The following is a 56057-nucleotide window of genomic DNA, read 5'->3' on the forward strand; positions in this document are numbered from 1 at the left end:
TTCCCTTTCCGGCGGTTCCGACTCTATCAGATCCTTTCGGGCCCTGATTCCCCGTCAGAGGGGGTTGTCTTCCCGGCTGTTGGGCCGTTCCGACGAGTGAGACTCTAGCGGATTCCCGACTCCCGAGCTAATCGGGGGCCGCGTCCTTTCGAACGTGGATTCCTCTATTCCGCGAATACGCGCGCCAATGCCATGACGACGTCGACAACGCGACTGTTCGTCGAGGAGTGGTTGGTGCTCGCGGAATCGCTGCCCGGGGACCGACCGGAGTCGGCTCTCACGTCGGACAACTCGGAGAACAGTACGGACGGGGACATGCCGTGTCAACTCCGTGGCGAGACGTCCGCCCGGGGCGTAGCTTGGGGGGCGTGATGACGCGTACGTGCACCCAGTTCTGGTGGGCCGCCTGACGGCGGCCGCACTCACGTATGCACTCGACGGCCGCCGCTTCGGCGGCCGTTCTCGTATCTCCCTCCAGGAGGGGCGGCCGACGGTGGCGGCGGTCCTGACCAGGAGGTGGAGAAATGACGCGGGTCTTCAGTGGGGTCAAGCCGACCGGGCATCTGACGCTGGGGAACTACCTGGGAGCCATGCGGCAGTGGGCCGCGGTGGATCAGCACCGGTCCGACGCGCTGTTCTGCGTCGTCGATCTGCACGCGCTGACCGTGGACCACGATCCGGCGCGGGTGCGCCGGCTGAGCAGGCAGGCGGCCTCGCTGCTGCTGGCGGCGGGGCTGGATCCGGAGGTGTGCACCGTGTTCGTCCAGAGTCATGTGGACGAACACGCGCGGCTGTCGTACGTACTGGAGTGCGTGGCCACGGACGGTGAGATGCGCCGGATGATCCAGTACAAGGAGAAGGCCGCGCGGGAGCGTGAGCGGGGCGGGAGCGTGCGGCTGTCGCTGCTGACGTATCCCGTGCTGATGGCGGCCGACATCCTGGCGTACGGGACGGACGAGGTGCCGGTCGGGGAGGACCAGACGCAGCACGTGGAGCTGGCCCGGGACCTCGCGGTGCGGTTCAACCAGCGCTACGGGCACACGTTCGTGGTGCCCAGGGCCACGAATCCGGCGGTGGCGGCGCGCGTGATGAACCTGCAGGAGCCGGCGTCGAAGATGGGGAAGAGCGACGACGTCGGGCCGGGGATCGTCTACGTGCTGGACGAGCCGGACGTGGTGCGGAAGAAGGTCATGCGGGCCGTGACCGACAGCGGGCGCGAGGTCGTGTACGACCGGGAGGCGCGGCCGGGGCTCGCGAACCTGCTGGAGATCCTCGCCGCGTGCACGGGTGGGGAGCCGGCCGGGCTGGCCAGGGCGTACGACTCCTACGGCGCGCTGAAGAAGGACGTCGCGGAGGCCGTGGTGGAGGCGTTGCGGCCCTTGCGGAAGCGGCACCGGGAGCTGTGTGCGGATCCCGGTTACGTGGAGGGCGTGCTGCGGGTCGGTGCGGAGAAGGCGCGGGCGATGGCCCGGCCGACCGTGGATGCCGCTTATCGCGCGATCGGGCTGCTGCCGCCGGTGCCGGACACGGTGGTGAACGCGGCCCGGTAGGCGCGGGGGCTGGTGGCGAGGCGCGATGCGAAGTGCTGGCGCATCGTGACCTCGCTGCCGAAGCCCGACCGGCGAGCGACCTCGGGCATGGGGAGGTCGGTGCGCTCCAGGAGTTTCTGAGCGGCGGCGATGCGCTGGTCGAGGAGCCAGCGCAGCGGGGTGGTGCTGGTGGCCGCCGTGAAGTGACGGGCGAAGGAGCGGGGTGACATGCCGGCGCGGGCGGCCAGGGCGGCGACGGTCAGGGGCTCGTGAAGGTGGCGCAGGGCGTGCTCGCGGACGGCGGCGAGGGTGTCGGCGTCGCGGTCGGTGCGCGGGGTGGGGTGCTCGATGAACTGGGCCTGGGTGCCGGTGCGGAAGGGGGCGGTGACCATCGAGCGGGCGATGGTGGCGGCGGCCTCCGCGCCGTGGGCCAGGCGGACCAGGTGGAGGCAGAGGTCGATGCCGGCCGCGGTGCCGGCCGCGGTCCAGAGGTTGTCGTCCTCGATGAAGAGGGCGTCGGGGACGACGGTGACGCGGGGGTGGTGGGTGCGCAGGAGGTCGATCAGGCGCCAGTGCGTGATGGCGCGGCGGCCGTCGAGCAGGCCCGCCTGGGCGAGGGTGAACGCGCCGCCGCACAGGGCGGCGACGGTGGTGCCGCGGGCGTGGGCGCGGCGGAGGGCGCCGAGGACCGGGGCCGGGGCCAGGGTGAGGTGGTCGTCGAGGCCGGGGACCACGACGAGGTCGGCGTGGTCCAGCCAGTCGAGGGAGCGGTCGGGGTGGAGGGCGAGGCCGCCGCGCATCGGGACGGCGGTGGTGCCGTCGGCGGCGACGCGGCGCAGGTCGAAGGCGGGGGCGCCGCGGTCGGTGCGGTCGGTGCCCCAGACCTCGGTGATGACGGAGACGTCGAAGGCCCGGATGCCGGGGAAGGCGACGAGGGCGACGCGGTAGGAGGCCCCGGTGGCGTGCTCTGCCATGCGTGGCAGTAAACCATCGATCGCTGACTTCCGTACCTCTGGGGAGGGGGGCCGTCCGGCGGCACGATCGTGGGCATGGACATCGCAGAGAACGCAGCGCTGGTGGTCGTGGACGTGCAGAAGGGCTTCGAGGAGCTCGGCTTCTGGGGGACGCGCAACAACCCGGCGGCGGACGACAACATCGCCGCCCTCATCGACGTGTGGCAGTCGACCGGCCGGCCGGTGGTCTTCGTGCGGCACGACTCGGCCAAGCCGGGGTCGCCGTTGCGGACGGGGTACGGCGGCAACGACTTCAAGGAGTACGTGGAGCAGCGGCGCGGGAAGGGGGGCGGGGCCGAGCTGCTGATCACGAAGAGCGTGAACTCGGCGTTCCTCGGGACGCCGGACCTGGGGGCGTGGCTCCGGGAGCAGGGGATCGCGCAGGTGGTGCTGGCCGGGATCCAGACGAACATGTGCGTCGAGACGACGGCGCGGATGGGCGGGAACCTCGGGTACGACGTGCTGGTCGCGTTCGACGCGACGTACACCTTCGACCTGGAGGGGCCCTTCGGCTGGCGGCAGGGCGCGGACGAGCTGGCGCGTGCGTCGGCGGTGTCGCTGCACGGGGGCGGGTTCGCCCGGGTGGTGACGACGGGGGACGTGGTGGCCGCGGCGGAGTGAGCCCCCGTGCGGGGGCTCGCCGGGCCGGCGGAAGGTCAGTCCTTGGTGCCGGAGGCCAGTTCGCGGCTGCGGTCGCGGGCGGCTTCCAGGGCGGCGATGAGGGCGGCGCGGACGCCGTGGTTCTCGAGTTCGCGGATGGCGTTGATGGTGGTGCCGGCGGGGGACGTGACGTTCTCGCGGAGCTTGACCGGGTGTTCGCCGCTGTCGCGGAGCATCTTCGCCGCGCCGATCGCGGACTGGACGATCAGGTCGTGGGCCTTGTCGCGGGGCAGGCCCAGGAGGATGCCGGCGTCGGTCATGGCTTCGACCAGGTAGAAGAAGTAGGCCGGGCCCGAGCCGGAGAGGGCGGTGCAGGCGTCCTGCTGGTTCTCCGGGACGCGGAGGGTCTTGCCGACGGCGCCGAAGATCTCCTCGGCGTGGGCGAGGTGGGCGGCGGTGGCGTGGGTGCCGGCCGAGATGACGGACATGGCCTCGTCGACGAGGGCCGGGGTGTTCGTCATGACGCGGACGACCGGGGTTTCGGGGGCGAGGCGTTCCTCGAAGAAGGAGGTCGGGATGCCCGCGGCGCCGCTGATGACCAGGCGGTCGGCGGGGATGTGCGGGGCGAGTTCGTCGAGGAGCGTGCCCATGTCCTGCGGCTTGACCGTGAGGATCAGGGTGTCGGCGGCCTTGGCGGCCTCGGCGTTGGTGACCGGGGTGACTCCGTGGCGGGTGCGGAGCTCGTCGGCCCGTTCCGGGCGGCGGGCGGTGACCAGGAGGTCGGCGGGCGCCCAGCCGGCTCCGATCATTCCGCTGAGCAGGGCTTCGCCGATCTTGCCGGTGCCGAGGACTGCGACTTTCTGGGTCATGGGTTTCGGTGCCCTCCGGTGCCCTGTCTGGGGTGTGTCGTCCGTCGCCGTCATCCTCGCACCCGGGAGGGCGGGCCGGGCGTCGCGTCCAGGTGGCGGGACGCCCGGGGAGCCGTCGACGGTTCCTCGCCCCTCCCTGCCCTTCCCCGGGGGCTGCCGCTTCCGGCCCCCCGCTCCCGGCCTGGACAGCCCCGTCCTCGAGCTCCCCGGAGGGGGCGTCCCCGGGGCGGGCCGTCATGCCGTGCGGCGTTTGAGGGTCGCCGCGCCCAGGGCCAGGACCAGGAGGGCGCAGCCGGCCACGATCAGGGCGTCCCGCACGAAGGCGGCCGTCATGTCGGTGTGGCGCAGGACCTCGTTCATGCCGTCGACCGCGTAGGACATCGGCAGGGCGTCGGAGACGGCCTCCAGGGCCGGGTGCATGCGGTCGCGCGGGGTGAACAGGCCGCAGAGGAGGAGCTGGGGGAAGATCACCGCCGGCATGAACTGGACCGCCTGGAACTCCGAGGCCGCGAAGGCCGAGACGAAGAGGCCGAGCGCGGTGCCCAGGAGGGCGTCGAGCAGGGCGACGAGGAGGAGGAGCCAGGGGCTGCCGGTCACGTCGAGGCCGAGGAACCAGACCGCCAGACCCGTCGCCAGGGCCGACTGGACGATCGCGAGGGCGCCGAAGGCGAGGGCGTAGCCGGCGATGAGGTCGCCCTTGCCCAGGGGCATGGCGAGGAGGCGTTCGAGGGTGCCGGAGGTGCGCTCGCGCAGGGTCGCGATGGACGTGACCAGGAACATCGTGATCAGCGGGAAGATCCCGAGCAGGGAGGCGCCGATGTCGTCGAAGGTGCGCGGGCTGCCGTCGAAGACGTAGCGCAGCAGGAACAGCATCAGGCAGGGGATCAGGAGCAGCAGCGCGATCGTGCGGGGGTCGTGGGCGAGTTGGCGCAGGACGCGGGCGGCGGTGGCGGTGGTGCGGGAGAGGTTCAGGGGGTGCGTGGGGGCCGGGCGCAGTGCGGTCGCGGTGGTGGGGGTCGTGGTGGTCATCGCGTGGTCTCCTTCGTGCGGGCCGCCGCCGTCGCCTCGTCCACCAGGCGCAGGAAGGCCTCCTCGACCGTCCCGGTGTCGGTGCGGGTGCGCAGGGCGTCGGGGGTGTCGTCGGCGAGGAGCGTGCCCTCGCGCACCAGGAGGAGACGGTGGCAGCGCTCGGCCTCGTCCATGACGTGGGAGGAGACGAGGAGGGTGGTGCCGCGGTCGGCGGCGAGGGAGTGGAAGAGGGCCCACAGGTCGCGGCGGAGTACGGGGTCGAGGCCGACCGTCGGTTCGTCGAGGACGAGGAGTTCGGGGGCGCCGAGGAGGGCGACGGCGAGGGAGACGCGGCTGCGCTGGCCGCCGGAGAGGTTGCCGGCCAGGGCGCCGGCGTGGCCGGTGAGGTCGACGTCGGCGATGGCCCGGGTGACGTTCTCGCGGCGGCGGGCGGAGGATGCGCGGCCGGGGTCGAGTATCGCGGCGAAGTAGTCGAGGTTCTGGCGGACGGTGAGGTCGTCGAAGACGGACGGGGCCTGGGTGACGTAGCCGATGCGGGTGCGCAGGGCGGGGTGGCCGGCGGGGCGGCCGAGGACGTCCAGGGTGCCGGTGACCTTGGCCTGGGTGCCGGCGATCGCGCGCATGAGGGTGGTCTTGCCGCAGCCGGAGGGGCCGAGGAGGCCGGTGATCCGGCCGCGGGGGACGGTGAAGCCGAGGCCGCGCAGGACGGTGCGGGTGCCGCGGACGACGGTGAGGTTCTCGGCGTGGACTGCGGGGGTGGCCGCCCGGTCGGGGGCGGCGTCGGGTGGGGGTGTCCGGTCGTCGGGAGGGCGGGGCGAGTAATTCATCATGTGATGAATAATGCTCCCGCCCTCCCGGCGCGTCAAGCAGTCGCCGGGGTCCTGGCGAGCAGCAGGACGACGTCGTACGTCTCCTCGGCGAGCCCGTCCGGGAAGGCGGCCAGGAGGTGCTCCCGCTCCTCGGCCAGGAAGACCGCGCCGTGTTCCTCGCCGTGGGTCAGGAAGACCGAGTGGCCGGCGATGTCGGCCAGGTGCGCGTCCAGCGGGACGCGGCGGCTCCAGCGGAGCTCGCGACGGGTGAAGGCCATGCGGCCGGAGGGGTCGGCGACGCGGGCGCCGGTGTTCCGCTTCTCGGCGGAGACGTCCAGGCCGAAATGCCGCGCCGTGCGTTCGGCCGCCTCGGCGACCCACGGCACGTCGGGGGGCGCCGGTGTTCCACCACAGCGCGAGCGCTCCGCCCGGGCGCAGCACGCGCAGCGCCTCCGGCACCGCTCGGGCGGGGTCGGTCCAGTGCCGGGCCCGGGCGTAGGTGAGGAGGTCGACGTGGTGGCCGGCGAGGGGGAGGGCGTTGCCGTCGCCGCGGACCACCGGCACGTCGGGGAGGCCGCGACGGAACTCGGCCGCCATGCCCCCGCCGGGTTCGACGGCGATCACGTCGGCGCCGTGCTCGCGCAGGCGGGCGGTGGCGATGCCCGTGCCGGCGCCGACGTCCGCGACGCGGGAGCCGGCCAGGGGCCGGCCGGACAGTTCCTCGATCGCCTCGAAGAGGGCGGACGGGTGGGAGGGGCGGTGGGCGGCGTGGCTGGTCAGCGAGTCGCCCCCCGGTGTCGTCCTACGGCCAGGGTGGCCGGGTGACCGCGGGGCGCGGAGGCCTTTCCCCAGGGGCCTTTTCCGCAGGGGACCTTTCCGCAGGGGCCTTTTCCGCAGGGGACCCTTTCGCGCGGGGCGCTCCGCCGGGCCGTGCCCGGGACCGGCGCGGACGAGCCGGGTGGGCGGGACGGGAGCCGGCCCGTTCGCGCGGCTCACCGGGAGGGCCGGGGGGTGCCGTCAGGACCGGGCCGGCTCCGGGCGGCGGTGCCCTGCGGCCGACGACGACGCCGCGGACGCGCGCCGGCCCCCGCGCCCCCGGCACGATCCGGACGACCGACCCTAGGAGCGGCGGCGCTTCTTCGACGGGTTGCGCGAGCGGCGGGTGGTGCGCTTCTCGTACTCCTCGCGGGCCCTGTCGTACTCGGCGCGGTGGAGCGTCTCGCCCGGGGCCTCGGTGAAGGTGCGGAGGAAGTAGGCGAGGAGCGTGCCGACGAAGCCGATGGTGAGCAGGCCCCGCAGGGAGGACTGGCGGTCGGGGTCGGGGCGGCTGGTGAAGCCGGACCAGGTGTGCCGGAAGGCCAGGGCGCTGCAGACCGCGAACATCACGACCATCAGCAGCGAGACGAAACCGCCGGTGTCGGCGATCTGGAGGCCCTCGTAGGCGATGCGGAGGACGAAGCAGGCGGCGGCCGCCGCGGCGAGGGAGCCGACGGCCAGGCCGGCCCGGCGGACGGCGTAGCCGTTGTCGTGGTCCACCCAGGTGGTGCCGAAGAACCGGAGGGGTTCGGGGCGGGGACCGGCAGGGGGCGTGGAGCCCGCGGGGGTGTCCGGGTTGCCGTTCGTGCCGTTCTCTGCGCTCACGGAACGATTATGGCGCCGGGCGTGCCGCGGGCCCCGGGCGGGCTCAGGAGCAGCGGGACGCGACGTAGCCGTCGCTGCCGGTGCGCACGTACGTGTCGGAGACGTATCCGCCGCCGACGTTGTCCCAGATGGCGCTCGTGCCGTACGGGCCCGTCACCGTCGTCCCCGCCGTCTGGCAGTAGACCGGGACGCGGGCCCCCTCCGCGAGGACCCGCACGATGCCGTAGCCGGTGCCGGGTCCGCTGCGGACGTTGAGGCGCACGCCCGGGGCGACCGGGTAGTACGTGACGGCCGCCGCGGTCGCCGTCACCGTTCCCGTGTCGCCGTCGGTCGCTTCCGGACGGCCGGCACGGCCGGCATGGCCGATGGTCATGATGTCCTCCCCCGTCGCACCCCACGCGTGCGGCGGGGTGCCGTCGATCGCCTTGGAACGTTCCGTCAGGAACAAGCCGTCGCACACACGTTCGCGACGCGCACGCGGAGGTTAGCAAGCCGCCGCGGCCCCGCACGTCTCATCGACTAGGCTCCGAGACGTCGCGCGCGCAGCGGAACAGCACGGGGGTGGTCCCATGGCGCCACGGGAGAACGACGGAGCGGGCGCGGAAGCGGAACTTCCGGAATATGCCGGTCACTACCGGCTGGAGTCCTGCCTCGGCTCGGGCGGTATGGGCATCGTGCACGTGGCCCGCAGCACCTCCGGGATGAAGCTGGCGGTGAAGGTCGTCCACGCCCGCTACGCCGAGGACCCGGAGTTCCGGGGGAGGTTCCGGCAGGAGGTGGCCGCGGCGCGACGGGTGAGCGGTGCCTTCACCGCGCCGGTCGTCGACGCCGACCCGGAGGCCGTGCGGCCCTGGATGGCCACCCTGTTCATCCCCGGGCCGACCCTCTCGGAGCAGGTGAAACGGAACGGGCCCATGGACCCGGCCCAGTTGCGCCGGCTGATGGCCGGGCTCGCGGAGGCGCTGCGGGACATCCACCGGGTCGGGGTGGTGCACCGGGACCTGAAACCGAGCAACGTGCTGCTCGCCGAGGACGGTCCGAAGGTCATCGACTTCGGGATCTCCCGGCCGAAGGACAGCGAACTGCGGACCGAGACCGGGAAGCTGATCGGGACGCCGCCGTTCATGGCGCCCGAGCAGTTCCGGCGGCCCCGGGAGGTCGGCCCGGCGGCCGACGTCTTCGCCCTCGGGTCGCTGATGGTGCACGCGGCGACCGGCCGCGGGCCCTTCGACTCGGACAGCCCGTACGTCGTCGCCTACCAGGTCGTGCACGACGAGCCCGACCTGACGGGCGTGCCGGAGACGCTCGCGCCGCTGGTGCTGCGGTGCCTGGCCAAGGAGCCGGACGACCGGCCCACGCCGGACGAGCTGATGCGGGAGCTGCGGTCCGTGGCGGCGCTGTACGACACGCAGTCGTTCATGCCGGCGGCGCGGGCCGCGGCGGACGAACCGCCGCGGCCCCCGGCGGAGCAGACCCCGGCGGAGCAGGCCCGGGCCGAGGGGGCTCGCGCTGAGGAGCCTCCGTCGGACGGGGCCGCCGCGCGCCCCGTGCGCCGGCTCGGGCGGCGCACGGTGCTGGTCGCGGGGGTGCTGTGCCTCGCCGTGCTCGGCGGGCTCGCCTCGCTCCAGTGGTCCGGCGGGTCCGAGCCGCCGCGGCAGACCGCCGTCGCGCGGGACGCGTCGGGCTTCGGCGCGTGGGAGACGGAGCCGGCCCCGCACAGTGGTGTGCCGCAGTGCTCGTACGGCGCGGGCAGGCTGGTGTGCGGGCGGCCCGGGGAGGTCTTCGCCCTCGATCCGGCCGACGGCCGCACCCTGTGGCGCCACGACGTCACGGAGGCGACGCGGAGCGAACCACCGGTCGTGGCGGGCGGCCTCGTGCAGCCCTCCATCGGCCTGATCGGCGACCTGGAGGCACTCGATCCCGCCACCGGCGAGGTGAGGTGGCACGAGGGGATGCCCGACCACGACGGCCAGCGGTGCGCGGGCGGCATGCTCCTGCTCACCGCCTCCGACGGACGGGTCACCGGCGTGGACGGCGCCTCGGGCGAGATCGCGTGGTCCCGCCGCGTCCCCGGGCAGGCCGTGCCGTACTTCACCTCGTTCGCCGGGGATCCGACGGCGTACGCGGCGAGCGTGTCGGACGACGGGTCCCGCACCCGCGTGACCGCGGTGGACCCGGGGACGGGCGACGTGCGGTGGGACGCCGACCTGGAGGGGGCGCTGACACCGGCGGGCATGGCGGACGGCTCCGTGTACTTCCTGGCCGACGGCGCGGTCCACGGCGACGCGACCGCCGTCCTGCGCTACACGCCGAGGACCCGGTCGGTCCGCCGGGTGGAGCTGGACATCCCGGTCGCCGAGGCGCAGGCCGGGGTGCGCGGGGACACCGTGTACCTCATGGGCGCGGGCGGCTCGCTGGTGGCCGTCGACATGGCGTCCGGCAGGCAGCGGTGGCGGCTGGAGACGGGGGTGAGCCGGGGCTCGGCGCCCTCCTCCGACGGACGGCACGTGTACGTCACCGTCCCCGACGGGCGCCTCCTCGGTGTCGACGCCCGCACGGGGAGGCTCCTCGGGCAGACGCCGCCGCGGTTCGGCGCCGACTCCGACCGGGTGCCCGCCACGCTGCACGTGCCGGTGCTCGCGGACGGGCACGTCTACGCCGGTGCGCCGGACGGGACCGTGTTCGGCGTCGACGGGCGGGACCCGGCCGCCTGGTAGCCGGGTCCCCGGGGGCCGGTCAGCCCAGCTTGCTCACGTCACGCACGGCGCCCTTGTCGGCGCTCGTCGCCATCGCGGCGTACGCCTTCAGCGCCGCGGAGACCTTGCGCTCGCGGTTCTTCGGGGCGTACACGCCGTTCAGGGCCTGCTCGCGGCGGGCCAGCTCGGCGTCGTCGACCAGCAGCTCGATGGAGCGGTTCGGGATGTCGATGCGGATGCGGTCGCCGTCCTCGACCAGGGCGATGGTGCCGCCGGAGGCCGCCTCGGGCGAGGCGTGGCCGATGGACAGGCCCGACGTGCCGCCGGAGAACCGGCCGTCGGTGACCAGCGCGCACACCTTGCCCAGGCCCCGGCCCTTCAGGTACGAGGTCGGGTAGAGCATCTCCTGCATGCCGGGGCCGCCCTTGGGGCCCTCGTAGCGGATGACGACGACGTCGCCCTCCTCGACCTGCTGGGTGAGGATCTTCTGGACGGCCTCCTCCTGCGACTCGCAGACCACCGCGGGGCCCTCGAAGGTCCAGATCGACTCGTCGACGCCGGCGGTCTTCACGACGCAGCCGTCGACGGCGAGGTTGCCCTTGAGGACCGCGAGGCCGCCGTCCTCGGAGTAGGCGTGCTCGGCGGAGCGGATGCAGCCGCCCTCGGCGTCGGTGTCCAGCGCCTCCCAGCGCTCGGACTGGGAGAAGGCCTCGGCGGAGCGCACGCAGCCGGGCGCGGCGTGCCACAGCTCGACGGCCTCGGGGGACGGGGAGCCGCCGCGCACGTCCCACGTCTTGAGCCAGTCGGCCAGGGACGGGCTGTGCACCGAGTGCACGTCCTCGTTGAGCAGGCCGGCGCGGTGCAGCTCGCCGAGGAGGGCGGGGATGCCGCCGGCGCGGTGCACGTCCTCCATGTAGTACGTGCGGTCCTTGGCGACGTTCGGCGCGACCTTCGCCAGGCACGGCACCCGGCGGGAGACGGCGTCGATCTGCTCCAGGCCGAAGGGCACGCCGGCCTCCTGGGCGGCGGCCAGCAGGTGCAGGATCGTGTTGGTGGAGCCGCCCATCGCGATGTCGAGGGCCATGGCGTTCTCGAACGCCTGGAAGGTCGCGATGCCGCGCGGCAGGACCGAGTCGTCGTCCTGCTCGTAGTAGCGGTGGACCAGGTCCATCACGGTGCGCGCGGCGTCGACGTACAGCTGCCTGCGCGCGGTGTGGGTGGCGAGCACCGAGCCGTTGCCGGGCAGGGACAGGCCGATGGCCTCGGTCAGGCAGTTCATCGAGTTGGCGGTGAACATGCCGGAACAGGAGCCGCAGGTCGGGCAGGCGCTCTCCTCGATGCGGAGCATGTCCTCGTCGGAGATCTTGTCGTTCACCGCGTCGGACATCGCGTCGACCAGGTCGAGCGTGCGGACCGTGCCGTCGACCAGGGTGGCGCGGCCGGACTCCATCGGGCCGCCGGAGACGAAGACCGTCGGGATGTTCAGCCGCAGGGCGGCGTTGAGCATGCCCGGGGTGATCTTGTCGCAGTTGGAGATGCAGATCAGGGCGTCGGCGCAGTGGGCCTCGACCATGTACTCCACGCTGTCCGCGATCAGGTCGCGGGAGGGCAGGGAGTAGAGCATGCCGCCGTGCCCCATGGCGATGCCGTCGTCGACGGCGATCGTGTTGAACTCGCGCGGGATGCCGCCGGCCGCGACGACCGCCTCGCTGACGATCCGGCCGACCGGGGCGAGGTGCGTGTGGCCCGGCACGAACTCCGTGAAGCTGTTGGCGACCGCGATGATCGGCTTCCGCCCGATGTCCGCGCCGGGTACACCGGAGGCACGCATAAGGGCGCGGGCGCCCGCCATGTTGCGGCCGTGGGTGACTGTGCGGGACCTCAGCTCGGGCATCGTCGCTCGCTCCTTCGGAGAGTTCTGCCAGGAAGCGCCGGCAGTTTTCTGACTGCCGACGAGCGTACGCCCGTCATCCAGGGATCGGGACAAGGTGTCCGGAATACGGGATGTCGGTCTCGCCGCCGGGGAGCCTCAGGGGCCGGTGAGATGACCCTGCACGACCGGTGCCAGCCGCGCGATGATCCGCTCGGGGTCCGCCGACGCCAGCGGCTCCACCTTGATCACGTACCGGAGCATCGCGCACCCCACCAGCTGCGCCGCCGCCAGCTCGGCGCGCAGCTCGGCGTCCGGCAGGTCGAACTGGGCGGCGATGCGGCGCAGCAGCTGGGCGGCGAGCAGGCGGCGGAAGACGGCGGCGGCGGTGTCGTTGTCGACGGCCGAGCGGACGATGGCCAGCAGCGGCGCACGGGTGCCGGGGTCCTCCCAGAGGCCCAGGACGAAGCGGGTCAGGCGCTCGCCGACCGCGTCGGGCGGGCCGTCGCCGATCGCCTCGGGGGCCTTGAGGGCGGGCGCGAAGGCGACCTCGATCGCCGCCTCGAAGACCTGTTCCTTGGTGCCGAAGTAGTGGTGCACGAGTGCGGAGTCCACGCCCGCCGCCTTGGCGATGCCCCGCACGGAGGTCTTCTCGTAGCCCCGTTCGGAGAACTCCTCGCGGGCCGCGGCGAGGATGCGGTCGCGGGTCCCGGCGGACTCGGTGCGCGGGGGGCGGCCGCGGCGGCGGGCGGGGGCGGCGGAGGCGCCCGGGGCCCCCTCGGTGGCGTCGCTCACGGCCGGGGCGACCCCGCCGCCGAGGCCGACGCCAGGTGCAGGCGCGTGAAGGCCAGCGCCTCGGCGAGGTCGGCCTCGCGTTCGGCGCTGGACATGGCGCGACGGGTGTTGACCTCGATGACGACGTGGCCGTCGAAACCGGTGCGCGCCAGGCCCTCCAGCACCTCGGCACAGGGCTGGTCGCCGCGGCCGGGGACGAGGTGCTCGTCCTTGGCGGAGCCCCTGCCGTCCGCGAGGTGGACGTGGCCGAGGCGGTCGCCCATGCGCTCGATCATGCCGAGGGCGTCGGTGCGGGCCGTGGCGGTGTGGCTGAGATCGACCGTGAAGTGACGGTAGTCCTCCTTCGTCACGTCCCAGTCGGGCGCGTAGGCGAGCATCTCGCGGTCCCGGTAGCGCCAGGGGTACATGTTCTCGACGGCGAACCGCACGTCCGTCTCGTTCGCCATCCGCCACACGCCGCTGACGAAGTCCCGGGCGTACTGGCGCTGCCAGCGGAACGGCGGGTGCACGACGACGGTGCTCGCGCCCAGCTTCTCGGCGGCGTCCCGGGCGCGCTGGAGCTTGGTCCAGGGGTCGGTGGACCACACCCGCTGGGTGATGAGCAGGCAGGGCGCGTGCACGGCCAGGACCGGCATCCGGTGGTAGTCGCTGAGCCGCCGCAGGGCCTCGATGTCCTGACTGACCGGATCGGTCCACACCATGACCTCGACGCCGTCGTAGCCGAGGCGCGCGGCGATCTCGAAGGCCGTCGCCGTCGACTCCGGGTAGACGGAAGCCGTCGACAGGGCGACCTTCGCGTCCGGGATGCGGACTACGTCCCTTGGTTCTGCCACGGGGGCCAGGTTACGGGGTGCGGTCGGGTGGGTGCGGGGTGGCCGTTCGCCGTTGTGGTGAGCGCCATAGACCAGGCGCGGGATGCGGTGCGGCCGCTCGCGCACGCGGCCGGGCCGCACGCCGGTACGGCCTCGCGCCGCTCCCGGGGCCCGTCAGCCCTGGCCCATGTGGTCCAGGCGGCGCAGGATCACGCCCTCCCGCAGGGCCCAGGGACAGATCTCCAGGTTCTCCACGTGGAAGAGGTCCATCGCCGCCTCGGCGACCAGGGCACCGGCCAGGAGCTGGGCCGCGCGGCCCTCGGAGACGCCCGGGAGCTCGGCGCGCTCGGTGGTCGACATGGCGCCCAGCCGGGGCACCCAGGACTCCAGGGACGCCCGCTTCAGCTCGCGCTGGACGTAGAGGCCCTCGGCGGAACGCGCGGCGCCCGTGAGGCGGGCCAGCTGCTTGAAGGTCTTGGAGGTGGCCACCACGTGGTCGGGGGCGCCGAAGCGGCTGAACTCACCGACCGTGCGGGCGATCTCCGTACGGACGTGGCGGCGCAGCGCCCGGACGTCGTCCGGGTCGGGCGGGTCGCCGGGCAGCCAGGCGGCGGTCAGCCGGCCCGCGCCGAGCGGCAGCGACACGGCGGCGTCCGGCTCCTCGTCGATGCCGTAGGCGATCTCCAGGGAGCCGCCTCCGATGTCGAGGACCAGCAGCTTGCCCGCCGACCAGCCGAACCAGCGCCGGACGGCGAGGAAGGTGAGCCGGGCCTCCTCGGTGCCGCTGAGCACGGTGAGCTCGACCCCGGTCTCCTCCCGGACGCGCGCGAGGACGTGGTCGGCGTTGCGCGCCTCGCGCACGGCGGAGGTGGCGAAGGGCAGGAGGTCCTCGACGCCCTTGTCCTCGGCGGCCTGGAGCGCCTCGTGGACGACTCCGACCAGCCGGTCCACGCCCTCGGGACCGATGGCGCCGTCGCCGTCCAGGAGCTGGGCGAGGCGCAGTTCCGCCTTGTGCGAGTGCGCGGGCAGCGGGCGCGCGCCGGGGTGGGCGTCCACCACCAGCAGATGCACCGTGTTCGAACCCACGTCGAGGACACCGAGTCTCATGGGGGGAACGCTACTGCCGGCGGGGCGGACAGCGGTGCCGTCATCGGGCCCGGGCGACTTACCCTGGAGCCGTGCCAAAGACGAAAAAGGCGAAGGACGGAAAGTCGCCCAAGAAGGACAAGCGGGACAAGAAGGTCGGATCGAGCGAGGTGGCCGGGGTCATCGGGGTCTCTCCGGCGGCTCCCGCGCCGGCTCCCGCGTCCGGCGACGAGAAGGGTCTCGACTTCGCGCGCGCGTGGGTGGAGTTCCCGGACCCGGCGGACGACGAGCAGGTCTTCCGCTGCGATCTGACCTGGCTGACCTCTCGCTGGAACTGCATCTTCGGCAGCGGCTGCCAGGGCATCCAGGCGGGCCGCGCGGACGACGGGTGCTGCTCGCTGGGCGCCCACTTCTCCGACGAGGACGACGAGCGGCGGGTCGCCGAGCACGTGGCGAGGCTCACGCCGGACATCTGGCAGCACCACGCCGAGGGCACCCGGAACGGCTGGGTCTCCGAGGACGACGAGGGCTCCCGGCAGACCCGCCCCTTCCAGGGCTCGTGCATCTTCCAGAACCGGCCCGGCTTCGCCGGCGGCGCGGGCTGCTCGCTGCACATCCTCGCGCTGCGGGAGGGCAGGGAGCCGCTGGAGACCAAGCCGGACGTGTGCTGGCAGCTGCCGGTGCGGCGGACGTACGAGTGGATCGACCGGCCCGACGACACCCGCGTCCTGCAGGTGTCGATCGGGGAGTACGACCGGCGCGGCTGGGGTCCGGGCGGGCACGACCTGCACTGGTGGTGCACGTCGGCGACCTCGGCGCACGGCGCGGGCGACCCGGTGTACGTCAGCTACCGGCCGGAGCTGATCGAGCTGATGGGCAAGGCGGGCTACGACCGGCTGGTGGAGCTGTGCGAGGCACGGCTGGCGTCGCAGCTGCCGTTGCTGGCGCCCCACCCGGCGGACCCCGGCCCCCGCTGAGACGACGGGCGCGCCGCGACGGGGCTCGGCGCGACGGGCCGCTGGGAGGGGGCCGCGAGGGCGGAAACGCTACGACGTGACGGGGCTCGGGGTGCCGCCGTCGTCGGGCGTGGGCGACGAGCCGTCCGTTCCGCCGGTCGGGGCCGGCTCGGTGGGCGTCGGGTCCGGGTCGGACGGCGTGTGCGTCGGGTCGACCGTCGGCGTGGGGCCGGGCGGCGCCGTGGTCGACGGCGACGGGTCCGGGCCCGGGTCGGTCGGGGACGGCGAGCCGTCGGGCGCGCTGGGGCGCGGGTCCGGGCGGGACGGGGTCGGCGCGGTGCCGTAGCCGTGGATCGACACGACGGCGCCGGCGGGCGAGACGGCCACCATGGCGCTCCAGGAGCCGGACGGTTCGCGCAGGTGGTCGACGTACACCTTGATCGTCAGCGTCTCGCCGGGGTGGAGCGTTCCCGACGACTGGCTCAGGTAGAGCCAGGGGGCGCTGGTGGAGGCGGACCAGCGCACCGGTGCGTCGCCGGACGCGGTCAGGGTGACCAGTGTGGTGTCGCCGTCGTTCCCCGCCGACACGGCGAGGTGACCGGCGCCCTTCCCGCCCGCGCCGGAGACGCTGACGACCTCCACGGAGACGTCGGCCTTGCCGTCCTTGCCGAAGCGGGTGTCGGGCGTGCTGCTCGCGTTGCCGGCGTTCTCGTAGCCGTGGCCGTAGCCGCCCGCCGACTCGCCGTACAAGCCGTCGGGGTCCTGTGCCTCGCTGGCGCTGGCCGAGCGGCCCTCCTCGCCCTCGCCGACCGGGGTACCGCGGTAGGCCGCCCACAGGGCCAGCACGGGGGCCGCGACGACGGTGGCGACGACGGTGGTCGTGACGGCACGGGCGCGCAGGCGGTCCCGGCGGGCCGCGCGGTCCTTCGGGTCCATCGGGAAGCCGCGCCGGTCGAAGCGGGGCGCCGCGCTCCGCGCGCGCGGGCCGTGCGCCATGGCGACGTGCAGCGCCGCGCGGGGGGCCTCCAGGACCGGCAGCTCGGCGGGGGTGACGCTGGTGCCGGGCCAGCGGCCCGGAACCGCGCGCTCGGCCGCACGGCGGCAGCGCGGGCAGTCGTCGACGTGCCGGACCAGCTCGCGGCGCAGGGCGGCGCTGAGCACGTAACGGTTCTCGCCGGTGAGGCGGGACACGCCCTGGCAGGCGCCGGTCTCGACGACCGCGAGGGCCGCGCGGGTGCGTTCGACCTCGCAGGCGGCCGCGGCGAGCAGTTCCCGGGTGGCGGCGAGGTCCATGCCGAGCACGGCGGCCACCTCGTGGGCGGCGAGGTGGTGGCGCACGGCGAGCTCGAGGGCCTCGCGCTGCTCCGGGGTGGTGCCGGCGGCCTCCGGCCAGGCCAGCAGGGCGAGCTCGCGGCGGCGGCGCTCCTGTTCCTCGCCGGTCGGTGGCGGGGGTGTGAACTGCTGGGACTGCTGGGACTGCTGCGCCGGGCGTGGCCGGCCGGGGCCCGGACGGTTCGCCGTGGGGCGGCCCGCGGCGTGGGTACCCGGACGTTTCTGCTTGGCCTCGGCCAGTTTGCGCAGGCATGCCCAGCGGGCCAGCGCGTACAGCCAGGCCCTGCGGTCCGCGGGCTCGGGGCCGCGGTGTCCCCGGGGACCGCGCTGGTCGCGGCGCTCGGCCAGCGCGAGGACGTCGCCCAGGGCGGCGGTCGCGGTGTCGTGGTCGCACAGGACGGACAGACAGTAGGTGAACAGGCCGTCCAGGTACGCCTCGTAGGGCGTGGGCGACCGCTGCGCCAGCGTGCGCGCCGCCGCGCGGTCACGCGCTTCCCGATGCTCCCGGTGTGCCCGGTGGGTGCCGGTCGTACGTACCGTGGTGTCCGGACTGCTCCTCATCACTCGGCGACCGTAGGCGGCTATGGGTGGCGCGAACTGGCGCGTTGGGCTCTTTTAATCCGTACGGGTGAAACGATCCCTCATAAGGGGACAGGGGGCTGTTGTTCCGTGGCCGGCTCGGGGTGGTGCGGGGTGCCTGCGGCGCCTGTGCGGCTCCGGTGGGGGTGCGCGGATGCCTGCGGCGCCCGTGCGGGTGGGTGGGGGGTGCGGATGCCTGCGGCGCCTGTGCGGGTTCGGTGGGGGTGCGGGGTGCCTGCGGCGCCCGTGCGGGTGTGGTGGGGTGCGCGGATGCCTGCGGCGCCTGTGCGGCTCCGGTGGGGGTGCGCGTAGCGCCTTCGGTGGTCTGTGGGGCGGGGCCGCGCCGGGGGGTGTCCGTCCTCGGAACGGCGCGGAATCGGGTACTGACCAACAGACGGGGCGTTGACGCGCCAACCGCTGCGGGCGGACACCCCCCGACACGTCCCCTTCCCGCCGTACGCGGCTCCCCCGCCGTCCCCACTCAGCTGCGGGCAGCCGCCGTGCGCCGCCGTCCCGGCTGCGGGCAGCCGCCATGCACCGCCGTCGTAGCTGCGGGCAGTCGTGCCTCCCCCAGTGCCTGAACGGCCTGGGAGGTACCCCCAGGGGCGGCACGGGTGGGCGGTGGGGGTCCACCCGCTCGAGCGAAGCCGAGAGTGGGGGAGGCACCCCGGCAGCGCAGGGCCGCGCGAACCCACCCCCGCGTCCACACCCGCGCCGGGCGCCCCGGGACACCCGGCCGCCGTGCGTTGTCAGTGGCGGCGGTTACCGTTCACGCATGGCTGCCCGTACGAAGACCACCAAGGACCGGCCGTCCTACCGCTGCACCGAATGCGGCTGGCAGACGGCCAAGTGGCTCGGCCGCTGCCCCGAGTGCCAGGCCTGGGGCACGGTCGAGGAGTACGGCGCGCCCGCGGTCCGTACGACGACGCCGGGGCGCGTCACCACCTCCGCGCTGCCCATCGGCCAGGTCGACGGCCGGCAGGCGACCGCCCGGCCGACCGGCGTGCCCGAGCTCGACCGGGTGCTCGGCGGCGGTCTGGTGCCCGGTGCCGTGGTGCTCGTCGCGGGCGAGCCCGGCGTCGGCAAGTCCACGCTCCTGCTCGACGTCGCGGCCAAGTCGGCCAGCGAGGAGCACAAGACCCTCTACATCACCGGTGAGGAGTCGGCGAGCCAGGTGCGGCTGCGTGCCGACCGGATCAAGGCCATCGACGATCACCTGTATCTCGCCGCCGAGACCGACCTCGCGGCGGTGCTGGGACACCTGGACGCGGTCAAGCCGTCGCTGCTGATCCTCGACTCCGTGCAGACGGTGGCCTCCCCCGAGATCGACGGCGCCCCCGGCGGCATGGCGCAGGTGCGGGAGGTGGCGGGCGCCCTCATCCGTGCCTCCAAGGAGCGCGGCATGTCCACGCTGCTCGTGGGCCACGTCACCAAGGACGGCGCCATCGCCGGGCCCCGGCTGCTGGAGCACCTCGTGGACGTCGTGCTGCACTTCGAGGGCGACCGGCACGCGCGGCTGCGGCTGGTGCGCGGCGTCAAGAACCGGTACGGGACGACGGACGAGGTCGGCTGCTTCGAGCTGCACGACGAGGGGATCACCGGGCTCGCCGACCCCAGCGGGCTGTTCCTCACCCGTCGTGCCGAGCCCGTGCCCGGTACCTGTCTGACCGTCACCCTGGAGGGGCGCCGGCCGCTGGTGGCCGAGGTGCAGGCGCTCACCGTCGACTCGCAGATCCCGTCCCCGCGGCGCACCACGTCCGGCCTGGAGACGTCCCGGGTGTCGATGATGCTGGCCGTGCTGGAGCAGCGGGGCCGGATCAGCGCGTTGGGCAAGAGGGACATCTACAGCGCGACGGTGGGCGGGGTGAAGCTGTCCGAGCCGGCCGCCGACCTCGCGATCGCGCTCGCCCTCGCGTCGGCCGCCAGCGACACCCCGCTCCCCAAGAACCTCGTCGCGATCGGTGAGGTGGGCCTCGCCGGCGAGGTGAGACGGGTCACGGGCGTGCAGCGCAGGCTCGCCGAGGCGCACCGGCTGGGATTCACGCACGCCCTGGTACCGACCGACCCGGGCAGGGTCCCTGACGGCATGAAGGTCCTGGAAGTCGCGGACATGGGGGACGCCCTGCGGGTCCTTCCGCGTTCCCGTCGGCGAGAGGCCCCACGGGAGGAGGAGGACCGCCGGTAGACTTTGCCCTGGTCTCGCCCGTCCGTACGACCGAGTGTGCGACACGGCAGCGCCAGAAGAACCTGCGACCGGAGGAGTGCAGTGGCAGCCAACGACCGGGCAGCAGCTCCCGGAAAATCCGGTGGGAGTGCCGGTGCCGATGGCCTGATGCGCGCCTCGCTGAGCGCCGTGGCGCCCGGCACGCTCCTGCGTGACGGCCTGGAGCGGGTCCTTCGCGGCAACACCGGCGGTCTGATCGTGCTCGGCTCCGACAAGACCGTCGAGTCGATGTGCACCGGCGGTTTCGTGCTGGACGTGGAGTTCACCGCGACCCGACTGCGCGAGCTGTGCAAGCTCGACGGCGGCATCGTGCTGTCCTCGGACCTGTCGAAGATCCTCCGGGCGGGCGTGCAGCTCCTGCCGGACCCGACGATCCCCACCGAGGAGACCGGCACCCGGCACCGTACGGCGGACCGGGTCAGCAAGCAGGTCGGTTTCCCCGTCGTCTCCGTGTCGCAGTCGATGCGGTTGATCGCCTTGTACGTGGACGGGCAGCGGCGGGTCCTGGAGGATTCCGCCGCGATCCTGTCCCGGGCCAATCAGGCGCTGGCGACCCTGGAGCGGTACAAGCTGCGGCTCGACGAGGTCGCCGGCACGCTGTCGGCGCTGGAGATCGAGGACCTGGTGACGGTCCGGGACGTCTCCGCGGTCTCCCAGCGGCTGGAGATGGTGCGCCGCATCGCCACCGAGATCGCCGAGTACGTGGTGGAGCTGGGCACCGACGGGCGGCTGCTGGCGCTCCAGCTGGACGAGTTGATCGCCGGTGTGGAGCCGGAGCGGGAGCTGGTCGTGCGGGACTACGTGCCCGAGCCGACCGCGAAGCGGTCCCGCACGGTCGACGAGGCGCTGGCCGAGCTGGACAAGCTCAGCCACGCCGAGCTGCTCGAACTGTCCACGGTGGCCCGGGCGTTGGGGTACACGGGATCGCCCGAGACGCTGGACTCGGCGGTGTCCCCGCGCGGCTTCCGGCTGCTGGCGAAGGTGCCGCGGCTGCCCGGCGCGATCATCGACCGGCTGGTGGAGCACTTCGGCGGGCTGCAGAAGCTGCTCGCCGCGAGCGTGGACGACCTGCAGACGGTGGACGGCGTCGGCGAGGCGCGGGCGCGCAGTGTGCGGGAGGGGCTGTCGCGGCTGGCGGAGTCGTCGATCCTGGAGCGCTACGTCTGACCGTCCGCGCCGGCGTCAGTCGTCCTTGAGCACGAACGACGTCCGCGCCTTCTCGAACCCCGCGGCCTTCACCTCCACCAGGTAGGTTCCCGCCCCGGCCGAACCCGCCGGGGGCGTCCCGCACTCGGGGGCGCTCGGCTTGCGGTCCCACTTCACGGTGGACGTGATGCCGCTGTCGGCGGCCACCCGGTACGCGAGGCTCCCCGAGCCCTTGGGGCAGTCGTCGGAGGACCAGTACGCGTCGTCGCCGCTCGCCGGAGTGATCGTCAACACCGCGCGCTTCGGACCGAGGTCGATCTTGCAGTCGCTGCCGGAGGTGTTCCGGGCGGTCAGTTCGAAGGTGGGCGTCTGGCCGGGCGAGTAGGAGTTGCGGACGCTGCGCACGCTCAACTCGACCGCGTTCGCGGTGCAGTCGGGCAGGCTCGACCCGGCCGGCAGCGCGTCGCCCGCGCCGACCCCGGTCGCCGGGCCGCCGCCACCGGAGCCGCTCGATCCGCCGGAGCCGTCCCCACCGGCCTCACCGGACCCTGAGCCTGCCCCGGACCCGTCACCGGAACCGCCGCCCTCGCCGGAACCCGACCCCGAACCGCCGGAGCTTCCGCCGCCCGACTCGTCCCGTCCGCCCGGCGCCTGGCTGATCGCCGGCCCGGAACCCGAGGGACCGGGGGTGATCGACGGCGCGGGGTGCTTGCCGTCGGCGCCGTCCTCGTGGTCCTTCCCGCCGCCCCCGCCGCCGACGACCACGACCCACGTGACCAGCAACGCCAACAGGGCGACCACGGACAGCAGTACAGCCCTCCGTCGCCAGTAGATGGAGGAGGGAAGCGGACCGACCGGATTGCGCAGAGATCCCACGGCGCAAACTGTACGAGAGATCGACGCGTTCCCTCGTCCCACCCGCCGCTCGGACTCGCAACTTTTCCGGATCATCATTCCGGAGAGGCCCCGGTACCCCTGCCGATCGTCAGGTGCCGCACATGCCGATCGCAGGGTGTGACCGGATCGCCCCATCGCCTACGGTCAGTGACCATGACCTTTGAGGACGACGATCTCTACCGCGACATCACCGGCTTCGCCCACGACACCCCGGCATGGGTACAGCACACGGCGGAGGTGTGGACGGAGGCCGGACTGCTGCTGTTCGCCGCGCTCTTCGTCGTCGGATGGTGGCGGTCGCGGCGCGACAGCCCCCGGTCCTTCGCGATCGCGGTCCTTGCACCCGTGGCCACGGCTGTGGCGTACGTGTGCAGCGAACTGCTCAAGTCCGGTGTCACCGAGGAGCGTCCGTGCCGGGCGGTCACCGGCGCGGTCGCGTCGCTGGCCGCATGCCCGGCGAGCGGCGACTGGTCCTTCCCCAGCAACCACGCCACCATCGCGGGTGCCGCGGCCGTCGCCCTGGCCCTCGTCCGGCGCGCGCTCGTCCTGCTGACGGCACCCCTCGCCCTGCTGATGGCCTTCTCCCGCGTCTTCGTCGGCGTCCACTATCCGCACGACGTCGCCGCCGGCCTGCTGTTGGGCGCCACCGTCGCCGTCGCCGCCGTACGGCTGGGCACCCGTCCGGCGACACGGCTGGCCGACGCCCTGCGCGCCTCGTCGGCGCCCGCCGCCCGGTGGCTCGCCGGGCCGGGTCCGGCCGTCGCGCCCGCGGCGGCGTACGCCGCCGCGCACCGGCGGCGGTGAGGTCTCACGCGTCCGGTTCGACGAGCCCCGCCTCGTACGCCACGATCGCCGCCTGCACCCGGTTGCGCACCCCCAGCCGGTCCAGAACCGCGCTCACGTACGCCTTCACCGTGCCCTCGACGAGGTGCAGCCGGGCGGCGATCTCCGGGTTGGACAGGCCGGCGCCCACGAGGCCGAGCACCTCGCGCTCGCGCGGGCTCAGCCGCGCCACGCGCGCGCGGGCGTGTTCCTCGCGGGCGAGACGGCCGACGCCCCCGCCCCCGCCGAGGTCCTCGATGACGTACCGGGCTACCTTCGGCGACAGGAACGCGGCGCCGTCCGCCACCGCCCGCACGCCCGCCATCAGCTCGTAGGGGTCACCGGACTTGAGCAGGAAGCCGGTGGCGCCCGCGGCCAGCGCGCGGGCCACGTAGGCCTGTTCGGAGAAGGTGGTCAGCATGGCGACGGCGGTGCCGGGGACGGTGCGCACGATCTCCTCGGCCGCCGCGAGGCCGTCCAGGCGGGGCATGCGGATGTCCAGCAGGGCGACGTCGGGGCGGTGGGCGCGGGCGAGTTCGACCGCCTCGCGTCCGTCACCGGCCTCCGCGACGACCTCGCTCTCGCCGCCGCTCGCCAGGATCGCGCGCACCCCGGCCCGCACCATCGCCTCGTCGTCGGCCAGCAGGACCCGGATCACCGCACGAACTCCTCGTACTCCTCGCGCCCTTCGCCGGACAGCCCGACGCGGGGGACGACGTCCTTGGCGACCAGGCGGCCCCCGTCGTCGAAGCAGAGCCGGAAGTGGTCCACGGAGACCAGGAGTTCACCGCTCGCCCGGTAGTAGCGGCACTCGGCGCCCTCCGGCGGCGCGGGCGCCCGGTCGGAGGGCGGGTCGTGCACCACGCGGTCCGGCAGTGCCTCCGCGACCTGCGCGAGCGGCGTCCCCAGGGACAACTCGGCGTACGCGCCCGGGCTGAGCACCGAGTGCGTCTCCGTGTACGCGTACCAGGCGAAGGCCGCACCGACCAGGACGGCTCCGGCGCCGGCGGCGGCGCCCAGGCCGAGGGCGACGCGGCGGCGGGCCCGGGCGAAGGGCGTGGCCGCAGTCGCGGGGACGGGCGTGGCGACGGTGTCCTGCGCGGGGACGAACGCCCGGACCCGGAACCCCTCGCCGTGCGGGCCCGCGTCGAGGTCGCCGCCGACCGAGGTCACGGCGGCGCGCAGCCCGAGCAGGCCGGAACCGCCCGCCGAGGGCGAAGCCGTCCCGGTGGCCCGGCCGTTGGTGACGGTGACCGCCGTGCCGCGCGCCCGGCCGGTGACCGCGACGACGACGGGGGCGCCGGGGGCGTGCCGGGCCGCGTTGGTCAGCGCCTCGCGCACCACGCGGTGCAGCAGCCGTCCGGTGATCCCGGCGGGGTCCGGGGCGGGTGCGGTGTCCGGCGGGTCCCAGCGCACCGGGAGCCCCGACTCGGCGGCCCGGGCGACGAGTTCCTCGACGCTCTCGCCCGCCGGGGCCAGCGGGGCCGGCTCGTCGGCCTCGCGCAGGACGCCGATGATGCGGTGCAGCCGGTCCGTCGCGTCGGCGGCGGCCGCCCGCAGGTCGGCCGCGGCGGCGCGGTGCTCGGCGGCGAGCCCGGGGGCGACCTGGAGGGCGCCGGCGCGCAGGGCGATCAGGCTCAGTTCGTGGCCGAGGGAGTCGTGCATGTCCTGGGCGATCCTGGCCCGCTCCCGCAGCCGGGCCCGCTCCTCGGCGTGCCTTTGTTCGTCCTCCAGCCGGGCCGCCCTGAGCCATCCGGCCTCGGCGAGCGCGCGGCTCTGCCGCCAGTAGCGTCCGCCGAGCCAGGGGAAGACGCAGCCGAAGAGCAGCGTGCCGGTCATGACCAGCCACTCCGGCGCCGGGTCCACCCCGGTCAGCGCGATCCGCGCCGTGCCGGCGACGCCCACCGCGGCGAAGACGGCCGCCGCGGGACGTGCCCGGGTCGCGCGCAGGCCGAGGAGCAGCGCGAGGACGGCGAGCGCGGGACCGTGGGAGAGGCTGAACAGGGCGGGCGCGGTGGCCAGGCCCAGACCCGCGGCCAGGGAGAACGCGGTGAGGGGGCGGCGCCGGGCGAGTACGGCGGCCGCGGCGAGCACGACCGGACCGGCCGCCTGCTGCCACGGGGGCCGCGGCTCGTTCAGCCCGAGCCGGTCCGCGGTGACCGCCGGGACGGCGAGGACCGCCCAGAGCAGGACACCCCGGCCGATCGAGCGGCCCCGCACGAACCGCCGGAGGATGCCGGAGCCGGCACGGCCGGTGGACCCCGCACGGCTCACGGAACCGGCCCGGCCGCCGGACGCGGCCCTGTCAGCGGTACCGGCACCGTCACCGCTCCCGGCCCTGTCGCCGAGTCCGACACGGCCGTGGTGCCCGGGGCGGCCGTCCGGCCCGGTGCGGCCGTCGAGCCGGGTGCGCGAAGGCCGGTGGAGACGTTCCATGCGTCCGACGCTACAAGCGGCCGGCGGGGCGGCGCCCCTGCCGATCGTCAGGTGCCGTGGCCTCCGTCGGTGGCGGTGCGCCCGTGCGGCCCTCCTCCCGTGGCAGGATCGGAGAGTCATGACTGCGCCCACGAAGCCCCCGCACAACGGACCGACCGGCCCCGCGGCCCCCGTCGCCCCGTCCGTTCCCGCGTCCGCCGCCCCGGTCGTGTCCGGCGAACCGCTGCACTCCCCCGTCATCGACTGGTTCGACGAGCACGCCCGCGACCTGCCGTGGCGGCGCCCCGAGGCCGGCGCGTGGGGCGTGATGGTCAGCGAGTTCATGCTCCAGCAGACGCCGGTGAACCGGGTCCTGCCCGTGTACGAGCAGTGGATGGCCCGCTGGCCGCGCCCCGCGGACCTCGCCGCGGAGGCCCCCGGCGAGGCCGTCCGCGCCTGGGGCCGGCTCGGCTACCCGCGCCGCGCCCTGCGCCTGCACAGCGCCGCGGCCGCCATAACGGAACGGCACGGCGGGGACGTGCCGGCGGACCACGCCCAGCTGCTGGCCCTGCCCGGCATCGGCGAGTACACGGCCGCTGCGGTCGCCTCCTTCGCCTACGGCCGGCGGCACGCCGTGCTGGACACCAACGTCCGCCGCGTCTTCGCCCGGGCGGTCACCGGTGTGCAGTACCCGCCGAACGCCACCACCGCCGCCGAGCGCAAGCTGGCGCGCGCGCTGCTGCCGGACGACGAGGCGAGGGCCGCCCGCTGGGCCGCCGCGTCCATGGAGCTGGGCGCACTGGTGTGCACGGCCCGCAACGAGGCGTGCCACCGCTGCCCGATCGCCGCGCAGTGCGCCTGGCGGCTCGCCGGCAAGCCCGCGCACGACGGGCCGCCGCGCCGCGGCCAGACGTACGCGGGCACCGACCGGCAGGTGCGCGGACGGCTGCTCGCCGTGCTGCGCGAGGCGCACGGGCCGGTGCCGCAGGCGGCGCTGGACCGGGTGTGGCACGAACCGGTCCAGCGCGCCCGCGCCCTGGACGGCCTGGTCGCCGACGGTCTGGTGGAGCCGCTGGCGGACGGGATGTACCGGCTGCCGCTGAGCTGACGCACAGCGGGATCACAGCGGACGGATCACGGTGTTCGCCGTCGTGCGGTCTTCCGTCACGACGGCTCAGCCGGACAAATCACCTTATAAGGCACTCAAGTCGCCTACCGCCGTGTCCCGTTCCGGGGTTCGTTACACAACCGACGGACAGCCGAGGGTCAGCCGCAGGCTGCTTCGCACAGCCCCGTGACAACGCTTCCCTACCTTCGTTTCCGTGCCCACGGGCACGGGGGACGAGGGACCACAGGCAGGAGACCGGCGGATGACCAGCCGCCGGTACACGGGGATCGGAAGGCGGTTGACCATGGCGCAGGGCGAGGTGCTCGGATTCGAGGAGTACGTCCGCACCCGGCAGGACGCGCTGCTGCGCAGCGCCCGGCGGCTGGTCCCGGACCCCGTCGACGCCCAGGACCTGCTCCAGACCGCGCTGGCGCGGACGTACCGCCGCTGGGAGACCATCGAGGACAAGCGGCTGGCGGACGCCTACCTGCGCCGGGTGATGATCAACACCCGGACCGAGTGGTGGCGGGCGCGGAAGCTGGAGGAGGTGCCGACCGAGCAGCTCCCGGAGTCCTGCGTGGACGACTCCACCGAGCAGCACGCGGACCGCGCCCTGCTGATGGACGTCATGAAGGTGCTCGCCCCGAAGCAGCGCAGCGTCGTGGTGCTGCGACACTGGGAGCAGATGTCAACGGAGGAGACGGCCGCCGCCCTCGGCATGTCGGCCGGAACGGTCAAGAGCACGCTGCACCGGGCGCTCGCCCGGCTCCGGGAGGAGCTGGTCGCCCGCGATCTGGACGCGCGGGCGCTGGAGCATGAGGAGCGGGAGCGTTGCGCGGCCTGACCGTCGGTCGGACACCCGGGGAGAACCGGAAGAGCGTGCAGGCGACGAGTACGGCGGTGGCCGTGTTCGTCGCCGTCGGCGTTTCCCTCTCCGGCTGCGGGGCCGGGGGCACCGGAGCGCGCGACGAGGGCCCGGCCCACGCGGACGCGGTCGGCGGCGCCGCTTCCGCCTCCCCGGCGCCCGCGGCCTCCCCGTCCAAGGTCCCCGACCGGGTGGACGCGGTCCGGCTCGTCAAGGCCGACCCCGAGGTCTCCGCGGAGGTCAAGCGCGAGCTGAAGCCGTGCGTCGCCGACGAGTACCCCATCGACGTGTCGTACGGGGAGCTGACCGCGAACGCCGCCGAGGACGTCGTCGTCAACGTGCTGACCTGCGGGGACGGGGTGGGCGTGGGGAGTTACGTGTACCGCGAGAAGGACGGCGGGTACCAGAATGTGTTCCGGGCCGAGGAGCCTCCGGTCTACGCGGAGATCGACCGCGGCGACCTGGTGGTGAGCAAGCAGGTGTACGAGAAGGGCGATCCGGTGTCGAGGCCGTCCGGCGTGAACGTGATCACGTACCGCTGGTCCGGGGGGCGCTTCGCCGAGGCCTACCGCACGCACAACGACTACAGCAACGCCGTCGGGGCCGCGCCGGCTCCCGCCCCGGACAGCTGACGCTCCGGACGGCTGCCGCGCAGGGCGGGTGAACCGATCGGGCCGCTCGGACCGATCGAGAGATGAACGCGGTGCGCGATCCCCGCGTCCGCCGGGTGACGACACGTGCGTCCGGCGACCGTGACCGCGACCGACCATGACAACGAGGACTGAGAGCACCGGGATGGCAGACCAGACCCACGTCCTGTTCGTCGAGGACGACGACGTCATCCGTGAGGCCACGCAGCTCGCCCTGGAGCGGGACGGCTTCGCGGTCACCGCGATGCCCGACGGGCTGTCGGGCCTGGAGGCGTTCCGCGCCGACCGCCCGGACATCGCGCTGCTGGACGTCATGCTCCCCGGCCTCGACGGCGTGAGCCTGTGCCGCCGGATCCGGGACGAGTCCACCGTGCCCGTGATCATGCTGTCGGCGCGGGCGGACTCCATCGACGTGGTGCTGGGTCTGGAGGCGGGTGCCGACGACTACGTCACCAAGCCGTTCGACGGGGCCGTCCTGGTGGCCCGCATCCGTGCGGTGCTGCGCCGCTTCGGCCACGCCACCGGCGGCGACCGGGCCGACGCGGGTGCCGGGGGCGTGCTCACCTTCGGCGAGCTGGTGGTCGACACCGACGGCATGGAGGTGCGCCGGGCCGGGCAGCCGGTGGCGCTCACCCCGACCGAGATGCGGCTGCTGCTGGAGTTCTCCTCCGCGCCGGGCACGGTGCTCTCGCGCGACAAGCTCCTGGAGCGCGTCTGGGACTACGGCTGGGGCGGTGACACCCGCGTCGTCGACGTCCACGTGCAACGGCTGCGGACGAAGATCGGCCAGGACCGGATCGAGACGGTCCGCGGCTTCGGCTACAAGCTGAAGGCCTGAGCGGGGACATGCGGGGGTTCATCCGACGCCCGGCCGCCTCGCTCCGGCGGTGCGCGGGCATCCGTACGGGACTGCGGTGGAAGCTCAGCGCGGCCATCGCGCTGGTCGGCGCGCTGGTGGCGGTCGCCCTGAGCCTGGTCGTGCACAACGCGGCCCGGGTGTCGATGCTGGACAACGCGCGCGACCTCGCGGACGACCGCGTCCTGATCGCCCAGCGCAACTACGAGCTGTCCGGGCGCCTGAACTTCCCGAACGCCCAGATCGACGACCCCGAGCTGCCGGCCGGGCTGCGGAAGAAGGTCGAGGACGGGCGCAGGGCGACCTACGTCTCCGAGCGGGCGAACGGGGTGACGGACATCTGGGCCGCCGTGCCGCTCAAGGACGGGCACGTGATGTCCCTGCACTCCGGGTTCACCGACCGCAGCGCGGACATCCTCAAGGACCTCGACCAGGCCCTGGTCATCGGCTCCATCGCGGTCGTCCTAGGCGGCAGCGCGCTCGGCGTGCTCATCGGCGGGCAGCTGTCGCGCCGGCTGCGCAAGGCCGCGACCGCCGCGAACCAGGTCGCCAAGGGCGAGCCGGACGTCCGCGTCCGGGAGGCCATCGGCGGCGTCGTCCGGGACGAGACCGACGACCTCGCGAGCGCCGTGGACGCGATGGCGGACGCCCTCCAGCAGCGGCTGGAGGCCGAGCGCCGGGTCACCGCGGACATCGCGCACGAGCTGCGCACCCCGGTGACCGGGCTGCTGACCGCCGCCGAGCTGCTGCCGCCGGGCCGGCCCACGGAGCTGGTGCTGGACCGGGCGAAGGCCATGCGCACGCTGGTGGAGGACGTCCTGGAGGTGGCCCGGCTGGACGGGGCCTCGGAGCGGGCCGAGCTGCAGGACATCGTGCTGGGCGACTTCGTGTCCCGGCGGGTGGCGGCCAAGGACCCGGACGCGCGGGTGCTCGTGGTGCACGAGTCGGAGGTCACCACCGACCCGCGCCGCCTGGAGCGCGTGCTGTTCAACCTGCTCGCCAACGCGGCCCGGCACGGCAGGCCGCCCATCGAGGTCAGCGTCGAGGGCCGGGTGATCCGGGTGCGCGACCACGGCCCCGGTTTCCCCGAGGCTCTGCTCGCGGACGGACCGAGCCGTTTCCGCACCGGCAGCGCGGACCGGGCCGGCCGCGGGCACGGGCTGGGGCTGACCATCGCGGCCGGACAGGCCCGGGTGCTCGGCGCCCGGCTCACCTTCCGCAACGTCCGGCCCGCCGGAGCGCCCGAGCACGTACCGGCCGAGGGCGCGGTGGCGGTGCTGTGGCTGCCGGAACACGCGCCGACGAACACCGGGAGCTACCCGGTGCTGCCGGACCGGTCGTCGCGGGGGGTGTCCTGACGGGCGGGCCGGCCGGGGGCCGGGGGGTGTGGTTCGGATCGTGCCGGGGTCGTGGGGTCCGGCACGCGCGTCCGCGGCGTCGTCGGTCACGGGGCACCGCCGCCCGGAGCCGGCCCGACCCGGACGACACCCCCTAGCAGGAGAAGTCCTCGTCGGTGTCGAGACCGCCCTCGCGGCGCTGGGTGAAGGAGAACCAGTTGCCGGAGTCGTCGCGGAAGAAGGCCTCCGTGCCGTACGGGCGCTCCTGCGGCTCCTGGAGGAACTCGACGCCGCGGTCCTTGAGCTTCTGGTAGTCGCCGTGGATGTCGTCGGTGGTCAGGACGCCGGGGCCGAGCGCGCCCTTGGCCACCAGCTTCCTGATCATCTCGGCGGATTCGGGGTCCGAGGAGCCGGTGCCCGGGACCATCAGCGTCAGTTCGACCTCGGGCTGGCTCGGGGAGCCGACCGTGAGCCAGCGCATGCCGCCCTCGCCCATGGTGATGTCCGTGCGGACCTCGAGGCCCAGCTTCTCGGTGTAGAACCGCTTGGCGCGTTCCTGGTCGAGGACCCATACGGTCGAGATGGCGAGACCCTTGATCATGACGTGCTCCTGTCTGCGCGACGGGCCGTTCCCGCTCGCCTGTCACGGTAGGCAGCGCGCCGCTCAGGTCGCTTCTCTGGAATTGCTCCGTGCGCGGGCGTCCGGCCCGGCGCGGAAGGCGCCGGCCCAGAGCATGGCGTAACAGCCCGGGATCAGGGCGGCCCCGCGGTCCACGTGCTCCCTCCGGTACTCGCCGGGGGTCAGGCCGGTCCACGCCTTGAACCGGGTGCAGAAGGTGCCCAGGCTGGTGAAGCCGACCAGGTGGCAGATCTCGGTGACGGTCAGGTCCGCGGTGCGCAGCAGGTCCTCGGCCCGCTCGATGCGGCGGTGGGTGAGGTACTGGCCGGGCGTCTCGCCGTACGCCTCCTTGAAGGCGCGCAGGAAGTGGTAGCGGGAGTACCCGGCGTGTGCGGCGACCGTGTCCAGGTCGAGCTCCGGGTCGGCCCAGTCGCGGTCCATGGCGTCCTTGGCCAGCCGTAGCTGCCGCAGCTTGTCCATGCCGCCGATGGTGGCACGCGGCACTGACACCGGCCGTCTCCCCGCCCGGGCGCGGACATGCCGAGGGCCCCCGGGCGGCGGCGCTCCGGGGGCCCTCGGGAACGGGATCAGACCGGCTCCGTCACCGGCGCCTTCGCCGTCGCGGCGTCGTCGCCACCGGCGGGGCCGTCCGCCGCCTTCGGTCCCGTCCCCTTGAGCGGGACCTCCTTGACGAACACGGCCGCGACCAGCGCGAACACGGCGATCACCGCGCCCAGCAGGAACGCTCCGTGCGTGCCGGCGGACACCGCGTGCTGGTAGGCCTCGCGCGCCGCGTCCGGCAGCTTGGCCAGGCTCGCCGCGTCCAGCTGCGCCGACTGCTCGGTCACCTTGCTGCCCAGCGCCCCGGCCTTCTCGGCCATGACGTCCTGGACGCGGTGGTTGAACAGGGCGCCCATGATCGCGACGCCGAAGGAGGAGCCGAGGGTGCGGAAGAGGGTGGTGGACGAGGACGCGACGCCCATGTCCTTCATCTCCACGCTGTTCTGCGCCACCAGCATGGTGATCTGCATCAGGCAGCCCATGCCGAGACCGACCACCGCCATGTACACCCCGGAGGTGAAGCGGCTGGTGTCCGTGTCCATCAGCGACAGCAGGAAGAGCCCGACGGTCATGAGCGCGCCGCCGGCGATCGGGAAGGCCTTGTAGCGGCCGGTGCTCGTGGTGATCCGCCCCGCGACCATCGAGGTGACGAGCATCGCGCCCAGCATCGGCAGCAGCAGCAGCCCGGAGTTGGTGGCGGAGGCGCCCTGCACCGCCTGCTGGTACAGCGGCAGGAAGAGGGTGGCGCCGAACATCACGAAGCCGGTGATGAAGCCGATGAGGGACATCAGCGTGAAGTTGCGGCTGCGGAAGATGTGCAGCGGTACGACGGGCTCGGCGGCCCTGGTCTGCCAGAACACGAACCCGACCAGCGCGGCGATCCCGATGCCGATCAGCTCCATGATGCGCGCGGAGGTCCAGGCGTACTCCGTGCCGCCCCAGGTGGTCACCAGCACGATGGCGGTGATGCCGATGGTCAGCAGCACGGCGCCCAGGTAGTCGATGCGCGCGTCGCTGCGCTTCTTCGGCAGGTGCAGGACGGCGCTGACGGCGACCAGCGCGACCACGCCGAGCGGCAGGTTGATGTAGAAGGCCCAGCGCCAGCCCCAGTGGTCGGTGATGGTGCCGCCGACCAGCGGTCCGCCGATCATCGCCAGCGCCATGACGCCGGCCATCATGCCCTGGTACTTGCCGCGCTCCCGCGGCGGGATCAGGTCGCCGATGATCGCCATGACGCCGACCATCAGACCGCCGGCGCCGAGACCCTGGACGGCGCGGAAGCCGATGAGCTGGCCCATGTCCTGGGCCATGCCGCTGAGTGCCGAGCCGACCAGGAAGATCACGATGGAGGACATGAACGAGCCCTTGCGCCCGTACATGTCGCCGATCTTGCCCCACAGCGGGGTGGACGCGGCGGTGGCGAGGGTGTAGGCGGTCACCACCCACGACAGGTGTTCCAGACCGCCCAGCTCACCGACGATCGTCGGCATCGCCGTGCCGATGATCATGTTGTCGAGCATCGCGAGCATCATCGCGATCATGAGCGCGAGCAGGACCACCCGCACGCTCTTCGGCTGTTTCCCGCCGTCGGTGTCGACGGCCTTGCCCGTCGGTGTGTCCGACATCGCTGCCACTCCCCCAGCTACCGCTCTGCATCCGCTACTTACTTGCCGACCGGCAAGTTGACTACACTCGGGAAGGTAGACGCGTAACTAGCCGGGCGTCAAGTAAGTTTTCCGGAACGTGCGCGGAGCAGGAGGTGCGTAGGAGGATGGGCGGCACGATGGACGGCACCAAGCAGCAGCGACGCCGCGGGGACACCCGCCAGCGCATCCAGGACGTGGCCCTCGGACTCTTCGCCGAGCAAGGGTACGAGAAGACCTCGCTCCGCGAGATCGCCGAGCGCCTGGACGTCACCAAGGCGGCGCTGTACTACCACTTCAAGACCAAGGAAGAGATCCTCGTCAGCATCTTCGAGGATCTCTCACGGCCGATCGAGGACCTGATCGAGTGGGGCCGGCTCCAGCCGCACACCCTGGAGACCAAGCAGGAGATCGTCCGCCGCTACAGCGAGGCACTGGCGGGCGCGGCACCGCTCTTCCGCTTCATGCAGGAGAACCAGGCCGCGATCCGGGAACTGCGCATCGGGGAGATGTTCAAGACCCGTCTCCTGGGTCTGCGGGACATCCTCATGGACCCGGAAGCGGACCTGGTCGACCAGGTCCGCTGTGTGAGTGCGCTGTTCACGCTGCACGCCGGGATGTTCGCCCTCCAGGACGTGGAGGGCGACCCCGAGAAGAGGCGCGAGGCCGTGCTCGAGGTCGCCACCGACCTGGTGACCCGGGCGCACCGGGGAGCCGGGGGCTCCTGACCGGCCGCGTTCAGCCGGTCAGGAGCTGATCGTCCCGACCGGCAGGCCGCGTCGCGGTCAGACGGTCACGCCGTGCGCGCGCAGGAAGGCGACCGGGTCGACGGCGGAGCCGTAGTTCGGGGTCGTGCGGATCTCGAAGTGCAGGTGCGGACCGCTGGAGTTGCCGGTGTTGCCGGACTTGGCGATGTGCTGGCCGGTCTTCACGACCTGGCCGATCCTTACGTCGATCCGCGACAGGTGGGCGTACTGGGAGTACGTGCCGTTGCCGTGCTTGATGACGATGGCGTTGCCGTAGGCGGGGCCGTCACCGGCGCCGTTGCCGCCGGCCTTGACGACGGTGCCGCCGTGGGCGGCCACGACGTCGGTGCCGAGCGGCACGGCGAAGTCCTGGCCGCTGTGCTTGTGCGCCCACATGCCGCCGTTCTGGGCGAACTTCGCGCTGAGCGCGTACTTCTTGACCGGGTCCACCCAGGAGGCCGCCTTCTTCTTGGCGGCGACCTGCTTGGCGCTCGCAGCGGCCTTCGCGGCCTTGGCCTGCGCCGCTGCCTGGGCCTCCACGGCGTTCGCGACGGTGGACGTACCGGAAGCCGCCGTGGTGCCGTTGGCGGCCGCGACCCCTGCTCCCAGTGCGACCGAGGCTCCGAGGCCGGCGGCCATCACGGCGGCGCGGGTGCGGACGGTGGTCGTACGGGAAGAGCGGGACGTGACACGCGAGAACATTCGAACCTCATGGGGACGGGAACACAGGAACGCCCCTCCGGCCGGATGCACAGGCACTCGCCGGGCGGGCTCCACCTTGGTAACCCGACGGGCCATAACCGCACAAAGGTGTGACCTACGACCCCAACTAGTACTTCAGCGTGAAACTTCCCGAGTCCTTACAGACCAGCCATTCCGGACAAAACCAGCTCAGAGCCCTGCGTACGGGCCGATGATTCGAGGCGGTCTGTCCGTTTTCGTAGCTCTTGCGACTTCGACTATTCCCCGTAGTACCGGGCAAATCGCCTGTGCGGCACATCACCGGGGATCATGATCGAGAAGCCGGTGGATGTGACCTGGGCTACCCCCTCCCCGACTAACGCACCACTCGCGCAAGGCCGTTCGGACGCCCCGGATCGTGGCCGAGGCCACACCGATCGGGTCCCCCACGTGCCACTACTCGCCGGTAACCCAATCGTTGCCGTCCCGCCACTTGTCCGGACGAACATGCACGCGTCAATTTTGGTGCCGTCAGGCATCCGCGCAGGCATGAGAGGACCCCACCCCCCATGACCGAACAGAACGGACAGACCGGACAGGCCGACCGGACCGGCCGGGCCGCCCAGGAGGGACCGGCGAGAGGGTCCGGGCGTGTCAGGAAGCGCGCGCTCGGCACCGTCGCCGTCACCGCGGCCGCGCTCACCGTGGCCGTCACCCCGGCCGGCGCCGCCCCCGCCACGACCACCGGTACGGCGGCCGGGACGGCCGATGCGGCCGCCGCCGACGTCGACTACGCCACCTGGCAGCGGGACGTCCGGGCCGTGATGGACCAGGCCCTGCCGTACCTGAAGGAGCGGATCGCCGACGCCGCGCCCGGCGAGAAGCAGGCGGTCGTCCTCGACATCGACAACACCTCCCTGGAGACCGACTTCGGCTTCAGCTACCCGCAGCCCGCCAACCGCCCGGTCCTGGAGGCCGCCCGGTACGCCCAGGAGCACGGCGTCGCCCTCTTCTTCGTCACCGCCCGGCCGGGCATCGTCGCGGCGCCCACCGAGTGGAACCTCGACCACGCCGGCTACGAGTCCTCCGGCCTCTACGTCCGCGGCTTCCTCGACCTGTTCCGCAACGTGGCCGAGTACAAAACCGCGCAGCGCGCCCGCATCGAGTCGAAGGGCTACACGATCATCGCCAACATCGGCAACACCCCCACCGACCTGTCGGGCGGCCACGCCGAGAAGACGTTCAAGCTGCCGGACTACGGCGGCCGGCTGTCCTGACCCCCCGATAGGCTCCTCTCGTCGACCGACCACGGGGGTGGTGCATGGAACCGGCGGTGCTCGGCGGGAAGTTGGCGTCCAGTCTGGTCGCCCCGCTGGTGAAGAAGCTGTTCGTGACGGACGGGCCGGGCGCCGGGCTGGTCGACAGGCCGGTCCGGCTGTCCCGCCTGGTGTCCTTCCGGGGCGAGCGGCGCCGCCTCGGCGAGGCGGAGGTGCGGGGGCTCGCCGGCCGGCTGGTCGGGGCGTCCCTGGACTCCCCCGGCGAGCCGCCCTTCCCGCGTGCCGAGGAGACCGCCGTCACCGATGCCCTGACGGCCCGTCTGCTGGCTCTCGGGGACCTGGACATGGACGACGTCCAGGCGGTCCGGCTGGGCCACCGGGAGCTGGCCGCCCGGCTGCGGCGGCACGCTCCCGGTGCCGGTGCCGGCCTGTCCGCCGACGCCGGCCACTTCCTCGACTCCGCGACGGAGTGGGCCTGCCTGCACGTCCTGGAGTTCTTCACCCGGCGCTCGACGTTCGTCGCGCGGACGCTGGTGGAACAGACACGGGCGCAGACGGAACTGATCGCCAAGGTCGACGAACTGATCGCCCGCACCCCGCGCCCCGACGCCCGCGACACCGCCTTCGAGCGCCGCTACCTGCCGTACGTGGCCGAGCAGTACAACCACATCACCATCTACGGCCTCGACCTGCGCGACTCCCCCGACCGCTGGCCCCTCGAAGTCGCCTACCTGAGCCTGGAGGCGACCACGGGCGAGGAACGGCCCGCCGCCCTGCCGGAGGAGCACCTCGGCACCCACGTGGCCGTGCGCCTTCCCGCCGAGGACGCCCTCACGGCACACGACCGCGTGCTGCTGCGCGGCGACGCGGGCTCCGGCAAGACGACGCTGGTGCAGTGGCTGGCGGTGACCGCCGCGCGCGCCGGCGACCGGGTGCCGCACGTCCTGCCCCTGCGCACCCTGATCCGCGCGGGCGCCCTGCCCTCCCCCGCCGCCTTCCTGACCGCCGTGGGCTGCCCGCTCTCCCCGCCCGAGGGATGGGCGGAGCGCGTCCTCTCGGCCGGAAGGGGCCTCCTCCTCGTCGACGGCCTGGACGAGATCCCCGCCGCCGACCGGCACCGCGCCCGCGACTGGCTGCTCGCCCTGGTCCGCGCCTTCCCCGGCAACCGCTGGCTGCTCACCACCCGCCCCACCGCCGTACGCCCCGACTGGCTGACCGCCGAGGGCTTCCGGGAACTGGCGCTGACCCCGATGCGGCGGCCGGACGTGGCCACGTTCGTCCAGCGCTGGCACACGGCGGCGCGGGCGCCCGAGTACGAGGCGAAACTGCTGGACGCCCTGCGCACCAAGCGCGATCTGGCCCGCCTCGCCACCAACCCGCTGATGTGCGGCCTGATCTGCGCCCTGCACCGCGAACGGCGCGGCTACCTCCCCACCGGCCGCAAGGAGTTGTACGACGCCGCGCTCACCATGCTGCTGGCCCGCCGGGACCGGGAACGGGGCATGGACGCGATGGAGCTGGGCGAGGAGGCCCAACTGGAGCTGCTCCAGCGGCTGGCGTACGCGCTGGTGCTGAGCGGACGCACGGAGATGGCGGTGGAGACGGCCGAGGGGATCGTGGAGCGCTGCCTGCCGTCGGTCGCCTCCGCGACGGGGCACGGTGACGCGGCGACCGTCCTGCAGACGCTGCTGCTGCGCAGCGGGCTGCTCCGCCGGCCGGCCGAGGAGGTCCTGTCCTTCGTGCACCGCACCTTCCAGGACTACCTGGGCGCCCGGTACGCCGTCGAGGAAGGCCATCTGGACGTCCTGGCCGGCCACGCCCACGACACCCAGTGGGAGGACGTGATCCGCATGGCCGTGGCGCACGCCCGGCCCCGGGAACGGGCGGTCCTGCTGCGGCGGCTGCTGGCCCAGAACACCGCGCGCCTGACGCTGCTGGCCCTGGCCTGCCTGGAACACGCGACGGCGCTGGACCCGGCGGTGCGGGCAGAGGTGGAGGCACGGGCGGCGGCGCTGATCCCGCCACCGTCCACCCAGGCGGCGAGGGTACTGGCGGACGCGGGCCCACTGGTGCTGGAGCTGCTGCCGGGGCCGGAGGGACTGACGGACGCCGAGGCGCACGGCGTCACGGTCACGGCATCACTGACGGCTGCGCTCGAACCGGAAGGGGCCCTGGCCGTGCTCCGCCGGTTCCGGGAACATCCCTCGCTGGACGTGAGGCGGCAGCTGGCGGGAACGTGGCACCGGTTCGATCCGGAGGAGTACGCCCGGGAGGTACTGGACCACCTCGATCGCACGGAGCTGCTGCTGACCTGCGAAACCGACGCGCACCGTGCGGCCCTCGCCGGGATGCGGCCGTGGAACCGGGTCGGCTTCCGGGGGGAGCACGGGGTGTCCGAGATCATCGCGTGCCTGACCGAACCGGACGCGGTCGAGGAACTGCGCCTGAGCGACAACGGGGGACTGACGGATCTCGGGGCGCTGACGGATCTGGGCTCCCTGAAGCGCCTGGTGCTGTCCGCCTGCGGAACGCTGCGGGGCATCGGACAGCTCACGGCGCTGCCGCTCAGGTCCCTCGTGCTGGTCGCGGTCCCGGACCTCACCGACCTCGGTGAAGCGGACTCGCTCCGGCATCTGTCCCTGATACAGCCGCTGTCCGTGGACCGGCTGACCGACTGCCTTCCCCTGGCGGCGCCGCTGGAGTTCCTCTCCCTCGGCCGGGGGACCACGGCCACCACCGGTCTTCGGGGCCTGTCGCACTGGAAGACCCTGAGGTGCCTCAGTCTGGCCCCGAGCACGGCGCTGACCGCCCCGGACTGGGCGGAGGTGGCTCGGCTGCCGTTGCTGACCGACCTGTGGCTGAAGGCGTCGCTCCTCCCGGAGGGGCTCGGGCCGATGCCCTTCCTGCCCGGCGTCACCCGGCTGCGCCTCACGGCCTGCCGGGGGGACGAGGACGTCTCGGTGCTCTCCGCCCGCCTGCCCGACGTACGCTCCGTCACGGTCCAGGCCGCCCCGGGCGCCCGCGTCACCGCGGACCGGTTCGCGGCCGCCTTCCCGGACGTGGAGGTGACCGTGGAGGCGGGCTGACGCCACAAAGGGGGCTGCCCGGGACCGAAGTCCCGGGCAGCCCCCTTCACAGGCTCACCCCGGAGGGTTACGCGTCCTTGCTCAGGTTCGGCCCGGCGCCGCCGGCCGCCTGCTCGATCGGCGGGACGTCGGGGAGGGCCGACTTCTCCTCACCCCGGAAGGTGAAGGTCTTGGCGTCGCCCTCGCCCTCGGTGTCCACGACCACGATGTGACCGGGGCGCAGCTCGCCGAAGAGGATCTTCTCCGACAGCGAGTCCTCGATCTCGCGCTGGATGGTCCGGCGCAGCGGCCGGGCGCCCAGCACGGGGTCGTAGCCCTTCTTGGACAGCAGCTCCTTGGCGGACTGGGAGAGCTCGATGCCCATGTCCCGGTCCTTCAGGCGCTCGTCCACCTTGCCGATCATCAGGTCGACGATCGCGAGGATGTCCTCCTGCGTCAGCTGCGGGAAGACGACCACGTCGTCGACACGGTTGAGGAACTCGGGGCGGAAGTGCTGCTTGAGCTCGTCCGACACCTTGTTCTTCATGCGCTCGTAGTTGGTCTTCGTGTCGCCCGCGGCGGCGAAGCCCAGGTTGAAGCCCTTGGAGATGTCCCGGGTGCCGAGGTTGGTCGTCATGATGATGACCGTGTTCTTGAAGTCCACGACCCGGCCCTGGGAGTCGGTCAGACGACCGTCCTCCAGGATCTGCAGCAGCGAGTTGAAGATGTCCGGGTGGGCCTTCTCGACCTCGTCGAAGAGGACGACCGAGAACGGCTTGCGGCGCACCTTCTCCGTCAGCTGACCGCCCTCCTCGTAGCCCACGTAACCGGGGGGCGAACCGAAGAGGCGGGAGACCGTGTGCTTCTCGCTGAACTCCGACATGTCGAGGGAGATCAGCGCGTCCTCGTCGCCGAAGAGGAACTCGGCGAGCGCCTTGGACAGCTCGGTCTTACCGACGCCGGACGGGCCGGCGAAGATGAACGAACCACCCGGACGCTTCGGGTCCTTCAGACCGGCGCGCGTACGGCGGATCGCCTTCGAGAGCGCCTTGACGGCGTCCTTCTGGCCGATGACCCGCTTGTGGAGCTCGTCCTCCATGCGCAGCAGGCGCGAGGACTCCTCCTCGGTCAGCTTGAAGACCGGGATGCCGGTGGCGGTCGCGAGGACCTCGGCGATCAGCTCGCCGTCGACCTCGGCGACGACGTCCATGTCGCCGGCCTTCCACTCCTTCTCCCGCTTGGCCTTGGCGGCCAGGAGCTGCTTCTCCTTGTCGCGCAGGGAGGCGGCCTTCTCGAAGTCCTGCGAGTCGATCGCGGACTCCTTGTCGCGGCGGACGCCGGCGATCTTCTCGTCGAACTCGCGCAGGTCCGGCGGCGCGGTCATCCGGCGGATGCGCATCCGGGAACCGGCCTCGTCGATCAGGTCGATCGCCTTGTCCGGCAGGAAGCGGTCCGAGATGTAGCGGTCGGCGAGCGTCGCCGCCTGGACCAGGGCCTCGTCCGTGATGGAGACGCGGTGGTGCGCCTCGTAGCGGTCGCGCAGGCCCTTGAGGATCTCGATCGTGTGCGGCAGCGACGGCTCCGCGACCTGGATCGGCTGGAAGCGGCGCTCGAGGGCCGCGTCCTTCTCCAGGTGCTTGCGGTACTCGTCCAGCGTGGTCGCACCGATGGTCTGCAGCTCACCGCGGGCCAGCATCGGCTTCAGGATCGAAGCGGCGTCGATGGCGCCCTCGGCGGCACCCGCACCGACCAGCGTGTGCAGCTCGTCGATGAACAGGATGATGTCGCCGCGGGTGCGGATCTCCTTGAGCACCTTCTTCAGGCGCTCCTCGAAGTCACCGCGGTAGCGGGAGCCGGCGACCAGCGCGCCGAGGTCCAGGGTGTAGAGGTGCTTGTCCTTGAGGGTCTCGGGCACCTCGCCCTTGACGATGGCCTGCGCGAGGCCCTCGACGACGGCGGTCTTGCCGACGCCGGGCTCACCGATCAGGACCGGGTTGTTCTTGGTGCGGCGGGACAGCACCTGCATGACCCGCTCGATCTCCTTCTCGCGCCCGATGACCGGGTCGAGCTTGGACTCACGAGCGGCCTGGGTGAGGTTCCGGCCGAACTGGTCGAGGACCAGGGACGTCGAGGGCGTGCCCTCGGCAGGCCCGCCGGCGGCGGCGGTCTCCTTGCCCTGGTAACCGGAGAGCAGCTGGATGACCTGCTGCCGCACCCGGTTCAGATCTGCGCCCAGCTTGACCAGGACCTGGGCGGCGACGCCCTCGCCCTCGCGGATCAGGCCGAGCAGGATGTGCTCCGTGCCGATGTAGTTGTGGCCCAGCTGGAGGGCCTCGCGGAGCGACAGCTCCAGGACCTTCTTGGCACGGGGGGTGAAGGGGATGTGACCCGACGGGGCCTGCTGGCCCTGCCCGATGATCTCCTCCACCTGCTGGCGGACCGCCTCGAGCGAAATCCCGAGGCTCTCAAGGGCCTTGGCGGCGACACCCTCACCCTCGTGGATCAGGCCCAGGAGGATGTGCTCGGTGCCGATGTAGTTGTGGTTGAGCATCCGGGCTTCTTCCTGAGCCAGGACGACAACCCGCCGCGCGCGGTCGGTGAACCTCTCGAACATCGTTAATCGCTCCTCAGAGCGGTCAGGCAGTGGGGGGAACTTCCCCTCCCTGTCCTTCCGCAGCTTAGTCCCGCAAGCGGGGACCGCTCATTCCAACTGCCGACACCGTCGATGGCCTCCTGACCCCTGACGCCGACATCTGCCACAACCCGATGGTGCGAGACGATGTTCCCGCAGGCCAGGCACTTACCCCGCTCGCCAGTACGCCGATGGCGAACGTGAGACGGCCCGTTCTGCGTGTCGCCCCCTCCCACTAGGGATGTCTTACCCGCTGGGACTGACACTCCATGCCGCGCGCACCGGTTCCCTCCGCTACGGGCGAACAACCTTGCGCCACCCCACACTCCCGCGCGCGCCCTTTTCCGGAACCCAGCGAAATCACTTGACCACCCAGCGTAACCCGAGCGCCTTTTCGACGGTTGCAGATGGCATGGCCGGCGTCCTGCCCACGACCTCCACGGTGCCGTTCCCCCGCCGGCCGCCCGAAGGGAGCGGGGCGTGGGAGCGGGCGCGGTCCTGGTACGAGAGCGGCCTCGGCTGGCCGACGGAGCCCGGGACCCCCGTACGGCTTCGCGTGGGGATCCGCTTCGACGTCCTCGACGTCCCGGCCGAGGCCGGCCATGCGGCGCTGCGGCGCCGGAAGCACGGCTTCCCGGTGGCGCTCCGGGGCGAGCGGATGCTGCTGCTGGTGGCCGCGGGCGGCGCGGACGAGCTGCCCGGGCTGCTGGACTGGCTGGAGTGGGGCTCCCTGGCGCTCGACCTGCGGGCGGTCGGCGCGGGCGGTCTCATGGACGCGCCCCTGCCCCCGGAGTCCGGCCCGCCGTCGTCGCCCTCGCGGGCTCCGGCGGGCCGTGGCGTTCCGCAGGGGGCCGCCGTGTGGCTGCGGCCCCCCGAGACGGGGAGCGAGGTCGAGACCTCGCTGCCGACGCTGTCGACGCTGTCGGCCCTGGGCGGCGCGAGGACCGCCCCCGACCTGGCGCGACTGGTGCACACGCTGGCGACGCAGTGCCACCGGATCCGGCTCTCCCGGGCGCCGCGCTGAGGGCGTGCGGGCCGACAGCGTGCGTGCCGGGTGTGTGCGGGCCGGGTCGGTGGCGTGGCCGGAGATCAGCCGTTGGCCTCTTCGTAGGCCTGCCGAATCGCCGCGGGGACCCGGCCACGGTCGTTGACCTCGTGGCCGTTCGCCTTCGCCCAGGCGCGGATCGCCGCGGTGTCCTGGCTGCCGCCCGAGGAAGCGCGCGTCTTGCCCCGGCCGCCCGAAGCACGGCCACCGGTGCGGCGGCCGCCCTTCACGTAAGGCTCGAGAAGACCGCGGAGCTTCTCCGCATTGGCGGTGGTGAGATCGATCTCGTACGTCTTGCCGTCCAGCGCGAACGTCACCGTCTCGTCCGCCTCGCCGCCGTCGAGGTCATCGACAAGAAGGACCTGAACCTTCTGTGCCACCGGATTTCCTTTCATCGATAACGTGAGGGCCGGAGGTCCGTCGGCGTCCGCCGTATCGCCGCCCCTTGTTATATGCAGTACTGCAGTACGCCGGAAAGCAAACCGCTTTTGCCGGAAAAACACAAACCCCCGGCGGGAACCCGCAGTCCCCCTCCGGCCCGGAAAGGTGCGCGTTTCGGACATAGGGAACCCGCACACGGTCCGACGGTGGAATAAACCTGGCGACGGGTTGCGGATGCGGGCGGATGCGAGGGGTTCCTCGCGGGTCGTCTCTCGGCGGCTCTCGGCGGCTCTCGACGGCTCTCCGCTGTCGATCACAGATGCAGAAGCATCCGGCTGTTGCCCAAGGTGTTCGGTTTCACCCGTTCGAGCCCCAGGAACTCCGCCACGCCCTCGTCATAGGAACGCAGAAGCTCGGCGTAGACATCCGTGTCCACGGGCGTCTCTCCGATCTCCACGAAGCCGTGCTTGCTGAAGAAGTCCACTTCGAAGGTGAGACAGAAAACGCGGCGAACACCCAGTCGGCGTGCGGTCTCCAGCAACTTCTCCAGCAGCCGATGACCGACGCCGGCGCCCTTCAGGCCCGGCTTCACCGCGAGAGTACGGACTTCCGCGAGGTCTTCCCACATCACGTGCAGGGCACCGCAGCCGACCACCTCGGCGTTGTCGTCCCGTTCCGCGACCCAGAACTCCTGGATGCTCTCGTAAAGCGTCACCATCGCTTTGTCGAGCAGGATGCGGTCACGGACGTACTCGTCGAGGAGCCGGCGTACGGCCGGGACATCGCTGGTGCGGGCCCGCCGGACGGTGATGGCAATTGACATGTGGGGACGCTATCGCTCGCCGGTGTCCGCCACCGAGCCGGGTCCCGGCGCGGGGGTTTCCGGACCCTGCACGATGCGGATGGCGTCCCTGAGTGCCTGTCGCTGTTCCTCGCTCATCATGCCGAAGAAGGCGATGAGAGCGGCGGCGGGGTTGTCGCTCTGCGACCACGCGTCGTTCATCAGCGCGGCGGCGTAGGCGGCGCGGGTGGAGACCGCCTCATATCGATAGGCCCGGCCCTCCGCCTCGCGGCGCACCCAGCCCTTCTGATGGAGATTGTCCAGGACGGTCATGACGGTGGTGTACGCGATCGACCGTTCCTGTTGGAGATCTTCCAGGACTTCTCGAACGGTCACCGGGCGGTTCCACTTCCACACCCGCGTCATGACCGCGTCTTCGAGTTCTCCCAATGGGCGAGGCACCCTCCCGACAATAGTGGGGAACCAGGGCGATCGCGCACCGGACGTGCCCTTTCGCTCACTTCCGTGGGCGAGTGGGGCAAAAAGGGCGTACGGCTCGTCCGCGCGAGTGCGCGGAGGAGCCGTACGCGGGGGCTGCGCGGGGGCCTTCGGGCGGTGCGGGTGGCCGGTGGGACCGACGGGGCCGGTGGCGGTGCGGGCGGTGGGCTCAGGCTTCCGGGTGCGCGGCCGCCTGGCGGGCGCTCTCCGCCCGCGCGAGGGCGGCGTCGACGGCCGCGTCCTCCTTGGTCTTGCGGGCCCCGCCCTGGGTCTTCACGATCACCCTGACGACGCCGATGAAGAAGGCCGCCATGACGACCGGGGGGAGAAGCGCGGAGACGTAGTCCATGGTTCCAGGGTAGCCAGGCCGGTTCAGCCGGCGGCGAGGTGGTGCCGGGAGCCGGCGGGGGGCGGGGTCGGCCTGCGGCGGGGGAAGAGCTCGCCGGGGGTGGGGACGGGGCGTTTCGGGGTGGCCGGGGCGGGGTCGGGGGCCGGCTTCTGCGGAGGCTTGGCGCCGGGCCGGGCCGCCGGGTCCTGGTCCCCGCAGCGGCCGCCGGGGAGGGCGAGGAGGCGGGTGCGTGCGGCAGGCACCGTGACGGTGGGCGCCGGGGGTGCGCAGCGGGAGAGGAGGGCGGCGGCGGTGGGGTTGCCGCGCAGGGCCCGGAGGGCGGCGAGGTCGTCCGCGCCGGGGCGGTGGCCGGCGCTCAGGGCCTCGTCGAGGAGGGTGAGATAGCCGGTGATGCTGCCGGGGAGGGCGGCGCGGTACCGGGCGAGATCGGCCATCAGGAAGTCGCGCAGCCGGGCACTCTCCCCCACCGCCTCGTCGAGCGAACGCGCGAGGCGGAGACAGTCCTGGACGTCCTCGGCCGAGGCGGGGCTGGGGTTCAGGGCGAGGGCGAGGGCGCGCTGGAGCACACGCAGCTCCTGAGCGCCGAACGCCATGCCGCCTCGGGATCCGTATGGCGTGGGCATGGGGTGACGGTACGCGCTAATCGGACAAATTTTGCATAGCGGGTGGGTGTGGCGTGGGGAGGGCCACCCGTATGGCGTTGACCTCCGGTGGGGGTGCGGGGTGCCTGCGGCGCCTGTGCGGGTTCGGTGGGGGTGCGGGGTGCCTGCGGCGCCCGTGCGGCTCCGGTGGGGGTGCGGGGTGCCTGCGGCGCCCGTGCGGCTCCGGTGGGGGTGCGGGGTGCCTGCGGCGCCCGTGCGGCTCCGGTGGGGGTGCGGGGTGCCTGCGGCGCCCGTGCGGCTCCGGTGGGGTGCGCGTAGCGCCTTCGGTGGTCTGTGGGTCGGGGCCGCGCCGGGGGGTGTCCGTCCTCGGAACGGCGCGGAATCGGGTACTGACCAGCAGACGGGGCGTTGACGCGCCAACCGCTGCGGGCGGACACCCCCCGACACGTCCCCTTCCCGCCGTACGCGGCTCCCCCGCCGTCGCACCACGCCGCCCGGCTGCGGGCAGCCGCCATACGCCGCCGTCCCGGCTGCGGGCGGTCGCCGTGCCGCCGCCGCTGCGGGCAGTCGTGCCTCCCCCAGTGCCTGAACGGCCTGGGAGGTACCCCCAAGGGCGGTACCCCCAGGGAGGTACCCCCGGGGCGGCACGGGTGGGCGGTGGGGTGCCACCCGCTCGAGCGAAGCCGAGAGTGGGGGAGGCACCCCGAAAGCGCAAGGCCGCGCGAACCCACCCCCGCGTCCGCACCCGCGCCGGGCGCCCCGGCGGTGTCTACATTCGGGACACGTTGCGTTCGTAGACCAGCCGCAGACCCATCAGCGTCAGCCACGGCTCGTGCTCGTCGATGACCGAGGCCTCGCCCAGGACCATCGGCGCCAGGCCGCCCGTCGCGATGACCGTCACGTCGTCGGGGTCCGCGGCCAGCTCGCGGGCCATGCGGTTGACGACCCCGTCGACCTGGCCCGCGAAGCCGTAGATGATCCCGGACTGCATCGCCTCGACCGTGTTCTTGCCGATTACGCTGCGGGGGCGCGCCACCTCGATCTTGCGGAGCTGGGCGCCCTTGACGCCGAGTGCCTCCACCGAGATCTCGATGCCGGGGGCGATGACCCCGCCGATGTACTCCCCGCGCGCGCTCACCGCGTCGAACGTCGTCGCCGTGCCGAAGTCCACGACGATCGCCGGTCCGCCGTAGAGCTCGACCGCGGCGACCGCGTTGATGATGCGGTCGGCGCCGACCTCCTTGGGGTGGTCGGTGAGGATCGGGACGCCGGTCTTGACGCCCGGCTCGACCAGGACCGCGGGCACGTCGCCGTAGTAGCGGCGGGTGACCTCGCGCAGTTCGTGCAGGACCGAGGGGACGGTCGCGCAGATGGCGATGCCGTCGATGCCGTCGCCCAGCTCGTCGCCGAGGAGCGGGTGCATGCCCATCAGGCCCTGGAGGAGGACCGCCAGCTCGTCCGCCGTGCGGCGCGGGTCCGTGGAGATGCGCCAGTGCTCGACGATGTCCTCACCGTCGAAGAGGCCCAGGACGGTGTGCGTGTTGCCCACGTCGATCGTCAGCAGCATGCCTCTACTCCGCTTCCCGCAGGTCGAGGCCGATGTCCAGGATCGGCGAGCTGTGGGTGAGGGCGCCCACGGCCAGGTAGTCGACGCCGGTGTCCGCGTACGCCTTGGCGTTGTCCAGGGTGAGGCGGCCCGACGCCTCCAGGGCGGCGCGGCCGTTCACGAGGGCGACCGCCTCCTCGCACTCGCCCGGCGTGAAGTTGTCCAGCAGGATCAGGTCGGCGCCGGCGTCCAGGACCTCGCGCAGCTGGTGCAGCGTGTCGACCTCGACCTCGATGGGGACGTCCGGGAAGCGTTCGCGGACCGCCTGGAAGGCCGCCGCCACGCCGCCCGCCGCGACCACGTGGTTGTCCTTCACCAGGGCCGCGTCCGAGAGGGACATGCGGTGGTTCACGCCGCCGCCGCAGCGGACCGCGAACTTCTCCAGGGAACGCAGACCCGGGGTCGTCTTGCGGGTGTCCCGGACCCGGGTCCTGGTGCCCTCCAGGGCGTCCTCCCACGCGCGCGTGGCGGTCGCGATGCCCGACAGGCGGCACAGGAGGTTGAGCGCGCTGCGTTCGGCGGTGAGCAGGTCGCGGGTGCGGGTGGTGACCGAGAGGAGCTTCTGGCCGGGCTCCACACGGTCGCCGTCCGCCACGTGGCGTTCCACTTCGAACTCGTCCGTCGCGACGACCGACAGGACCGCCTCGGCGACCCTGAGGCCGGCCACGACGCCCGCCTCGCGCGCGGTGAAGTCGGCGGTGGCCACCGCGTCCTCGGGGATGGTCGCGACCGTCGTCACGTCCACGCCGTGGGCCAGGTCCTCCTGGAGGGCCACGTTCGCGATGTCCTCGACCTCCACGGGGTCGAGGCCGGAGTCGAGCAGGAGGGCGGCGAGCGCGGGGTCCAGGCCGCACTCCAGGTACGTCTCCTCGTCGGTGTCCGCGCCGCAGGCGCAGCCGTCGCCGCAGCCTCCGTCGGAGGCGAGGGGAAGGTCGGGGGTGTTCACTGTCGTCACTGCTCCTGGGGACGCTGCGCCGGCCGGGGGCCGGGGGTGGTCGGGGGGAATTCTGGCGTGTCCGTGGTGTGCACGGCGAGGGTCCGGTCCGGGTTCAGGCGGACGACGATGTGGCGGCGCCACGTCGTGTCGTCGCGGTCCGCGTGGTCCTCGCGCCAGTGGCAGCCCCGCGTCTCCTCGCGCCGTGCCGCCGCGGCCACCAGGACGCGGGCCACGCACAGGAGGTTCGTCGCCTCCCACGTGTCGACGCCCGGCTCGGCCGTCTTGCCGTTCCCCTCCAGGGCCTCGCGGGCCTCGGCGTGGAGGTGGTGCAGCCGGTCGGCCGCCCGTGCGAGGGAGTCCGCCGAGCGCAGGACGCCGGCGCCCTCGGTCATGATCCGCTGGACGGCGAGGCGGGCCTCGGGCGGGAGGAGGGGGTGTTCCGGGCGCTCCCGGTGCGGCAGCGGTGCCGGCACGCGCGCGTGGAGCGTGCCGTCCGCGTGGCCCGCCGCGATGTCGGCGGCGATGCGCTCGGCGTAGACCAGGCCCTCCAGGAGCGAGTTCGACGCCAGGCGGTTGGCGCCGTGCACGCCCGTGCAGGCGACCTCGCCGCACGCGTACAGGCCGGGGACCGTGGTGCGGCCCGAGGCGTCGGTGCGGACGCCGCCGGAGGCGTAGTGGGCGGCCGGGGCGACCGGGACCGGCTCGGTGACCGGGTCGATGCCGTGGGCGCGGCAGGCGGCGAGGATGGTGGGGAAGCGGTGCTCCCACATCTCGGCGCCGAAGTGGCGCGCGTCGAGGTACATGTGCTCGGCGTCCTGCTGCTGCATGCGGCGCGTGATGCCCTTGGCGACGATGTCCCGGGGGGCGAGTTCCGCCAGTTCGTGCTGTCCCCGCATGAAGCGCACGCCGTCGGCGTCCACCAGGTGGGCGCCCTCGCCGCGCACCGCCTCGGAGACCAGGGGCTGCTGGCCCTCCGCGTCCGGGCCGAGGAAGAGGACCGTGGGGTGGAACTGGACGAACTCGAGGTCGCTGACCTCGGCGCCGGCGCGCAGGGCGAGCGCCACGCCGTCGCCCGTGGAGACGGACGGGTTCGTGGTCGCGGAGAAGACCTGGCCCATGCCGCCGGTCGCCAGGACCACGGCGGGCGCGTGGACCGCGCCGACGCCGTCGTGCTGCCCCTCGCCCATGACGTGCAGGGTGACACCGGCCGTGCGGCCGTCGGCGTCCGTGAGGAGGTCCAGGACGAGGGCGTTCTCGACCGTGCGGATCCCCCGCGCGCGTACCGCTTCGACTAGGGCGCGGGAGATCTCCGCGCCCGTGGCGTCGCCGCCCGCGTGGGCGATGCGGCGGCGGTGGTGGCCGCCCTCGCGGGTGAGGGCGAGTCCGCCCCCTGACGACTCGTCGAAGTGCGCGCCGGTCGCGATGAGCCGGCGTACGGCGTCGGGGCCCTCGGTGACCAGGAGGCGGACGGCCTCCGGGTCGCACAGCCCCGCGCCGGCCACCAGGGTGTCGTCGAGGTGCTGCTCGGGGGTGTCGCCCTCGCCGAGGGCGGCGGCGATGCCGCCCTGGGCCCAGCGGGTGGAGCCGTCGTCGAGGCGGGCCTTGGTGACGACCACCGTGTTCAGACCGGCGGCCTCGCAGCGCAGCGCGGCGGTGAGGCCGGCGACGCCGGAGCCGACGACCACGACGTCCGCCGGGACGGCCCAGCCGGGCGCGGGTGCGTGCAGTCGTATGCCTGTGCTGGTCACGAGGCGGCTCCGAAGGTGAGGGGGACGTTGTCGATCAGCCGGGTCGCGCCGACCCGGGCGGCGACGGCGAGGACGGCCTCGCCGGTGTGGTCGTCGCCGATCTCGGTGAAGTCGGACGGGTCGACCAGGGCGAGGTAGTCCAGCTCCAGCGGCGGGTCGAGGCGGGCGGCCTCGTCCAGGACCAGGCGGGCGGCGGCGCGGACGGCCGTGGCGCCGCCCGGCGCGGACGTGGCGACGGCGTGCGCGTCGGCCGCCGCGCGGGACTCGCCGAGAGCGTCGAGCGCCTCGGCACGCGCGCGCGTGGCGGGCACTTCGCGGGCCCGCGCGCGCAGCGCCTCCTGGGCGGCGTGCCGGTCCAGGCCGGCGAACAGCGCCTGGGAGAGCGCCAGGGCGGTGCGGCGCTCCCGGGGCGAGAGGTAGCGGTTGCGGCTGGAGAGGGCCAGGCCGTCGTCCTCGCGCACGGTGGGCACGCCGATGATCTCCACGCCGAAGTTCAGGTCCCGGACCATGCGGCGGATCAGGGCGAGCTGCTGGGCGTCCTTCTGGCCGTACAGGGCCAGGTCGGGGCGGGTGAGGTGGAGCAGCTTGGCGACGACGGTGAGCATGCCGTCGAAGTGGCCGGGGCGGGAGGCGCCCTCCAGGCGTTCGCCCATGGGGCCCGCCGTGACGCGGACCTGGGGCTCGCCGCCCGGGTAGACCTCCTCGACGGACGGGGCGAAGACGGCGTCCGCGCCCGCCTGCTCGGCGATCCTCAGGTCGGCTTCCAGGGTGCGCGGGTAGCGGTCCAGGTCCTCCCCGGCGCCGAACTGGAGCGGGTTGACGAAGACGGTGACGACCACCTCGCCGTCCGGGCCGACGGTCCGCCGGGCCGTGCGGATCAGGGTGGCGTGGCCCTCGTGCAGGGCGCCCATGGTCATCACGACGGCCCGGCGACCGCGACGTACGCGCGCGTGCAGCTCGTCCGCGGTGCGCAGCAGGGTGGTGGTCATCGGGCGTCTCCCTCGGTGCCGTTGATCCCGTCGGTGCCGTCGGTGCCGTCGGTCCGCTCTGTTCCGCCGGCCCCGCCGGTCCCGCCGGTCCCGTCGGCGAGTACCCCGAGCAGGTCCTCGGCGAGTTCGGGCTTGAGCAGCCCGTGGTCCAGGGCGCGGTCGGCCGTCGCCCGGGCCATCGCCACGTAACCGGCCACGGCCTGCGGGGCGTGTGCGCGCAGTTCCACGATGTGCGCGGCGACCGTGCCCGCGTCCCCGCGCGCGACGGGGCCGGTCAGCGCCGCGTCGCCGGAGCGCAGGGCGTTGTCGAGGGCGGCGCCCAGCAGCGGGCCGAGCATCCGGTCGGGGGCCTCGACGCCGGCGGTGCGCAGCAGCTCCAGCGACTGGGCGACCAGGGTGACCAGGTGGTTGGCGCCGAGGGCGAGCGCCGCGTGGTACAGCGGGCGCTTGTCCTCGGCGATCCACTCCGGCTCGCCGCCCATCTCGATGACCAGGGCCTCGGCGGCCAGCCGCAGTTCCTCGGGCGCGGTGACGCCGAAGGAGCAGCCGGCCAGGCGCTGGACGTCCACGGCGGTGCCGGTGAAGGTCATCGCCGGGTGCAGGGCGAGCGGCAGGGCGCCGGCGCGCAGGGCCGGGTCCAGCACCTTGGCGCCGTAGCGCCCGGAGGTGTGCGCGAGGAGCTGGCCCGGCCGCACCGCGCCGGTCTCGGCGAGCCCGGTCACCAGGCCGGGCAGCGCGTCGTCGGGGACGGTCAGCAGCACCAGTTCGGCGTGCTGGAGGACCTCGGCGGGCGTCATGAGCGGCACGTCGGGGAGCAGGGCCGCGGCACGCCGTCTGGAGGCGTCGGAGACCCCGGAGACGGCCACCGGGCGGTGCCCGGCGAGCTGGAGGGACGCGGCCAGCACGGGGCCCACGCGTCCGGCGCCGACGACGCCTACGGTGAGCCGCGCGGGGCGGTCCTTGGGATCTGGCTGTGGGGTTGTGTTCACGCGGCTGCGGCCTTCCCGTTCCAGTCCGCTCGGGGTACCGGACGATTTCTCGTCATGTTAACGCGATCGGTTCCACGGGCGTCCGGTCGTCCACAGGGCGTGGGCTTCCGCACCCGCCCGGCACCCGCCCGCTCCGGGTGCGTGCGCGGCGCGGACGGAAACCCGGGTGCCCCCACCGGCTCCCGCACGGCATGATCCCGGCATGACCGGCACAGAGGAGAACGCGGAACAGGCGGGGACGGCGGAGCCACCGGAGCAGCGGGAGGAACAGCACGGACGCATGCGCGAGCGGCGCGTGGCCGTCCATCGCAGCGCGAAGCGCCTGCTCGCCCGCCCGGGCTACGGCACCACCCTCCGGGAGCGGATCGGCCTGCTCGACGGGGCCGAGGAGCTCTACGACCTCGACGAGCCGTCGGACGTGTACGGCAACGGCATCGTGACGGCGCTGGAGGAGCGGACGGCCGCCCTGCTCGGCCACGAGGCCGCCGCCTTCTTCCCGACCGGCACCATGGCCCAGCAGGTGGCGCTGCGCTGCTGGGCGGGCCGCACCGGCGACCCGGTCGTCGCCCTTCACGGCCTCGGCCACCCCGAGGTGCACGAGCGGAACGCCTTCAGCCGGGTCAGCGGCCTGCGCCCGGTACGGCTGACGAGCGAGCCCCGGCAGCCGACCGCCGACGAGGTGCGCGACTTCGAGGAGCCGTTCGGCGCGCTGATGCTGGAGCTGCCGCTCAGGGACGCCGGCTACCTGCTGCCCACGTGGGACGAGTTGACCGAGGTGGTCGGGGCGGCCCGGGAGCGCGACGCGGTGGTGCACTTCGACGGGGCCCGCCTGTGGGAGACCACCGTGCACTTCGGCCGCCCGCTGGACGAGATCGCGGGCCTCGCGGACAGCGTGTACGTCTCGTTCTACAAGTCCCTCAAGGGCTACGGCGGCGCCGCCCTGGCAGGCCCCCGGACGCTGGTGGAGGAGGCCAGGGCCTGGCGGCACCGGTACGGCGGCACCGTGTTCCAGCAGTTCCCCACGGCCCTGTCGGCGCTGGCCGGCCTGGAGCGCGAGCTGCCCCGGCTGGCGGAGTACGCGAGGCACGCGCGCGTGGTGGCCGCCGCGCTGCGCGAGGGCTTCGCGGCGGCCGGGGTGCCGTGGGCGCGGGTGCACCCCGGGGTGCCCCACACCCACGAGTTCCAGGTCTGGCTGCCGTACGACGCCGACGTGGTCGGGGAGGCCGCGATCCGGCAGGGCGAGGAGACGGGGACGCTGCTCTTCGGCCGGCCCTGGGACGAGTCCGGACCGGGCATCGCCGTCACCGAGGTCGGGGTGGAGGCGGACGGCCTGGAGTGGACGGCCGACGACGTGAAGGCGGCGGTCGCGGACTTCGCCGCGCGGCTGCCCCGCTGACCGGTCGGCCCGGGGCGGTCAAGCGGCGCAGCGCCGCCGCGGGCCCCGCCACCGGCGCAGGGCGCGCCGTACGCGGCCGTGCGCCGGGCGGCCGGCCAGGACCCGGCGGAAGCGGCGGCGGTCGCGCCACGCGCGCACGGCCTGCAGGTCGTGGGTGCCGGGCGCGGGCGGCGCGGGCTCGCCGAGCCGCTGGGCGCGGTGGGTGTCGAGGAGGTACTGCTGCGTGACGCTCATGGCGGATCGCCTCTCAGGGCACGAGGGCTGACGGTTCGGTGGGCGGGCTCCGCGGCTGCTCCGGTGGTCCCGGACTGCTCCGGCGGGCCCGGCGGCGTCGTGCCGATTGACGACGGCGGTCGATCGACGACGGCGTTGTCGGTGGCGGCGTGCACCATGGGGGCATGAGCGTGCGCATCGACATCGCGGGGCTGCGGCCGGAGAGGGTCGCCGTCGTGCCCTCGCCCCTGGCCGAGCTGTGCATGGCGCTGCACGCGCTGTCCGAGCCGGGGCACCATCCGGGGCTCCAGGGCTGGGTGACCGGTGCCGCCGCCCGGCTCGACCCGCACCTGGCCGACCGGATGTGCGAGGCCGACTTCCTGTGGCGGACGACGTTCTCGGACCTGTTCCTGCCCTTCGCCGGCATCCCCGGCCGCGGCACGTTGCCCGGCGCCACCCTCGCCGAGGACCTGGACCTGCTGGACAAGCTGTCGGACGAGCAGTTCGTGGACGCGGCCCTGGAGTTCACCTGCGCCATGCCCTACGGCACCCAGGGCGCCTCCGTGCTCTCGGACGCCGTGGTGCGCCGGCGCGCCCTGGACCTGGCCGCCGCGCGGGGGCCGCAGCAGCTGCGGTTCAGTGAGCGGCTGCTGGCCGACCCGCCCCGGATCCGGGCCTGGCTGCGTCAGTTCCTGCACGACTGCGACGAGGCGTTCTTCGCGGACGCCTGGTCCCGGCTGCGCCACCAGCTCGCGGCCGACGCCCGCCACAAGACGGAGCTGCTGCGGCGCCGGGGCCTGGCCGAGGCGCTGGCCGCGGTGTCCCCGGCGGTGTCGCTGGACGAGGCGGCCGGCGTGATCACGATCGACAAGCTCGGTGACGGCCGTACGGCCACCGGGGACGGCGGTCTGCTGCTCCTGCCCACCAGCTTCGGCTGGCCGCACCTGTCGGTCCTGCACCGGTACGGCTGGCAGCCCGTCCTGCACTACCCGGTCGGCGCCGCCGAGCCGGTCTCCCCGCCGTCCGTCGAGCAGCTCACGCTGCGGATGTCCGCCCTGTCCCACCCGGTGCGGATGCGGATCTGCCGCTACCTGGCCCGCAGCGCGTACACCACGAGCGAGCTGGCGCAGGCGCACGGCATGACGGCCCCGGAGATATCCCGGCACCTGGGCGTGCTGAAGAAGGCGGGCCTGATCACCACGCGCCGCCGCGGGCGGTACGTCCTGCACCAGCTGGACGTGACGGTGGTGGCCCGGCTGGGCAGCGACTTCCTGGAGGGCCTCCTCCGGTAGTCCGGCGCCGGTGGGAAGGGCAGCCGGCGGTGTGTCCCGCGCGCGGGTCCGTGTCTTCCCGGCCCCGAGGAGCCCCTCCCGCCGGTCCACAGCGGCGGGCGCGGCACCCCACCGGTGCCGCGCCCGCGCTCAGCCGTGTCCGCCGGCCCGCACCAGCCCGGTCTCGTAGGCCAGGACCACGACCTGCACCCGGTCGCGCAGGCCGAGCTTGGTCAGGATGCGGCCGACGTGCGTCTTCACGGTCGCCTCGGACAGCACCAGCCGGGTCGCGATCTCCCGGTTGGACAGGCCCTGCGCGACCAGCACCATCACCTCGCGTTCGCGCTCGGTGAGCCGCTGGAGCTCCGCGTGCCGGGGCTCCTGGCCGGCGGCCGGCAGCATCGGGGCGAACCGGTCGAGGAGCCGGCGGGTGGTCGAGGGGGCCACCACCGCGTCGCCGCTGTGCACGGAGCGGATCGCGGCGAGCAGCTCACCGGGCGGCACGTCCTTGAGCATGAAGCCGGAGGCGCCCGCCTTCAGCGCCGAGAAGGCGTACTCGTCCAGGTCGAAGGTGGTCAGGATCAGCACCTTCGGCGCGGCCGGGTCCGCGCAGATCCGGCTGGTGGTCTCCACCCCGTCGAGCTTGGGCATGCGGACGTCCATCAGGACGACGTCGACGGCGGTCGAACGCAGCACCTGGAGTGCCTCGACGCCGTCGCCCGCCTCCGCGACGACCTCCATGTCCGGCTGGGCCGCGAGCACCATCCGGAACCCGGTGCGCAGCAGCACCTGGTCGTCGACGAGCATCACGCGGATCGTCATCGGGGCCTCTTCCGTTCTCCGGCCGGGGTCCCGGCCGGGGTCGTGACAGGTGTCAACGCCGTACGTGCGTACGGGCGCGGAGGTCAGTGTGCGGGTTTCAGCGGCAGCAGCGCACTGATGCGGAACCCTCCGCCGGGCCGCGGACCCGCGTCCAGGGTGCCACCGACCATGCCGATCCGTTCCCGCATGCCGATCAGCCCGTGGCCCTGGCCGTCGAAGCCGCCCTCCTCGTACAGCTCGTGGGGGGCGCCCTTGCCGTCGTCCTCTATGAGCAGGCCCAGCCCGTCGTCGAAGTAGACGAGGCGCACGCTCGCGCCCGCGTTGGGCCCACCGTGCTTGCGGGTGTTGGTGAGCGCCTCCTGCACGATGCGGTAAGCGGTCAGCTCCACGCCGCTGGGCAGCTGCCTGGGGGTGCCCTCCACCCTGAAGTCGACGGGCAGCCCCGAGGTGCGGCACTGCTCGACCAGGTCCTCGATCTGCTGGACGTCGGGCTGCGGGACGTACTCCCCGGCCTCCTGGTGCTCGCCGGTGCGGAGCACGCCGAGCAGGCGGCGCATCTCTGCGAGGGCCTGCCGGCCGGTGGAGGAGATGGTCTCCAGGGCCTTCTTCGCCTGGTCGGGGGCCGCGTCCAGGACGTAGGCGGCGCCGTCGGCCTGCACCACCATGACCGAGACGTTGTGCGCGACGACGTCGTGCAGCTCCCGGGCGATCCGGGCCCGTTCGGCGGCGACCGCGACCTTGGCCTGCGCCTCGCGTTCCTTCTCCAGCCGGGCGTTGCGTTCCTCCAGCTGCGCGAAGTAGGCGCGGCGGGTGCGGATGGAGTCGCCGAGCACCCAGGCGAGGGCGAACGGCACCGCCTGGAAGACCGTTATGGCGATGTTGCCCGCTATGCCGGTGTTCTCGCTGGGCCAGCGCAGCTGCGCGAGGGGCGCGGCGCACAGGCCCGCGGTGAGCGCGGTCCGGGAGGCCCAGCGGGCGCCGGTCGCGGCGACCGTGTAGATGATCACCAGCAGGGCGAAGTCGGCGGACATCGTGGGGATGTCCAGCGCCAGCTGCCCCACTCCGAGGGCGACGGCCAGCAGCAGCATCTTCTCCGGCATGCGCCGGCGCAGCGCGATCACCGCGGACAGCAGCACCACGAACGGGACGACCAGCGCCGTGACGTCCCTCCCGTGGGCCTCCTGCTGCGTGGTCACCGACATCGCGGAGATCCCGAGCAGGAAGAGGGCCCAGAAACAGTCGACCCCGGTCGGGTGTCTGCGGAGGAAGT

The 56057-nt window shown here is 73.4% G+C and carries 50 protein-coding genes and 1 pseudogene (1 of these 51 running past the window's edge); 18 read left to right on the forward strand and 33 right to left on the reverse strand.

Features of this window, described 5'->3' with window-relative positions; translation table 11 throughout:
* Window positions 1–524 precede the first annotated feature (524 nt).
* Window positions 525–1550 (forward strand): tryptophan--tRNA ligase, encoded by a 1026-nt coding sequence (gene trpS / locus ACZ4V6_RS06630; protein WP_467823173.1) that lies wholly within the window; start codon window positions 525–527, stop codon window positions 1548–1550.
* On the opposite strand, the gene ACZ4V6_RS06635 is transcribed toward trpS, so the two are convergent.
* Window positions 1490–2503 carry a GlxA family transcriptional regulator gene (locus ACZ4V6_RS06635; RefSeq protein ID WP_467823176.1) on the reverse strand — a complete coding sequence of 338 codons (1014 nt, stop codon included), beginning with the start codon at window positions 2501–2503 and terminating at the stop codon, window positions 1490–1492. The genes trpS and ACZ4V6_RS06635 overlap by 61 nt on opposite strands.
* Before the next feature lie 75 nt (window positions 2504–2578).
* On the opposite strand from ACZ4V6_RS06635, the gene ACZ4V6_RS06640 reads away from it, so the two are divergent.
* Window positions 2579–3163: a cysteine hydrolase family protein gene (locus ACZ4V6_RS06640; protein ID WP_467823179.1), complete on the forward strand. Its 585-nt coding sequence runs from the start codon at window positions 2579–2581 to the stop codon at window positions 3161–3163.
* Window positions 3164–3198: 35 nt separating this feature from the next.
* Here the strand turns inward: ACZ4V6_RS06640 and proC are convergent, their stop codons facing one another.
* The 6 genes and pseudogenes from proC to ACZ4V6_RS06670 all read right to left on the reverse strand — a co-directional run bounded on the left by proC (window position 3199) and on the right by ACZ4V6_RS06670 (window position 7863).
* The gene (gene proC, locus ACZ4V6_RS06645) at window positions 3199–4011 is read right to left on the reverse strand and encodes a pyrroline-5-carboxylate reductase (protein WP_467823180.1); all 813 of its coding nucleotides are present in this window, start codon (window positions 4009–4011) and stop codon (window positions 3199–3201) included.
* Window positions 4012–4245: 234 nt separating this feature from the next.
* Window positions 4246–5040 carry an ABC transporter permease gene (locus tag ACZ4V6_RS06650; RefSeq protein WP_467823182.1) on the reverse strand — a complete coding sequence of 265 codons (795 nt, stop codon included), beginning with the start codon at window positions 5038–5040 and terminating at the stop codon, window positions 4246–4248.
* The gene (locus ACZ4V6_RS06655) at window positions 5037–5870 is read right to left on the reverse strand and encodes an ABC transporter ATP-binding protein (protein ID WP_467823184.1); all 834 of its coding nucleotides are present in this window, start codon (window positions 5868–5870) and stop codon (window positions 5037–5039) included. The genes ACZ4V6_RS06650 and ACZ4V6_RS06655 overlap by 4 nt, the downstream gene beginning before the upstream one ends.
* Window positions 5871–5902: 32 nt before the next feature.
* Window positions 5903–6629 (reverse strand): annotated as a pseudogene (locus ACZ4V6_RS06660) (class I SAM-dependent methyltransferase).
* 339 nt (window positions 6630–6968) lie between these two features.
* Window positions 6969–7490: an EamA/RhaT family transporter gene (locus ACZ4V6_RS06665; RefSeq protein WP_467823186.1), complete on the reverse strand. Its 522-nt coding sequence runs from the start codon at window positions 7488–7490 to the stop codon at window positions 6969–6971.
* Window positions 7491–7533: 43 nt separating this feature from the next.
* Window positions 7534–7863, reverse strand: a complete 330-nt coding sequence (locus ACZ4V6_RS06670) for an SH3 domain-containing protein (protein WP_467823189.1) — start codon at window positions 7861–7863, stop codon at window positions 7534–7536.
* A gap of 196 nt (window positions 7864–8059) precedes the next feature.
* Here ACZ4V6_RS06670 and ACZ4V6_RS06675 point away from each other — a divergent pair, with 196 nt between their 5' ends.
* Window positions 8060–10207 carry a serine/threonine-protein kinase gene (locus ACZ4V6_RS06675; protein WP_467823191.1) on the forward strand — a complete coding sequence of 716 codons (2148 nt, stop codon included), beginning with the start codon at window positions 8060–8062 and terminating at the stop codon, window positions 10205–10207.
* A gap of 19 nt (window positions 10208–10226) precedes the next feature.
* Here ACZ4V6_RS06675 and ilvD read toward each other — a convergent pair whose 3' ends face one another.
* The 4 genes from ilvD to ACZ4V6_RS06695 form a co-directional block, all read right to left on the reverse strand.
* Window positions 10227–12080 carry a dihydroxy-acid dehydratase gene (gene ilvD, locus ACZ4V6_RS06680; protein ID WP_467823193.1) on the reverse strand — a complete coding sequence of 618 codons (1854 nt, stop codon included), beginning with the start codon at window positions 12078–12080 and terminating at the stop codon, window positions 10227–10229.
* Between the two features lie 135 nt (window positions 12081–12215).
* Complete coding sequence (locus ACZ4V6_RS06685; RefSeq protein WP_467823194.1) at window positions 12216–12851, reverse strand: TetR/AcrR family transcriptional regulator; 636 nt, start codon at window positions 12849–12851, stop codon at window positions 12216–12218.
* On the reverse strand, window positions 12848–13684 hold the full coding sequence (locus ACZ4V6_RS06690) for a sugar phosphate isomerase/epimerase family protein (protein WP_467823196.1): 837 nt from the start codon (window positions 13682–13684) through the stop codon (window positions 12848–12850). The genes ACZ4V6_RS06685 and ACZ4V6_RS06690 overlap by 4 nt, the downstream gene beginning before the upstream one ends.
* Before the next feature lie 153 nt (window positions 13685–13837).
* On the reverse strand, window positions 13838–14770 hold the full coding sequence (locus ACZ4V6_RS06695) for a Ppx/GppA family phosphatase (RefSeq protein ID WP_467823199.1): 933 nt from the start codon (window positions 14768–14770) through the stop codon (window positions 13838–13840).
* 149 nt (window positions 14771–14919) lie between these two features.
* On the opposite strand from ACZ4V6_RS06695, the gene ACZ4V6_RS06700 reads away from it, so the two are divergent.
* Window positions 14920–15726, forward strand: a complete 807-nt coding sequence (locus ACZ4V6_RS06700) for a DUF3109 family protein (protein ID WP_467824312.1) — start codon at window positions 14920–14922, stop codon at window positions 15724–15726.
* Window positions 15727–15795: 69 nt separating this feature from the next.
* Here the strand turns inward: ACZ4V6_RS06700 and ACZ4V6_RS06705 are convergent, their stop codons facing one another.
* The gene (locus tag ACZ4V6_RS06705) at window positions 15796–17598 is read right to left on the reverse strand and encodes a BACON domain-containing protein (RefSeq protein ID WP_467823201.1); all 1803 of its coding nucleotides are present in this window, start codon (window positions 17596–17598) and stop codon (window positions 15796–15798) included.
* A 793-nt stretch (window positions 17599–18391) separates the two neighbouring features.
* Between ACZ4V6_RS06705 and radA the strand changes: the two genes are divergently transcribed.
* On the forward strand, window positions 18392–19801 hold the full coding sequence (gene radA / locus ACZ4V6_RS06710) for a DNA repair protein RadA (protein ID WP_467823203.1): 1410 nt from the start codon (window positions 18392–18394) through the stop codon (window positions 19799–19801).
* A gap of 81 nt (window positions 19802–19882) precedes the next feature.
* Complete coding sequence (disA, locus tag ACZ4V6_RS06715; protein WP_077799043.1) at window positions 19883–21007, forward strand: DNA integrity scanning diadenylate cyclase DisA; 1125 nt, start codon at window positions 19883–19885, stop codon at window positions 21005–21007.
* Window positions 21008–21022: 15 nt separating this feature from the next.
* Here disA and ACZ4V6_RS06720 read toward each other — a convergent pair whose 3' ends face one another.
* Window positions 21023–21862, reverse strand: coding sequence for a hypothetical protein (locus ACZ4V6_RS06720; RefSeq protein WP_467823204.1), 840 nt, complete (start codon window positions 21860–21862; stop codon window positions 21023–21025).
* A gap of 174 nt (window positions 21863–22036) precedes the next feature.
* Here ACZ4V6_RS06720 and ACZ4V6_RS06725 point away from each other — a divergent pair, with 174 nt between their 5' ends.
* The gene (locus tag ACZ4V6_RS06725; protein WP_467823206.1) at window positions 22037–22687 is read left to right on the forward strand and encodes a phosphatase PAP2 family protein; all 651 of its coding nucleotides are present in this window, start codon (window positions 22037–22039) and stop codon (window positions 22685–22687) included.
* A 4-nt stretch (window positions 22688–22691) separates the two neighbouring features.
* Here the strand turns inward: ACZ4V6_RS06725 and ACZ4V6_RS06730 are convergent, their stop codons facing one another.
* Both ACZ4V6_RS06730 and ACZ4V6_RS06735 read right to left on the reverse strand, forming a co-directional pair.
* Window positions 22692–23363 (reverse strand): response regulator transcription factor, encoded by a 672-nt coding sequence (locus tag ACZ4V6_RS06730; RefSeq protein WP_467823208.1) that lies wholly within the window; start codon window positions 23361–23363, stop codon window positions 22692–22694.
* The gene (locus tag ACZ4V6_RS06735; RefSeq protein ID WP_467823210.1) at window positions 23360–25141 is read right to left on the reverse strand and encodes a sensor histidine kinase; all 1782 of its coding nucleotides are present in this window, start codon (window positions 25139–25141) and stop codon (window positions 23360–23362) included. Before ACZ4V6_RS06735 ends, ACZ4V6_RS06730 begins: the two co-directional genes overlap by 4 nt.
* A gap of 118 nt (window positions 25142–25259) precedes the next feature.
* On the opposite strand from ACZ4V6_RS06735, the gene ACZ4V6_RS06740 reads away from it, so the two are divergent.
* The 5 genes from ACZ4V6_RS06740 to cseC all read left to right on the forward strand — a co-directional run bounded on the left by ACZ4V6_RS06740 (window position 25260) and on the right by cseC (window position 29957).
* Window positions 25260–26228 carry an HhH-GPD family protein gene (locus ACZ4V6_RS06740; RefSeq protein WP_467823212.1) on the forward strand — a complete coding sequence of 323 codons (969 nt, stop codon included), beginning with the start codon at window positions 25260–25262 and terminating at the stop codon, window positions 26226–26228.
* Window positions 26229–26532: 304 nt separating this feature from the next.
* Window positions 26533–27072, forward strand: a complete 540-nt coding sequence (locus ACZ4V6_RS06745; protein ID WP_467824315.1) for a SigE family RNA polymerase sigma factor — start codon at window positions 26533–26535, stop codon at window positions 27070–27072.
* A complete protein-coding gene (locus tag ACZ4V6_RS06750; RefSeq protein ID WP_467823214.1) occupies window positions 27060–27725 on the forward strand; it encodes a hypothetical protein in 666 nt (221 codons plus the stop codon). The genes ACZ4V6_RS06745 and ACZ4V6_RS06750 overlap by 13 nt, the downstream gene beginning before the upstream one ends.
* A 163-nt stretch (window positions 27726–27888) precedes the next feature.
* Window positions 27889–28581, forward strand: coding sequence for a two-component system response regulator CseB (gene cseB, locus ACZ4V6_RS06755; RefSeq protein ID WP_467823216.1), 693 nt, complete (start codon window positions 27889–27891; stop codon window positions 28579–28581).
* 8 nt (window positions 28582–28589) lie between these two features.
* Window positions 28590–29957, forward strand: a complete 1368-nt coding sequence (gene cseC, locus ACZ4V6_RS06760; protein WP_467823218.1) for a two-component system sensor histidine kinase CseC — start codon at window positions 28590–28592, stop codon at window positions 29955–29957.
* Between the two features lie 133 nt (window positions 29958–30090).
* Here the strand turns inward: cseC and ACZ4V6_RS06765 are convergent, their stop codons facing one another.
* From ACZ4V6_RS06765 to ACZ4V6_RS06775, 3 genes are all read right to left on the reverse strand, one after another.
* Window positions 30091–30537, reverse strand: coding sequence for a VOC family protein (locus ACZ4V6_RS06765; RefSeq protein WP_467823220.1), 447 nt, complete (start codon window positions 30535–30537; stop codon window positions 30091–30093).
* A gap of 63 nt (window positions 30538–30600) precedes the next feature.
* Entirely contained in the window at window positions 30601–31065 is a 465-nt protein-coding gene (locus tag ACZ4V6_RS06770; protein WP_467823222.1) for a helix-turn-helix transcriptional regulator, read from the reverse strand.
* Between the two features lie 77 nt (window positions 31066–31142).
* Entirely contained in the window at window positions 31143–32741 is a 1599-nt protein-coding gene (locus ACZ4V6_RS06775) for an MDR family MFS transporter (RefSeq protein ID WP_467823225.1), read from the reverse strand.
* 146 nt (window positions 32742–32887) lie between these two features.
* Between ACZ4V6_RS06775 and ACZ4V6_RS06780 the strand changes: the two genes are divergently transcribed.
* The gene (locus ACZ4V6_RS06780; protein ID WP_467823228.1) at window positions 32888–33487 is read left to right on the forward strand and encodes a TetR/AcrR family transcriptional regulator; all 600 of its coding nucleotides are present in this window, start codon (window positions 32888–32890) and stop codon (window positions 33485–33487) included.
* A gap of 57 nt (window positions 33488–33544) precedes the next feature.
* On the opposite strand, the gene ACZ4V6_RS06785 is transcribed toward ACZ4V6_RS06780, so the two are convergent.
* Entirely contained in the window at window positions 33545–34207 is a 663-nt protein-coding gene (locus ACZ4V6_RS06785; RefSeq protein ID WP_467823231.1) for a M23 family metallopeptidase, read from the reverse strand.
* Window positions 34208–34755: 548 nt separating this feature from the next.
* Between ACZ4V6_RS06785 and ACZ4V6_RS06790 the strand changes: the two genes are divergently transcribed.
* The gene (locus ACZ4V6_RS06790) at window positions 34756–35463 is read left to right on the forward strand and encodes an HAD family acid phosphatase (protein WP_467823233.1); all 708 of its coding nucleotides are present in this window, start codon (window positions 34756–34758) and stop codon (window positions 35461–35463) included.
* A 44-nt stretch (window positions 35464–35507) separates the two neighbouring features.
* Entirely contained in the window at window positions 35508–38549 is a 3042-nt protein-coding gene (locus ACZ4V6_RS06795; protein ID WP_467823236.1) for an NACHT domain-containing protein, read from the forward strand.
* 67 nt (window positions 38550–38616) lie between these two features.
* On the opposite strand, the gene ACZ4V6_RS06800 is transcribed toward ACZ4V6_RS06795, so the two are convergent.
* Window positions 38617–41142 carry an ATP-dependent Clp protease ATP-binding subunit gene (locus tag ACZ4V6_RS06800; protein WP_467823238.1) on the reverse strand — a complete coding sequence of 842 codons (2526 nt, stop codon included), beginning with the start codon at window positions 41140–41142 and terminating at the stop codon, window positions 38617–38619.
* Between the two features lie 430 nt (window positions 41143–41572).
* Here ACZ4V6_RS06800 and ACZ4V6_RS06805 point away from each other — a divergent pair, with 430 nt between their 5' ends.
* Window positions 41573–42184 (forward strand): SCO3374 family protein, encoded by a 612-nt coding sequence (locus tag ACZ4V6_RS06805; RefSeq protein WP_467823240.1) that lies wholly within the window; start codon window positions 41573–41575, stop codon window positions 42182–42184.
* A 65-nt stretch (window positions 42185–42249) separates the two neighbouring features.
* On the opposite strand, the gene ACZ4V6_RS06810 is transcribed toward ACZ4V6_RS06805, so the two are convergent.
* The 10 genes from ACZ4V6_RS06810 to ACZ4V6_RS06855 all read right to left on the reverse strand — a co-directional run bounded on the left by ACZ4V6_RS06810 (window position 42250) and on the right by ACZ4V6_RS06855 (window position 51085).
* On the reverse strand, window positions 42250–42585 hold the full coding sequence (locus tag ACZ4V6_RS06810; protein ID WP_077799058.1) for a histone-like nucleoid-structuring protein Lsr2: 336 nt from the start codon (window positions 42583–42585) through the stop codon (window positions 42250–42252).
* A 314-nt stretch (window positions 42586–42899) separates the two neighbouring features.
* Window positions 42900–43409, reverse strand: coding sequence for an amino-acid N-acetyltransferase (locus tag ACZ4V6_RS06815; RefSeq protein ID WP_403521633.1), 510 nt, complete (start codon window positions 43407–43409; stop codon window positions 42900–42902).
* Window positions 43410–43418: 9 nt separating this feature from the next.
* Window positions 43419–43817 (reverse strand): BlaI/MecI/CopY family transcriptional regulator, encoded by a 399-nt coding sequence (locus ACZ4V6_RS06820; RefSeq protein WP_385472356.1) that lies wholly within the window; start codon window positions 43815–43817, stop codon window positions 43419–43421.
* Between the two features lie 217 nt (window positions 43818–44034).
* Window positions 44035–44214 carry a hypothetical protein gene (locus tag ACZ4V6_RS06825; RefSeq protein ID WP_467823244.1) on the reverse strand — a complete coding sequence of 60 codons (180 nt, stop codon included), beginning with the start codon at window positions 44212–44214 and terminating at the stop codon, window positions 44035–44037.
* Window positions 44215–44237: 23 nt separating this feature from the next.
* On the reverse strand, window positions 44238–44807 hold the full coding sequence (locus ACZ4V6_RS06830; protein ID WP_467824318.1) for a hypothetical protein: 570 nt from the start codon (window positions 44805–44807) through the stop codon (window positions 44238–44240).
* Between the two features lie 778 nt (window positions 44808–45585).
* Window positions 45586–46383, reverse strand: a complete 798-nt coding sequence (locus ACZ4V6_RS06835) for a type III pantothenate kinase (RefSeq protein ID WP_467823247.1) — start codon at window positions 46381–46383, stop codon at window positions 45586–45588.
* A 4-nt stretch (window positions 46384–46387) separates the two neighbouring features.
* Complete coding sequence (gene nadC / locus ACZ4V6_RS06840) at window positions 46388–47368, reverse strand: carboxylating nicotinate-nucleotide diphosphorylase (protein ID WP_467824320.1); 981 nt, start codon at window positions 47366–47368, stop codon at window positions 46388–46390.
* Window positions 47369–47373: 5 nt separating this feature from the next.
* A complete protein-coding gene (locus ACZ4V6_RS06845; protein ID WP_467823249.1) occupies window positions 47374–49107 on the reverse strand; it encodes an L-aspartate oxidase in 1734 nt (577 codons plus the stop codon).
* Window positions 49104–50096 (reverse strand): pantoate--beta-alanine ligase, encoded by a 993-nt coding sequence (panC, locus tag ACZ4V6_RS06850; RefSeq protein ID WP_467823252.1) that lies wholly within the window; start codon window positions 50094–50096, stop codon window positions 49104–49106. Before panC ends, ACZ4V6_RS06845 begins: the two co-directional genes overlap by 4 nt.
* Window positions 50093–51085: a Rossmann-like and DUF2520 domain-containing protein gene (locus ACZ4V6_RS06855; RefSeq protein ID WP_467823254.1), complete on the reverse strand. Its 993-nt coding sequence runs from the start codon at window positions 51083–51085 to the stop codon at window positions 50093–50095. The genes panC and ACZ4V6_RS06855 overlap by 4 nt, the downstream gene beginning before the upstream one ends.
* Before the next feature lie 202 nt (window positions 51086–51287).
* Here ACZ4V6_RS06855 and ACZ4V6_RS06860 point away from each other — a divergent pair, with 202 nt between their 5' ends.
* Entirely contained in the window at window positions 51288–52481 is a 1194-nt protein-coding gene (locus ACZ4V6_RS06860; RefSeq protein ID WP_467823257.1) for a threonine aldolase family protein, read from the forward strand.
* 18 nt (window positions 52482–52499) lie between these two features.
* Here ACZ4V6_RS06860 and ACZ4V6_RS06865 read toward each other — a convergent pair whose 3' ends face one another.
* Window positions 52500–52715: a hypothetical protein gene (locus ACZ4V6_RS06865; protein WP_467823260.1), complete on the reverse strand. Its 216-nt coding sequence runs from the start codon at window positions 52713–52715 to the stop codon at window positions 52500–52502.
* 164 nt (window positions 52716–52879) lie between these two features.
* Here ACZ4V6_RS06865 and ACZ4V6_RS06870 point away from each other — a divergent pair, with 164 nt between their 5' ends.
* Window positions 52880–53986, forward strand: coding sequence for a DUF5937 family protein (locus ACZ4V6_RS06870; RefSeq protein WP_467823262.1), 1107 nt, complete (start codon window positions 52880–52882; stop codon window positions 53984–53986).
* A gap of 129 nt (window positions 53987–54115) precedes the next feature.
* Here the strand turns inward: ACZ4V6_RS06870 and ACZ4V6_RS06875 are convergent, their stop codons facing one another.
* Both ACZ4V6_RS06875 and ACZ4V6_RS06880 read right to left on the reverse strand, forming a co-directional pair.
* Window positions 54116–54787, reverse strand: a complete 672-nt coding sequence (locus ACZ4V6_RS06875; RefSeq protein WP_467823265.1) for a response regulator — start codon at window positions 54785–54787, stop codon at window positions 54116–54118.
* Between the two features lie 83 nt (window positions 54788–54870).
* Window positions 54871–56057, reverse strand: the 3' portion of a protein-coding gene (locus ACZ4V6_RS06880; RefSeq protein ID WP_467823267.1) for a sensor histidine kinase. It continues 16 nt past the right edge of the window; the window shows 1187 of its 1203 coding nt (coding positions 17–1203); the start codon falls outside the window, past its right edge; the stop codon is at window positions 54871–54873.

Source organism: Streptomyces sp. NPDC029152, from assembly GCF_055564355.1.

Coding starts and splice junctions, on each gene's coding strand:
- trpS (WP_467823173.1), top strand. CDS start 525: ATGACGCGGGTCTTCAGTGGGGTCAAGCCGACCGGGCATCTGACGCTG.
- ACZ4V6_RS06635 (WP_467823176.1), bottom strand. CDS start 2,503: ATGGCAGAGCACGCCACCGGGGCCTCCTACCGCGTCGCCCTCGTCGCC.
- ACZ4V6_RS06640 (WP_467823179.1), top strand. CDS start 2,579: ATGGACATCGCAGAGAACGCAGCGCTGGTGGTCGTGGACGTGCAGAAG.
- proC (WP_467823180.1), bottom strand. CDS start 4,011: ATGACCCAGAAAGTCGCAGTCCTCGGCACCGGCAAGATCGGCGAAGCC.
- ACZ4V6_RS06650 (WP_467823182.1), bottom strand. CDS start 5,040: ATGACCACCACGACCCCCACCACCGCGACCGCACTGCGCCCGGCCCCC.
- ACZ4V6_RS06655 (WP_467823184.1), bottom strand. CDS start 5,870: ATGATGAATTACTCGCCCCGCCCTCCCGACGACCGGACACCCCCACCC.
- ACZ4V6_RS06670 (WP_467823189.1), bottom strand. CDS start 7,863: ATGACCATCGGCCATGCCGGCCGTGCCGGCCGTCCGGAAGCGACCGAC.
- ACZ4V6_RS06675 (WP_467823191.1), top strand. CDS start 8,060: ATGGCGCCACGGGAGAACGACGGAGCGGGCGCGGAAGCGGAACTTCCG.
- ilvD (WP_467823193.1), bottom strand. CDS start 12,080: ATGCCCGAGCTGAGGTCCCGCACAGTCACCCACGGCCGCAACATGGCG.
- ACZ4V6_RS06695 (WP_467823199.1), bottom strand. CDS start 14,770: ATGAGACTCGGTGTCCTCGACGTGGGTTCGAACACGGTGCATCTGCTG.
- ACZ4V6_RS06705 (WP_467823201.1), bottom strand. CDS start 17,598: ATGAGGAGCAGTCCGGACACCACGGTACGTACGACCGGCACCCACCGG.
- radA (WP_467823203.1), top strand. CDS start 18,392: ATGGCTGCCCGTACGAAGACCACCAAGGACCGGCCGTCCTACCGCTGC.
- ACZ4V6_RS06725 (WP_467823206.1), top strand. CDS start 22,037: ATGACCTTTGAGGACGACGATCTCTACCGCGACATCACCGGCTTCGCC.
- ACZ4V6_RS06735 (WP_467823210.1), bottom strand. CDS start 25,141: ATGGAACGTCTCCACCGGCCTTCGCGCACCCGGCTCGACGGCCGCACC.
- ACZ4V6_RS06740 (WP_467823212.1), top strand. CDS start 25,260: ATGACTGCGCCCACGAAGCCCCCGCACAACGGACCGACCGGCCCCGCG.
- ACZ4V6_RS06745 (WP_467824315.1), top strand. CDS start 26,533: ATGGCGCAGGGCGAGGTGCTCGGATTCGAGGAGTACGTCCGCACCCGG.
- cseB (WP_467823216.1), top strand. CDS start 27,889: ATGGCAGACCAGACCCACGTCCTGTTCGTCGAGGACGACGACGTCATC.
- cseC (WP_467823218.1), top strand. CDS start 28,590: ATGCGGGGGTTCATCCGACGCCCGGCCGCCTCGCTCCGGCGGTGCGCG.
- ACZ4V6_RS06765 (WP_467823220.1), bottom strand. CDS start 30,537: ATGATCAAGGGTCTCGCCATCTCGACCGTATGGGTCCTCGACCAGGAA.
- ACZ4V6_RS06775 (WP_467823225.1), bottom strand. CDS start 32,741: ATGTCGGACACACCGACGGGCAAGGCCGTCGACACCGACGGCGGGAAA.
- ACZ4V6_RS06780 (WP_467823228.1), top strand. CDS start 32,888: ATGGGCGGCACGATGGACGGCACCAAGCAGCAGCGACGCCGCGGGGAC.
- ACZ4V6_RS06785 (WP_467823231.1), bottom strand. CDS start 34,207: ATGTTCTCGCGTGTCACGTCCCGCTCTTCCCGTACGACCACCGTCCGC.
- ACZ4V6_RS06790 (WP_467823233.1), top strand. CDS start 34,756: ATGACCGAACAGAACGGACAGACCGGACAGGCCGACCGGACCGGCCGG.
- ACZ4V6_RS06795 (WP_467823236.1), top strand. CDS start 35,508: ATGGAACCGGCGGTGCTCGGCGGGAAGTTGGCGTCCAGTCTGGTCGCC.
- ACZ4V6_RS06800 (WP_467823238.1), bottom strand. CDS start 41,142: ATGTTCGAGAGGTTCACCGACCGCGCGCGGCGGGTTGTCGTCCTGGCT.
- ACZ4V6_RS06805 (WP_467823240.1), top strand. CDS start 41,573: ATGGCCGGCGTCCTGCCCACGACCTCCACGGTGCCGTTCCCCCGCCGG.
- ACZ4V6_RS06815 (WP_403521633.1), bottom strand. CDS start 43,409: ATGTCAATTGCCATCACCGTCCGGCGGGCCCGCACCAGCGATGTCCCG.
- ACZ4V6_RS06825 (WP_467823244.1), bottom strand. CDS start 44,214: ATGGACTACGTCTCCGCGCTTCTCCCCCCGGTCGTCATGGCGGCCTTC.
- ACZ4V6_RS06830 (WP_467824318.1), bottom strand. CDS start 44,807: ATGGCGTTCGGCGCTCAGGAGCTGCGTGTGCTCCAGCGCGCCCTCGCC.
- ACZ4V6_RS06835 (WP_467823247.1), bottom strand. CDS start 46,383: ATGCTGCTGACGATCGACGTGGGCAACACGCACACCGTCCTGGGCCTC.
- panC (WP_467823252.1), bottom strand. CDS start 50,096: ATGACCACCACCCTGCTGCGCACCGCGGACGAGCTGCACGCGCGCGTA.
- ACZ4V6_RS06860 (WP_467823257.1), top strand. CDS start 51,288: ATGACCGGCACAGAGGAGAACGCGGAACAGGCGGGGACGGCGGAGCCA.
- ACZ4V6_RS06865 (WP_467823260.1), bottom strand. CDS start 52,715: ATGAGCGTCACGCAGCAGTACCTCCTCGACACCCACCGCGCCCAGCGG.
- ACZ4V6_RS06870 (WP_467823262.1), top strand. CDS start 52,880: ATGAGCGTGCGCATCGACATCGCGGGGCTGCGGCCGGAGAGGGTCGCC.
- ACZ4V6_RS06875 (WP_467823265.1), bottom strand. CDS start 54,787: ATGACGATCCGCGTGATGCTCGTCGACGACCAGGTGCTGCTGCGCACC.